Consider the following 57671-nt stretch of genomic DNA (forward strand, 5'->3'; position numbering starts at 1 on the left):
GCCGCCCCAAGGCAGGCCCAGCCCCCTCGGGGGGCAGCGGACCTCGCGCAGCGGGAGAGCGTGGGGGTCAGCATATAATTCCGGGGTTTACCCGCAATCAGCGCAACGCGCGCTCACCCCGGTTCCTCACCCCAGGTTTTCTTCCGTCCAGGCCCACCAGAAACAGCGGGCAGGGCGGGTGCGAAGCCTGCGCGGCACCAACCGCCGGTGGCCTGCGTTTCGCCCACATCTGGAGTCCCATCCGTGCTTCCCGTCCACCCGAAAGCCCTTCTCGCGCTCGCCGACGGCACGGTCTTTACAGGCATCTCCATCGGCGCCACCGGTCAGACCACGGGTGAGGTGGTGTTCAACACATCGCTCACCGGCTACCAGGAAATCCTCACCGATCCGAGTTACTGCCAGCAGATCGTGACGCTCACGTATCCGCACATCGGCAACACCGGCATCAACGCCGAAGACGTCGAAGCCAGCCGCATCCACGCCGCCGGCCTGATCATCAAAGACCTGCCCCTGCTGGCCTCCAACTTCCGCAGCACCGAAAGCCTCTCGCAGTACCTGCAGCGTGAAGGCACGGTGGCCATTGCCGATCTCGACACCCGGGCGCTCACGCGCCGCTTGCGCACCCATGGCGCGCAAAACGGTTGCATCGTCGCGCTGCCCGCCGGTACCGCCATCACCGAGGCGCACCGCGCATCGGCCCTGGCCGCCGCGAAAGCGGCACCCAACATGGCTGGCCAGGATCTGGCCCGGGTGGTGTCGGCCGCCGAGCCGTACGCCTGGACGCAGACCGAATGGCAACTTGGTTTCGGCTACGGCGAGCAGATCGCCCCGCGCTTCCATGTGGTGGCCTACGACTTCGGTGTGAAGCACAACATCTTGCGCATGCTGGCGCAGCGCGGCTGCAAGATCACCGTGGTGCCGGCGCAGACGCCCGCAGCCGACGTGTTCAAGCTGAAGCCCAGCGGCGTGTTTCTCTCCAACGGCCCGGGTGACCCGCAACCCTGCGACTACGCGATCGCTGCCACGCGCGAGATCATTGACGCCGGCGTGCCCACCTTCGGCATCTGCCTGGGTCACCAGATCATGGCGCTGGCCAGCGGAGCGAGCACCTTCAAGATGAAGTTCGGTCACCACGGCGCCAACCACCCGGTCAAGGACCTGGACAGCGGCCGCGTCTCGATCACCAGCCAGAACCACGGTTTTGCGGTCGACGAGAAAAGCCTGCCGGCCACGCTTCGCCCCACCCACGTGAGCCTGTTCGACGGCACGTTGCAGGGCCTGGCCCGAACCGACCAGCCGGCGTTCTGCTTCCAGGGCCATCCCGAGGCGTCTCCCGGACCGCACGACATCGGCTATCTGTTTGACCGCTTCATCGACCTCATGCAAGCCCGAGTGGGCGTTGCCGCCTGAGGCACCTGCCCCATGAAGCTGTTCAGTTTTCCCGTCTACGCCATCGAAAAAGCCATCGGCAAGCGCATGCTGACGCTGGAGGCCGGGCACAAGGACTGGTTTGCCCCGCGCTGGGCGCAAAAGCCCTACCGCAAGTCTTTCCTGGAAACCAAGGCCATGCCGCTGGTGACGCTGCTGGCCAAGGGCAAGAGCTGGGACGACGAAACCTTCAACGCCGAACTGGCTGCCTGGGACGCCCGTTTTCATGCGTCTGAGGTCGAGGTGCTGCGACCATTGATCGAAGGCGACGGCCTGCTGCAGCTGATGCAGAAAAACGTGCCGGCCGAGCGACTGCAGGCCCTGCTGAACACCCTGGATACCCAGCGCCAACCCTGAGAGCGCTCTCACCTGGCGCCCACCACCGCGAACCCCATGCCCAAAAGAACCGATATCCAAACCGTCCTCATCATCGGCGCCGGCCCGATCATCATTGGCCAGGCCTGTGAGTTCGACTACTCCGGCGTGCAGGCTTGCAAGGCCTTGCGCGAAGAGGGCTACAAGGTGGTGCTGATCAACAGCAACCCCGCCACCATCATGACCGACCCGGCCACGGCCGACGTCACCTACATCGAGCCCATCACCTGGCAGACGGTGGAGAAAATCATCGCCAAGGAGCGCCCCCTGGCCCAGGGCGGCTTTGCCATCCTGCCCACCATGGGTGGTCAGACCGCGCTGAACTGCGCACTCGACCTGTGGCGCAACGGCGTGCTGGCCAGGCACGATGTGGAATTGATTGGCGCCACGCCCGAGGCCATCGACAAGGCCGAGGACCGCCTGAAGTTCAAGGACGCCATGACCCGGATCGGTCTGGGCTCGGCGCGTTCGGGCATCGCCCACAGCCAGGAGGAGGCCTGGAACGTGCAGAAGACCGTGGGCTTCCCCGTGGTCATCCGCCCCAGTTTCACGCTCGGCGGCACTGGCGGCGGCATCGCCTACAACCCCGAAGAGTTCGAAACCATCTGCAAGCGCGGCCTCGAAGCTTCGCCGACCAACGAGCTGCTGATCGAAGAATCGCTGCTGGGCTGGAAAGAGTACGAGATGGAGGTGGTGCGCGACAAGGCGGACAACTGCATCATCGTCTGCTCGATTGAAAACCTCGACCCCATGGGCGTGCACACCGGTGACTCCATCACCGTGGCACCCGCCCAGACGCTGACCGACAAGGAATACCAGATCCTGCGCAACGCCAGCCTGGCGGTGCTGCGCGAGATCGGTGTGGACACCGGTGGCTCCAACGTGCAGTTCTCGATCAACCCTGCCGACGGGCGCATGGTCGTTATCGAGATGAACCCGCGGGTGTCGCGTTCGTCCGCGCTGGCGTCCAAGGCGACCGGCTTTCCGATCGCCAAGGTCGCAGCCAAGCTGGCCATCGGCTACACGCTGGACGAGTTGCGCAACGAGATCACGGGCGGTGCCACACCGGCCAGCTTCGAGCCCAGCATCGACTACGTGGTCACCAAGATCCCGCGTTTCGCGTTTGAGAAATTCCCCACCGCCGACAGCCGCCTGACCACACAGATGAAGAGCGTGGGCGAGGTCATGGCGATGGGCCGCACCTTCCAGGAGTCGTTCCAGAAAGCCTTGCGCGGCCTCGAGGTCGGCGTGGACGGCATGAACGAGAAGACGCAGGACCGCGAAACGCTGGAGCGTGAACTCGGCGAACCCGGCCCGGACCGCATCTGGTACGTGGGTGATGCGTTTGCCGCGGGCTGGACCATGGAAGAGGTCCACCAGTTCACCAAGATCGACCCGTGGTTCCTGGTGCAGATCGAAGAGATCGTGAAGATCGAACTCGCGCTCGAGAAAACCAGCCTGGAGGCGATCGACGCCGACACCCTGCGCGGCCTGAAGAAAAAGGGTTTCTCCGACCGGCGCCTGGCCAAGCTGCTCAAGACCAATGACCAGGCCGTGCGCGAGCGGCGCATCGCCGAGAACATCCGCCCGGTCTACAAACGCGTGGACACCTGCGCAGCCGAGTTCGCCACCGACACCGCGTACCTGTACTCCACCTACGAAGGACATGGCGACGGCGAGTGCGAGGCCGAGCCCACGAACAACAAAAAGATCATGGTGCTCGGCGGTGGTCCCAACCGGATCGGCCAGGGCATCGAGTTCGACTACTGCTGTGTGCATGCCGCACTGGCGCTGCGCGAAGACGGTTACGAGACCATCATGGTCAACTGCAACCCCGAGACCGTCTCCACCGACTACGACACCAGCGACCGCCTGTACTTCGAGCCGCTCACGCTGGAAGACGTGCTGGAAATTGTCGACAAGGAAAAGCCCGTCGGCGTGATCGTGCAGTACGGCGGCCAGACGCCCCTGAAGCTCGCGCTGGGGCTTGAAGCCGCAGGGGTGCCCATCATCGGCACCAGCCCCGACATGATCGACGCGGCCGAAGACCGCGAGCGCTTCCAGCAATTGCTGCACACGCTGGGCTTGCGCCAGCCGCCCAACGCCACCGCGCGCGCCGAGCCCGAGGCGCTCGAGAAGGCCGCTGCGCTGGGCTACCCGCTGGTGGTGCGCCCGAGCTATGTGCTCGGTGGCCGTGCGATGGAAATCGTGCACGAGCAGCGTGACCTCGAGCGTTACATGCGCGAGGCCGTCAAGGTCAGCCACGATTCACCGGTTCTGCTCGACCGCTTCCTCAACGACGCCATCGAATGCGATGTCGATGCGATCCGCGACCACACCGGGCGCGTGTTCATCGGCGGCGTGATGGAGCACATCGAGCAGGCTGGCGTGCACAGCGGCGACTCCGCCTGCTCGCTGCCGCCGTACTACCTGAGCAAGGCCACCGTGGACGAACTCAAGCGCCAGACCGCCGCCATGGCCGAGGGCCTGAACGTGATCGGTCTGATGAACGTGCAGTTCGCCATCCAGGAAGTGGACGGCCAGGACGTGATCTATGTGCTTGAAGTGAACCCGCGCGCCTCGCGCACCGTGCCCTTCGTCTCCAAGGCCACCGGCATCCAGCTGGCCAAGGTGGCGGCGCGCTGCATGGCCGGACAGTCGCTGGACGACCAGGGCATTGGCGCCGAAGTCACGCCGCCATATTTCAGTGTCAAGGAAGCCGTGTTCCCGTTCGTGAAGTTCCCGGGCGTGGACACCATCCTCGGCCCCGAAATGAAATCCACGGGTGAGGTCATGGGCGTGGGCAAGACCTTTGGCGAAGCCTTCGTCAAGAGCCAGCTCGGTGCCGGAACCAAGTTGCCAACCTCGGGCAAGGTTTTCCTGACCGTGAAGAACAGCGACAAGTCGCGCGCAGTGGACATTGCCCGCCAGCTTGTTGGCATGGGCTTCGAGCTGGTGGCCACCCGGGGCACGGCGGCGGCCATCGCGGCGGCCGGCGTGGCCGTGCAGACGGTCAACAAGGTCACCGAAGGACGCCCGCACATCGTCGACATGATCAAGAACGGAGACATCGTGCTGGTCATCAACACGGTGGAAGAGCGGCGCAACGCCATCACCGATTCGCGCGCCATCCGCACCTCGGCCTTGCTGGCGCGGGTGACAACCTTCACCACCATCGCCGGCGCGGAAGCCGCGGTGGAGGGCATGAAGTACATGGACCGCCTGGGCGTGATTTCCGTGCAGGAGATGCACGCGCAGCTCTGATCCCGGTTCGGGTTCGTCCCGGTTGAGCCCATGGTCTGGACAGGGGCATAATTGACCGCAGTACACCGCCGACCGGCAACGCTCGGCGGTTTCCTTTTGTATTGACGCAGGGCACGTTCACGCCTGCGGGCACCGGAGCATTTACATGACCACCCTTCCCATCACCAAGCGCGGCGCGGAGAAACTCAAGGAAGAGCTGCACCGTCTCAAGACGGTGGACCGTCCCTGGGTGATCAACGCCATCGCCGAAGCGCGCGCGCAGGGCGATCTCAGCGAAAACGCCGAGTACGACGCGGCCAAGGACCGCCAGGGCTTCATCGAAGGGCGCATCGCCGAGATCGAAGGCAAGCTCTCCGCGGCGCAGATCATCGATCCGACGGCTGTGGAAGCCGGTGGCAAGGTGGTGTTCGGCGCCACCGTGGAACTGGAAGACGAGGCCAGCGGCGCGTCGGTGACTTACCAGATCGTGGGCGAGGACGAGGCCGACCTGAAGCTGGGGCTGGTCAACATCGGCAGCCCGATCGCGCGCGCCCTCATCGGAAAAGAGGAAGGCGATGTGGCCGAGGTGCAGGCCCCTGGCGGCACCAAGCGATTTGAAATCGTCGCCGTGCGCTACGCCTGATGCCCCTGCAACGGCTGGCCGTGTTTGTGGCCGCCCTGTGGTGGGGCGGCATTTCGGCCCTGAGTTTTCTGGCCGTCCCGCTGCTGTTTGCCACGCTGGGCAGCCCTGCGGTCGCCGGGCCGGTGGCGGCGAAGATTTTTTCGCTGCAGTGCTGGGCCGGGCTGGTGCTGGGACTGGCACTGCTGCTGATCGTGCGCCGCTGGAAGGGTGAAAGCACTGCCGTCGCCCCCGCTGCCGTCACCACCCTGGGATTTGTCGTGTTCGCCATGCTGCTCGCGCTGGTGCAGGAGTTTGGTGTGGCGCAGAACATCGTGACCGCCCGCGCCAGCGGCGGCGACCTGCGGCTGTGGCATGGCGTGGGTTCTGCCATGGTGCTCGGGCAGTGGCTGTGCGCCGGCGCGGTTTTGTGGCGGGTGGCGAGGTAGGCTCTCGCGCCGAAGCGGTTTACAGCAAGCGCTCCGCCGATTCGAGGGTATTGACCATCAGCATGGTGATGGTCATGGGGCCCACGCCACCGGGCACCGGCGTGATCCAGCCGGCGACTTCCTTCACGCCGTCAAAGTCGACATCGCCGCAGAGCTTGCCTTCGTCATTGCGGTTCATGCCCACGTCGATCACCACGGCACCGGGCTTGACCATGTCGGCGGTGAGCACGTTGCGCTTGCCCACGGCGGCCACGACCACATCGGCCTGAAGCGTCATGGCCTTGAGGTTCGCGGTGCCGCTGTGGCAGATGGTGACGGTGGCGTTCTGCTGCAGCAGCATGAGCGCCATCGGCTTGCCGACGATGTTGCTGCGACCGATCACAACGGCGTGTTTGCCCTTGAGCTCGTAGCCGATGCTCTCCAGCATCTTCATGCAGCCGTAGGGTGTGCAGGGCCAGAAGCCCGGCATGCCGGTCATCAGCGCACCGGCACTGGCGATGTGAAAACCGTCGACGTCCTTGGCCGGCGAGATCGCCTCGATCACCTTCTGTGCGTCGATGTGCGCAGGCAATGGCAGCTGCACCAGGATGCCGTGGATGCCGGCATCGTTGTTGAGCGCCGCCACCCGTTCCAGCAGCGCTTCCTCGGTCATCGTGGCGGGCCAGCGCTCCAGCACCGAATGCATGCCGGTGTCTTCGCAGGCCTTGACCTTGTTGCGCACGTAGACCTGCGAAGCCGCGTTGTCACCCACCAGGACCACCGCCAGACCCGGCGTGATGCCGCGGGCCTTGAGTGCCGTGACGCGGGCGGTGACCTCGGCACGGAGCAGGCGGGAGAGGGCGTTGCCATCGATGATTTTTGCGGTCATGGTGTCGGAGGCTGCGGTTGAAACGGAAACGCCCGCCGGGTAGGGCGGGCGTTGATCGGGGTGTGTGGCGCGGGGTGGTCAGGCCTTGGCCGGGGTCTGACCCAGCGCGATCTTGAGCAGGTCGGCCACGGTGTTGGCGCCGAGCTTCTCCATGATGTTGGCGCGGTGCGCCTCCACCGTCTTGATGCTGATGCCCAGGTCGTCGGCGATCTGCTTGTTCAGGCGGCCAGCCACGATGCGTTCGAGCACCTGGGCTTCACGGCTGGTGAGCTTGGACAGCAGTGCGTCGCGGCTCACTGCCTGCTGGTGGGTGGTGAAGGCTTCGCGGGCATGCTCGAGCATGCGTTCGACCAGCGTGACGAGCTGGTCTTCCTTGAAGGGCTTCTGGATGAAGTCGAGCGCACCCTTTTTCATCGATTCGACGGCCATCGGCACGTCGCCGTGCCCGGTGATGAAGACGATCGGCAGGGGCGATTGCCGCTCGATCAAACGTTCCTGCAGTTCCATGCCGGTCATGCCACCCATGCGGATGTCGGCAATCAGACAGGCGACTTCGCGGGCGTCGTAGCGGCTGAGGAAGGCTTCGGCCGATTCGAAGCAGCGGACCCGAAAGTCCTTGCCTTCAAGCAGCCACTGCAGTGAGTCGCGCACCGCCTCGTCGTCATCGACCACGTAGACAGTGCCTTTTTTGGGGATCAAACTCATCTCGCTCTTTCTGTGTTCGTCACCGGCTCTGTGGCGGGTCCGGTTGATGCGTCGCCCAACTTCAGTCGTGATACCACCGGGATCCAGAAACTGAAGCAGCAGCCCACAACCTCGTCTCCATTGTAGATGTTGTGCACATGCATCCTTCCGTGGTGCGATTCGACGATGCTGCGGCACAGCTTCAGGCCGATGCCCATGCCTTCGCTCTTGGTGCTGTAGAAGGCCTCGTAGATGCGCTCGATCTTCTCGTCCGGCACACCGTTGCCCGAATCGCGCACCGAAAACTCGACCACGTCGAGATCGTCCTGGCGGCGCGGGCCCACACGCAGTTCGACATAGCGCTCACCCGGCGCTCGTCCCGCCTGCATGATGGCCTCGCCCGCGTTCTTCAGCAGGTTGATCAGCACCTGCTCGATCAGGATGGGATCAACCATCAGGCTGGGCAGGCGGGCCGCCACATACGGAGACAGACGCACCTGGTGTCGACGCAGTTCGATGTCGGCCAACTCGATGGCGTTGCTCACCATCTGCGCCACATCGGATGGCGCCGGGTTGGGCTCGCTGCGCTTCACGAAGGCCTTGATGCGCTGGATGATCTGGCCCGCACGCTGAGCCTGACGCGCGGTCTTCTCCAGCGCGCCCAGCAGGTCTTGCGTGCTGATCCGGTTTTCGTTGACGCGAGAGATCATGCCGTTGCAATAGTTGCTGATGGCAGTGAGCGGCTGGTTGAGTTCGTGCGCCACGCTGGACGCCATCTCACCCATGGTGATCAGCCGGCTGGCCGTTTGCGCGCGTTCGGCCTGGCGCGACGCCTGCTCCTCGGCGTTGCGGCGCGGTGTGATGTCGCTGGCAATCACCATCTGCGCCAGGCGCCCGTCGACCCAGGTGAGGTAGCGCGTGCGCACCTCCAGCCAGCGGTCGAGCCCTTCGACGAACACCTCGGCGTTCTCCGCGCCGGCATCGGTGAGCGTTTCGGTCGGCATGCCGGCGAAGGCGTCCACCGCATCGCCATCGTCGGGACTCGGCGTGGGCTGGTTGCCCGCCAGATCGACCAGGTGGCGGTGGCCCTGACCGCGGGTGCCGAACCACATGCGGTACATCTTGTTGGCAAACAGCATCTCGTCACTGCCCAGCGGCGCCACCGAGACGGCCGAGTCGAGCGATTCGAGCACCGTGGTGAAGCGCTCGTAGGAGGCAGAGAGTTCCTCACGGATCCGCTTGGGCTCGGTGATGTCGGTCATCGAGGTCATCCAGCCGGTCTGGTGGCCCTTGGGGTCGATCAGCGGCGAGACATACATTCGCGCGTCGAAGATGCTGCCGTCGCGGCGTTGCACGCGCACCTCGAAGCCGCCGGGCGTCGAGCGTCCGCGCAGTTCGTCTTCCAGGCGTGCCGCCAGTTGGTCGTGGTCTTCGTCGGGCCAATAGGGAAAAGGAGCTGTGCGTCCGACCAGTTCACCCTCGGTCCAGCCGGTCATCGAACAAAAGGCCGGGTTCACGTAGGTGATGCGGCCCTGCATGTCCAGCGCCCGCATGCCGGTGAGCATGGAGTTCTCCATGGCGCGTCGGAAGTTGGTTTCGGACACCAGGGCCTGCTGCGCCTGCACGCGTCGGCGTGTGTGTCGCCAGGTGCCCAGCAGCATCCACACCGTGAGCGCAGAGAGGGCGCCGATCACCCAGAAAAAGCCGCTGCCCACGATGTCTTGCGAGGTTCGGTAACCCTGTGCCTTGACGATCAGGCCATTGCCCACAGGCGAGACCGGCACTTCGTGTTCCAGCGGTGGGTTCGACCAGGGCAGCAGCCGCAGCACGTCGCTGGGCGCCTGCAGGCTGCCCGCGAGCACCTGGCCCCGATCATCGACCAGCGCCACCGCGTAGCGCGCCATGATCTCCGGCGGCATGCCGAAGCGCATCAGGCCGTCGATGGCGTACTCGCCCATCACGGTGCCCGCAAAGCGACCCTGTTCGCTCAGGGGTACGTGCAGCATCAAGGTGGCGTTGCGCGGGTCCTGGGTTTCGAGCGGGCGCGAATAGGTGGGCTGGCGCAAGTCGCGAGCGAGATCGAAGGTTCCGTCGGTCTCGTTCGGAGACAGCGTGCTGCCAGTGGGTCTCATCAGGCGCAGCGGTGCGCTGGGCGAGGCGTAGCTGGCGAGCACGTTGCGTCGGGCGTCCACCCAGGTGACCGCCAGCAGCTCGGGGAACTGGCTCACGAGCGCCTCGACCTGGAAGACAAATTCTTCGGTGTCGATGTCCCGGTTGTCGATTTCGCGGGCCAGCCGCATCAACTGCTCCTGGCGTTCCAGCAGGCGCAGTCTCAATCGCTGCTGGGCGTACTCCACATCCCGCGTGACCGCTTCCTGCTCTCGCTCCAGTTCCTCGTAGCGCAGATAAGTGATGGCCACCACGATCGCCGAGAGAAAGAGCAAGACGGACAGCAGCGGCGCGAGCGTGGCAAAGCGGTCCTGGCGCGAGGGCGGAAGCCTGCGCCACCAGCTCTTCCACCAAGGCGAGCGATGGGCAGCCGCTGTTGCCGGTGCAGGTGTGGACGGTGAACTCATGGACCGCCGAGTCTACGTGAGCAAGGGCTGGTTGCTTCGCTTCCTGCAGCATCGCTGGAGTGCCTGCAGCCGCCGCGGAAGCTCCAATATTTCACATTGTAGAAAACAAAAGCACATATTGAAATTGAATCAACATTGTGGGAAACTCCGTGACAGCACGGAATGCCCCCCGTAAGCTCGAATTCAACCAACAGGAGACAAGCATGGCAGCGAACAACGCGCAGGACGGCAGCGGCGCCGGTGACCTGGACACACAGGAAACCCGCGAATGGATGGAGGCGCTGGGCGCCGTGATCGAACGTGAGGGCCCGCAGCGCGCCCACTTCCTGCTGGAGCAGCTGCTCGAAGAGGCCCGCCAGCACAGCATAGACCTGCCGTTCTCGGCCACCACCGGCTATGTGAACACCATAGAACCCGAGCAGGAAGAGCGCTGCCCCGGCAACATCGAAATCGAAGAACGGCTGCGCGCCTACATGCGCTGGAACGCCATGGCCATGGTCGTCAAGGCCAACCGCCACAACCCCGATGACGGTGGTGATCTGGGCGGTCACATCGGCTCCTTTGCTTCGCTGGCGCACATGTTCGGCGCCGGGTTCAACCACTTCTGGCACGCCGAGAGCGAAAACCACGGCGGTGACTGTCTCTACATCCAGGGTCACGTTTCACCTGGCGTGTATGCACGGGCCTACCTTGAAGGGCGCCTGACCGAGGAGCAGTTGCTCAACTTCCGCCAGGAAGTCGACGGCAAGGGCCTCTCCAGCTATCCGCACCCGAAGCTGATGCCCGAGTTCTGGCAGTTCCCCACTGTGTCCATGGGCCTGGGCCCGTTGATGGCGATCTACCAGGCGCGTTTTTTGAAGTACCTGCACGCCCGCGGCATTGCCAACACCGAGAACCGAAAGGTCTGGGTGTTCTGCGGTGACGGCGAGATGGACGAAGTCGAATCGCTGGGCGCCATCAGCCTGGCCGCGCGCGAGAACCTCGACAACCTCATATTTGTCGTGAACTGCAACCTGCAGCGCCTGGATGGACCGGTGCGAGGCAACGGCAAGATCGTTCAGGAGCTCGAAGGCGAGTTCCGCGGCTCCGGCTGGAATGTGATCAAGCTGCTGTGGGGCAGCGAATGGGACTCGCTGCTGGCGCGCGACAAGGACGGTGCGCTGCGCAAGATCATGATGGACACGGTTGATGGCGACTACCAGGCCTTCAAGGCCAACGACGGTGCCTATGTGCGCAAGCATTTCTTCGGGCGTGATCCGAAGACGCTGGAGATGGTGGCCCACCTGAGCGACAACGACATCTGGAACCTCAAGCGTGGTGGTCACGATCCGCAAAAGGTTTATGCGGCGTATCACAAGGCGGTGAACCACAAGGGCCAACCCACGGTTCTGCTGATCAAGACCGTCAAGGGTTTCGGCATGGGCAAGTCGGGCGAGGGCAAGAACACCGTGCACCAGACCAAGAAGCTGACCGACGAAGACATCAAGATCTTCCGCGACCGCTTCAACCTGCCGATCCCGGACAGCGAACTCTCGAAGATCCCGTTCTACAAGCCCGCCGACGACACGCCGGAAATGCGCTATCTCCACGAGCGCCGCCAGGCCCTGGGCGGGTATCTGCCCAAGCGCCGCACGAAAGCCGACGAGAGCTTCACCGTGCCATCGATCGAGACCTTCAAGGCCGTGATGGAGCCCACCGTGGAGGGTCGCGAGATCTCGACCACGCAGGCTTACGTGCGGTTCCTCACCCAGTTGTTGCGCGACCAGGCCCTGGGCCCGCGCATCGTGCCCATCCTGGTGGACGAGGCGCGCACCTTCGGCATGGAAGGCCTGTTCCGCCAGATCGGCATCTACAACCCGGCAGGCCAGAACTACACCCCGGTCGACAAAGACCAGGTCATGTACTACAAGGAAGACAAGGCCGGCCAGATCCTGCAGGAAGGCATCAACGAGGCCGGCGGCATGAGCAGCTGGATCGCAGCGGCTACCTCCTACAGCACGAGCAACCGGATCATGGTGCCGTTCTACGTGTACTACTCCATGTTCGGCTTCCAGCGCATCGGCGACCTGGCCTGGGCCGCTGGTGACATGCAGGCACGTGGCTTTCTGCTCGGCGGCACTTCCGGGCGCACCACGCTCAACGGTGAGGGCCTGCAGCACGAAGACGGCCACAGCCACATCCTGGCCGGCACCATCCCGAACTGCGTCAGCTACGACCCGACGTTTGCGCACGAGGTCGGCGTGATCCTGCACCATGGCTTGAAGCGCATGGTGGAGAAGCAGGACAACGTCTTCTATTACCTGACCCTGCTGAACGAGAACTACGCCATGCCCGGCCTCACGCCCGGCACCGAAGACCAGATCATCAAGGGCATGTACCTCTGCAAGGCAGGCCCCAAGCTCACGCCCCGCGTGCAGCTGCTGGGCTCCGGCACCATCCTGCGTGAATCGATCGCCGCGCAGGAACTGCTGGAAAAAGACTGGGGGGTGGCTGCCAACGTGTGGAGCTGCCCGAGCTTCAACGAGCTGACCCGCGACGGACAGGACGCCGAACGCTGGAACCTGTTGCACCCGACCGAGCCACAGCGCGTGTCGTTCGTGGCGCAGCAGCTCGAGAAGCACACCGGCCCGGTGGTCGCGTCCACCGACTACATGAAGAACTACGCCGAACAGATCCGGTCGTTCATTCCCAAAGGTCGCACCTACAAGGTGCTGGGCACCGACGGTTTTGGTCGCAGCGATTTCCGCAGCAAGCTGCGTGAGCACTTCGAGATCAACCGCCACTACATCGTGGTGGCTGCGCTCAAGGCGCTGAGCGAGGAGGGCACGGTGCCGGTGGCCAAGGTGGCCGAAGCCATTGCGAAGTACGGCATCAAGGCCGACAAGATCAACCCGCTGTACGCCTGATACGGCGAGGAGACAACAACATGGCACTGATTGACGTGAAGGTCCCGGACATCGGCGACTTCGACGAGGTGGCGGTGATCGAACTGCTGGTGAAGGTGGGTGACACCGTGAAAGCCGAGCAATCGCTGATCACGGTCGAGTCCGACAAGGCGTCGATGGAGATTCCGTCGAGCACCGCAGGTGTGGTCAAGGAACTCAAGGTCGCGCTGGGCGACAAGGTGAAAGAAGGTTCGGTGGTGTTGGTGCTGGAGGCGGCGGGTGAGGCTGCGGCGGCACCAGCATCTGCATCTGCATCACCAGCGCCAGCGCCTTCGGTTCCGGCAGCGGTCGCAGCGCCGGCCCAGGCGAGCGCGGCCGCCACGCCAGCGGCCGCCAGCGGCCCGGTCGAGGTGCACGTGCCGGACATCGGCGACTTCAAGGACGTGGCGGTCATCGAGGTGCTGGTCAAGCCTGGCGACAAGATCGCGCTGGAACAGAGCCTCATCACCGTGGAGTCCGACAAGGCGTCGATGGAAATTCCATCGTCAGCCGCCGGGGTGCTCAAGGAGCTCAAGGTCAAGGTGGGTGACACGGTCAACATCGGCGACCTGCTGGCGATTCTGGAAGGCGCTGCGCCCGCTCCTTCGACCGCCGCCCCGTCCGGTCGGGCTGAGCCTGTCCCCGCTGCGGCCCAGTTGTTGGCGAGTCCTTCGACCGTCCCGGTGCAAACGGCGTCTGCATCCGCTGCACCCGCCCACAACCCCACCGCGACAGCGCCCGTGGGCCTGCCTCACGCCTCGCCGTCGGTTCGCAAGTTCGCTCGCGAACTCGGCGTGCCGCTGGCCGAGGTGAAAGGCTCCGGCCTCAAGGGCCGCATCACCGCCGAAGACATCCAGTCGTTCACAAAGTCCGTGATGGCGGGGGCGGTGCAGACGGTTGCGCAAGCCGCCAAGGCGCCTGCGTCGTCGGGCGGCGGCTCCGAGCTGGGCTTGATCCCCTGGCCCAAGGTCGACTTCGCCAAGTTCGGGCCGATCGAGCGCAAGGAGATGGGCCGCATCAAGAAGATCAGCGGCGCCAACCTGTTGCGAAACGCGGTCATGATCCCGGCCGTCACCAACTTCGACGATGCCGACATCACCGACCTCGAAGCCTTCCGTGTCTCCACCAACAAGGAGAACGAAAAGAGCGGCGTGAAAGTCACCATGCTGGCCTTTCTCATCAAGGCCTGTGTGGCCGCGCTCAAGAAGTTTCCGGAGTTCAACAGTTCGATCGACGGCGATGCGCTGGTCTACAAGCAGTACTGGCACATCGGCTTTGCCGCCGACACACCCAACGGCCTGATGGTGCCGGTGATCAAGGACGCCGACAAAAAGGGCGTGCTGCAGATCAGCCAGGAAATGGGCGAACTGGCCAGGAAGGCGCGCGAGGGCAAGCTGAGCCCGGCCGAGATGAGTGGCGCCACCTTCACCATCTCCAGCCTCGGCGGCATCGGCGGGCGCTACTTCACGCCCATCATCAATGCGCCCGAGGTCGCCATCCTCGGTGTCTGCAAGAGCAACATGGAACCGGTGTGGGACGGCAAGGCGTTTGCACCACGCCTGATGCTGCCTTTGTCTCTGACCTGGGACCACCGCGTGATCGACGGCGCAGCGGCGGCGCGTTTCAACGCGTACCTCGGCCAGATCCTCGGCGACTTCCGTCGCGTGCTCCTCTGATGCCTTGCGGGTCAGACCACCGCACAGCGGTGCTCTGACCCCAACCGAATAAGGAAATTTATGGCACTGATCGATATTCAAGTACCGGACATTGGCGACTTCGACGAGGTGGCGGTGATCGAACTGCTGGTGAAGCCCGGTGACACCGTCAAGGCAGAGCAGTCGCTCATCACTGTTGAGTCCGACAAGGCTTCCATGGAGATCCCTTCGTCGCACGCCGGTGTGGTCAAGGAACTCAAGGTCGCGCTGGGCGACAAGGTCAAGCAGGGCAGCCTGGTGTTGACGCTTGAGGCGGCTGGTGAAACGACCGTTCGGGCTGAGCCTGTCGAAGCCCCGGCCCAGGTACAGGCGAGCCCTTCGACAAGCTCAAGGCGAACGGAAACCACGCCAACCGCTCCCGCTCCCTACCCCGCTGCCGGCTCCGCCGACATCGACTGCGACCTGCTGGTTCTCGGCGGTGGTCCCGGTGGCTACAGCGCCGCCTTCCGCGCCGCCGACCTGGGCCTGAAGGTCGTGCTGGTCGAGCGCTACGCCACCCTGGGCGGCGTGTGCCTGAACGTGGGCTGCATACCGTCCAAGGCGCTCCTGCACGTCGCCGCCGTGATGGACGAAGTCAGCCACATGGCAGACCTGGGTGTGGACTACGGTCAGCCCGTGCTCAACATCGACAAGCTGCGCGGCCACAAAGAGAAAGTCATCGGCAAGCTCACCGGCGGACTGGCCGCCATGGCGAAGATGCGCAAGGTCACCACGGTGCGCGGCTACGGTGCTTTTGTGGGCGCGAACCACCTCGAGGTGGACGAAACCAGCGGCACGGCGCAGGACAAGACCGGCAAGAAACAGGTGATTGCCTTCAAGAAGGCCATCATCGCGGCAGGCTCCCAGGCCGTTCGCCTGCCGTTCATGCCCGAAGACCCGCGCGTGGTCGACAGCACAGGCGCGCTGGAACTCAAGGAAGTTCCCAAGCGCATGCTGATCCTGGGCGGCGGCATCATCGGTCTGGAGATGGGCACGGTCTACAGCACCCTGGGTGCGCGCCTGGACGTGGTCGAAATGCTCGACGGCCTGATGCAGGGTGCCGACCGCGATCTCGTGAAGATCTGGCAGAAGATGAATGCCAAGCGCTTCGACAACATCATGCTCAAGACCAAAACCGTCGGGGCCAAGGCCACGCCCGAAGGCATTGAAGTGACGTTTGCCGCGGCCGAAGAAGGTGGCACAGCCCCCGCGCCGCAGGTCTACGACCTGGTGTTGCAGGCCGTGGGTCGCACTCCCAACGGCAAGAAGATCGCAGCCGAGAAGGCCGGCGTGGCAGTGACGGACCGCGGCTTCATCAACGTCGACATCCAGATGCGCACCAACGTGCCGCACATTTTCGCGATCGGCGACATCGTGGGCCAGCCCATGTTGGCGCACAAGGCGGTGCACGAGGCGCATGTGGCAGCCGAGGTGATCGCCGGGGAGTTGCAAGGCAACCAGGAACTGGCCGCAGCAGCGTTCAATGCACGCGTGATCCCGAGCGTGGCCTACACCGACCCCGAGGTGGCGTGGGTGGGGCTCACCGAAGATCAAGCCAAGGCGCAGGGCATCAAGGTCAAGAAGGGCCTGTTCCCCTGGACGGCTTCGGGTCGGGCCATCGCCAACGGGCGGGACGAGGGCGTGACCAAGCTGCTGTTCGACGATTCACCCGAGGCCCATGGCCACGGCAGGATCCTGGGCGGCGGCATGGTGGGCACACACGCGGGCGACATGATCGGCGAGATTGCACTGGCCATCGAAATGGGCGCAGACGCGGTGGACATCGGAAAGACCATCCACCCCCACCCCACGCTGGGAGAAAGCATCGGGATGGCCGCCGAAATTGCGCACGGCAGTTGCACCGACGTGCCCCCGGCCCGCAAATAACGGGTTTGCGCAACAGGTCGGGTCATTGATCCGAAGGTCAGCAGGTGCAATGCCCTGCTGACCTGGCGTTTCTTGGACATCCCTCCGCCGAGGAGCGCGCTGCCGATCTCATTCGGTTTTGTGACAAGTGTCACGAACGCTCGCGCAGATCTCCGCGGAGGTGAGCTTTTGATCTATACCTTGAAGGAGTTGGGGGTATGATGTATCAAGGCGTTACCGACGCGACGATTGAAGCACTCTCACATTTCCCAAGAGGACCATCCATGGCACGCAAAACTTTCACGGCGCTGGCATTTGCGCTGCTCCTCTCCGGAAACGCCCTGGCCCAAAGCGAGTCCAGGGAACAGTCCGCCAACTGGTACACCCACTTTATCCAGCGGATTCAGTTCTACTTTGCCTCAGACCGGCCTCAGCCTCCCCGTCCATCCGGGCCAGCTCGTGCAGTTCCTGAGCTTGATGGCAGCATGGCGGTCATGGCACTCGGGCTGACCCTCGCCGTGGGCGGCCTGATTCGCGAAAAGCGCCGCACGCGCTGATTCGGTTTCCCTCCGCCCACCGGCAGACTCCCGCGGCTGGTTGAGCCGCCGTCCCCAATCCGGCACCCGTTTTGCAACGGGCCTCTCTGAGATGGATGTTTCGCCGATGCGAACCACCACGGTCCGACTTTGCCTGCTGGTTCTGCTGATTGTTGTTCAGGCACTGGCGATCTCTGTCGTGTTTGACGCCTCGACGATGCCGGAACCGCACGCCGGCGGCGGTTACGCCTGGCTGGGGCAAGCAGGCGCGGCCTCAAAGATCCTGTTCATCTGGGCCGTCGCATTGCTGGTGGCGCTGGGTCCGAGATTGAAACATTGGACTTTGCAGCTGCAGCGGGCCGCAGACGGGCATCGATATCGTTTGTGGCTTGTGCTGCAACTCGGCACCTACCTGGTGTTCTTTGTCCTGACCTATCTGGTCTTTTCGACGGCAGCCGGTCGTTGGGATGGGCCCGCGGTTCCTCTGCCCTTGTTCTGGTTGGCCTCGCTGGCACTCGTCGCCGCGCTTTGGCTGCACACGATCGTACCGTTCGGATGGTGGTTCCGGTTTGCGCGGGAAGAGGCCATCACCATCGGTTTTGCCTGTGCCGTTGCCGCGCTGACCTGGAGCTTCACGCTGGTGACCCAGGGTCTCTGGGATCCCTTGAGCGGAGGCACTTTCAGCGCTGCGACCTCGTTGCTGCAGCTGTTTTACGCCGATATCGTTGTCGATGCGCCGCAACGCATCCTCGGGGTGGGCGATTTCGTCGTCGAGATCGCAGCCGTGTGCTCCGGCTATGAAGGCATTGGACTGGTGCTGATCTTCACCGGCTTTTACTTGATCATCTTCCGGCAGGATTTCCGCTTTCCACAGGCTCTGCTCTTGTTGCCGTTGGGCGTGGCGGCGATCTGGCTGTTCAACATCGTCCGCATCGCCGTGTTGATTGCCATCGGTGCGGAGATTTCGCCAGAGCTCGCGTTGGGCGGGTTTCACAGCATGGCGGGCTGGATCAGTTTCGTTCTGGTCACCGCCTGCATATTGCTGCTGGCCCACGGCAGCGCGCTGTTCAGCCGTGCGACCCAACCGTCGGGCGCACAGCCGATCAATTTCAGGATGGCGCTGCTGATTCCGTTGGTGGTGCTGCTGTCATCGACGCTGATCACGTCGGCCATGACCATCACGGTGGACTGGTGGTATCCGCTGCGAGTCGTTCTCACGGCGAGCGCCCTGGCGCTTCTCTGGCAGCACTATCGAAGCATCTCGTTCCGCGTCACCGGGTTTGCAGTGGCCGTCGGCGTGCTCGTCTTTCTGCTCTGGCTGCTGCTGGTTCCAGACGATCCCGTCGCAAGTGCCCTGAGCGAACAGCACTTGCAGGAAATCTCATCCGGCTGGCTGATCGCGTGGCTGGTGTTTCGAACCCTCGGTGCTGTCATCACCGTACCGCTGGCCGAAGAACTGGCGTTCCGGGGTTACCTGTTTGAACTGCTGGGCATCGGGAACGACCCTGATCGCAAGCCCGGGTTTCCGTGGCTTGCCTTGATCGTGTCTTCCATTCTCTTTGGTCTGCTGCACAGCGCCTGGCTGGCGGGACTGTTGGCCGGTGTGGCTTTCGGTCTGGTGCGCTGTCACCGCAACAATGTCGGCGATGCATTCGTGGCCCACGCAACCACCAACGGACTGCTGTCGGTCTATGTCCTGGCCACGGGCAACTGGTCGTTGTGGTGACCGCCGACGTGCGCGAGGCGTGTATCAGGGTGAGGTGTTGGACGGGCCGGTGGCCGCCAGCAAAGGCACGCGGCGCGCACCGTTGAAGCGGGTGCTCCAGTAGCTCTTGCGCATGTCTTCCACGCGCACATGCGAGCCGGCGCGCGGCGAGTGAATGAACTTGCCGTCACCCACGTAAATGCCGACATGGCTGAAGGCGCGGCGCATGGTGTTGAAAAACACCAGGTCGCCGGGTTTGAGCTCGTTGCGGTCGATCACCTGGGTGGCAGCGGCCTGTTCGTCGGAGCGGCGCGGCAGCACCTTGCCCACCGATTGTTCGAACACCGCGCGCACAAAACCGCTGCAATCAAAACCGGTGTCGACCGTGTTGCCGCCGTACTTGTAGGGCACGCCCAGGAAAGCCATGGCATTGATGACCAGGCCCGAGGCCTGATCGCCCACGTTGTGACGCGCGGTCTGCAGCTGGTCCCCGAGGCGGGCGATGAGGCCCTTGTCGGCCAGCAAGGCGTCCATGTCTTCGAATGCGGCCTCCGGTGGCGCGGCGTGGACCGCAGCCGACAGGCTCAGCAGAAGGACGGGGAGTGTTCGACGCATGCGCCGCAGAGTAGCGGTGATGTCTGTTGAAGTCAAGCGAGAAATGCGCTGCAAATACTTGATTTTGTTGGTTTTTGAAGCTTCTGCAGGTCACCTGACTGCTCATGCTGGAGGTCGTGTCCGGGGTGTGGGCAGATCGACCATGACTGGTTGACCGGGCTGCGTGCATCCGGTGTCGCAGCACTTGCCGGGTTGACGGTTTTTCGTGATCGCGCGTGCCGGGTCGTGGGGCGCCGCCGCCGGGCTGCCGTCGTCGGCAATGCCTCGTTCCAGCAGGCGTTCGACCAGTTCCACCTTGCTGCCCACTGGGTAGTTGCGCCAGATCTCCTGCTTCATGGCGGCCGGCGAGCCGCCGCCATGCAGGCTGATCACGCTGTACCAGCCGCCCTGGTAGCCGGCGGTCAGATCCTCGATGAAACGCGCTGTCTGTATGCGCTGCTCGTACGGGATGTCGGGGTTGGCGCGCAGCACCTCGCCCAGGCGCGCCCCGGTCTCGGGGTTGTGGTCTTCGTCCGGGCCGGGCAGGGTGACGATCAGGCCGCCGCTGACGTGGTGCGCGATGCGGTGCATGTCGTAGATCTTCGTGGCCAGCAACAGCTTGCCGATGTTGGCGAACACCGGGTCGGGCATGAAGGTCTGGCTGTGTTCGTCGGCCTTGCCGTACACGCTGGCCGCGACGCCGCAGGCATAAAAACCCTCGGTGATGGTGATCAGCTCGACCATCTGTTCGCGCAGGTGGCTCTCGGCCCCCGGGTCGAAGCCATTGGCCTCGCACATCAAGGCGCCGGCACCGATCAGCAGGTCGCCGAAGCCGGCCCGCGCGCCGATGCAGGTCTGGCGGTGGTGGGTGGCGTAGCTGTAGGTCAGGTGGCCCGAGTGTTCCCATTCGCCGGCAAAGAACACGCTGTCCCAAGGAACGAGAACCCGATCGAAGAGGCACACGGCCGTGCTCTGGCCGTATTTGCGACTGAACAGCGCATCACCATGCTCCAGCTTCTCGCCCGGGCGACCGGCCGGGCGGGCCACGATGGTCAGGCCCGCGGCGTCGATGGGCACGGCGCAACAGACGGCGAAGTCGGCGTCTTCCCGCCCCATGTTCCGGCAAGGCATGACCAGCAGTTCGTGCATGTAAGGCGCACCGGTGACGATGGCCTTGGTGCCGCTGATGACGATGCCGCGTGCGTTGCGCTCGACCACATGCACGTAACTGTCCGGGTTCGACTGCTCGTGCGGGCGGCGGCTGCGGTCGCCCTTGGCGTCGGTCATGGCCACGCCGAGTATGAGGTCCTGGTCCTGGATGCGGTGCAGGTAGTGGTGAAAGCGCGCGGTGTGCTCGGTCGTGCCGCGCGCGTCGTCGATGCGCGCGCTGACCTGGGCAATGGCATTCAAGGCGTCGTGTGTGAGATAGCGCTGTGCGCAGCCGGTCTCCTGGCAGATCAGGCGCACCGCTTCGAGCTTGTTGAGCAGGTCGCCGCTGCTGGTGTTGAGGTGGCTCAGGCGGTTGACCGTTCGGCCGCTGGTGTGCTGCACGGCTGTCATCAGCGGGGCATAGCGGTCTTGCAGTGCAAAGTCGTAAGTGAGGGCGACGGCGTTGATGCCTGGCTGGAAGGCTCGTTCATCGGCCACGCTCTCGACACGTCTGCCGTCGACGTACACCCTGGGCTGGTGGCGGCGCAGGGATTCGCGGTAGTCCGCGCCACTCATGAGGAAAGCCGGCTGGGCTGGGTTGTTCATGGGATTCACTCGGGCTGAATGGTTTGACATGGGTTCAATGAAACATCTTTCGCCAGAATATTTGAACATCGTTCAAAATAATGTGCAATTGTTCAAAATTTCAAACCGACGCACCGAGCAAGGCTAAACTTCGGCCATGGATGTGCCTTTGTACGAACTCACTCCGGTCCTCTCGGCGGCCGACCGGGAAGCTGCCCAGCGGCAGCAGCAGCAGCGGCAGCAGCGGCAACTGGCGATGTCCGACACGCGCCGCGCACTGGTGCTCGATGCCGCGCGCAGCGTCTTTGCCGAAAAAGGGGTCGAAGGTGCGAGCATTCGAGAAATCGCGCGTCGCGCTGGCTACACACCGGGTGCGATCTACAGCTATTTCGACAGCAAGGAAGCGATCTACGCGGCGCTGCTGGCCGAATCGCTGGAGCGGCTCAATGCCGAGGTTGCAGCGGCTCGAGCCTTCAAACTCCAGCCTGCGCTGACCCTGGCCTCCAAGGCGCAGGCCTGGTTCGGTTTCTATGCCCGCAACCCGCGCGATCTGGATCTGGGTTTTTACCTGGTGCAAGGGCTGGCGCCGCGCGGCCTCACCGGCGAACTCAATCAGCAACTCAATGGACGTCTGCAGGACGCGTTGCGTCCCTGCGAGCTGGCATTGCAAGCCATGGGGCAGCCGCCCGATGCAGCCCTGCGCGAGAACACGGCGCTGTTTGCCCATGGCGTGGGTTTGCTGCTGCTGCAGCACACCGGCCGGATCCGCTTGTTCGGTCAGTCGGCCGAGTTGCTGTTCACGGCCTATGTGGAGCAACTGGTGGAGCGCCTCAACCCGGGGGCAGCGGCCAGCGTGAAGCCACGAGACCAGGCGGATTTGTTCGGCCTTTGAATTCAGGGGGCGCCAACGCCTGCGAGGCTGCGAAAATCGTGCTTTCCGTTTCCCCGAACGACACACGAAAGACATGCATGCTGCTGGACGCTGACGACTCCCAACTGGTGCTGGTGGACTACCAGGCCCGACTGATGCCCGCCATTCCTGAAGGTCCCCAGGTGCTGGCCAACGCGCTGCGCCTGGCGCGCATGGCGAAGCTCATGGATGTGCCCGTCTGGGGCACCGAGCAGAACCCGGACAAGCTCGGCGCCAACCCGCCGGAGCTGCGCGAACTCTGCCGCAAGACGCTGGCCAAGATGCACTTCGGTGCGCTGTCCGACGGCCTGGGTGACTGGCTGCGGCCGCCTGCCCGCACGGCGCAAGCTGGGGGCAATGCGCGCAGCCTGCCCAAGCACCTGCAGAAACCGGCGGCGGCTCCCGCGCCCGAGCGCCAGACCGTGGTGCTGGCCGGCTGCGAGGCCCATGTGTGCCTGCTGCAGACGGCACTGGAACTGATCGAGCAGGAGTTCGACGTGTGGGTGGTGACGGACGCCTGCGGCTCGCGCACCGAGCGCAACCGCGATGCGGCCTTCGACCGCCTGGCCGGCGCCGGTGCCGAACTGGTGACGACCGAGATGGTGGCCTTCGAATGGCTGCGAACCGCCGACCACCCGCTGTTTCGCGACGTGCAGGCCTTGATCAAGTAGGGCCACGAGGACAAACATGCGCGTGGTGGAGACGCCGGGTGCATGTCAGCCTGTCGAAAGCCGCGTCACCATAATTATGAATTCAGTTTGAGTGGAAACCCAGACCGCAACACCGACAACACCCCAGCAGGAGACGTTCATGAGCCAGACCCCGGGCTACGCAGAGTTCTACCGCCGCTCCATCGAAGACCGCGACGCCTTCTGGACCGAACAGGCCGCCCTGGTGGACTGGAAGCGGCCGTTTGACCGGGTCTGCAACCACGACAACCCGCCGTTCGCCCGCTGGTTCGAAGGCGGGCTCACCAACCTGTGCCACAACGCGGTGGACCGCCACCTCCAGGATCGGGCCGAGCAGAACGCGCTGATCTTCGTCTCCACCGAAACCGAGGTCGAGCGCACCTACAGCTTTCGCGAACTGCACGCCGAAGTGCAGCGCATGGCCGCGGTTCTGCTCGCACTGGGCGTGAAGAAGGGCGAGCGGGTCCTGATCTACATGCCCATGATTCCCGAAGCGGCCTTTGCCATGCTGGCCTGCGCGCGCATCGGCGCCATCCATTCGGTGGTCTTTGGCGGCTTTGCCAGCCATTCCCTGGCCAGCCGCATCGAGGACGCCTCCCCGGTGGTCATCGTGAGTGCCGACGCCGGTTCACGCGGTGGCAAGGTGGTCGAGTACAAGCCGCTGCTGGACGAAGCCATTCGCCTCTCCAGCCACAAACCGGCGCAGGTGCTGATGGTCAACCGCGGCCTGGCGCCGATGAAGCTCACCGCCGGGCGCGACGTCGACTACGCCAGCGCGCGCGAACAACAGTTGCAGACGGTCGTGCCCTGCGAATGGGTGGATTCCACCCACCCGAGCTACACGCTCTACACCAGCGGCACCACAGGAAAACCCAAAGGCGTGCAGCGCGACACCGGCGGCTACGCGGTGGCGCTGGCTGCGAGCATGAAGCATGTGTTCATGGGTGAGCCGGGTGAAACCTACTTCTCCACCAGCGACATCGGCTGGGTGGTCGGTCACAGCTACATCGTGTACGGACCGCTGATCGCAGGCATGGCCACCATCATGTACGAGGGCCTGCCGATCCGCCCCGATGCAGGCATCTGGTGGCACCTGGTCGAAAAGTACAAGGTGAGCGTCATGTTCAGCGCGCCCACCGCGGTGCGTGTGCTCAAGAAATACGATGCCTCGTTCATCAAGAACCATGATCTTTCCAGCCTGAAGGCGCTGTTTCTTGCCGGCGAGCCGCTGGACGAACCCACCGCGCAGTGGATTGCCGAGGCGCTGGGCAAACCCATCATCGACAACTACTGGCAGACCGAGACCGGCTGGCCGATCCTGTCGCTGTGCAACGGCGTGGAGCCGGCCAGCAGCAAGTTCGGCTCGCCCGGGCGCGCGGTCTATGGCTACAACGTCAAGTTGCTCGACGATCAGACCGGCGCCGAACTCACCGAACCGGGGCAGAAGGGCGTGGTCGCCATCGAAGGCCCTTTGCCACCGGGCTGCATGCAGACGGTGTGGCGCGACGACGAACGCTTCGTCAAGACCTACTGGTCCAGCGTGCCCGGCAAGCTGGTCTACAGCACCTTTGACTGGGGCATCAAGGACGAAGACGGCTACTTCTTCATCCTGGGCCGCACCGACGACGTGATCAACGTGGCGGGTCACCGCCTGGGCACGCGCGAGATCGAAGAGAGCATCTCCAGCCATCCGCGCGTGGCAGAAGTGGCGGTGGTGGGTGTTGCCGATCAGCTCAAGGGGCAGGTCGCGATGGCCTTTGTGGTGGTCAAGGACGCTTCGACACTGGGCGACGACGCCGCACGCCTGAAACTCGAAGGCGAGGTGATGAAGGTGGTGGACGAACAACTCGGCGCCGTGGCGCGCCCGGCGCGGGTGCGTTTTGTCTCGGTGCTGCCCAAGACCCGCAGCGGAAAATTGCTGCGCAGGGCGATCCAGGCGGTGTGCGAAGGCCGCGACCCGGGCGATCTGACCACCATGGACGATCCGGCCGCGCTGCAGCAGATCAAGGACCTGCTGGCCTGAGCCTGTCGACCGTCGGGCCGGTGCATGGGCCCCCCAAAACCCTTCCATGGCCCTTGGTGTGCTTTATAAGTATGATCCATGCCTATATTCACACGAGCGACGGGCGCCATGGACAAGATGATCGAATCCGATGGACAGGTGGAGCGGGTGCGGGTTTTCGAACTCGCGGCCGAGCTTTTCGGTGTGCTCGCCACGCCCATGAGGCTGCGCATCCTCAGCGCACTGTGCGACCGGGAGAAGTCGGTGTCGCAGTTGCTGCAGGAAATCGACACCACCCAGCCCAATCTGTCGCAGCACCTGAATCTCCTGTACCGCTCGGGTGTGCTGGCCAAGCGCAAGGAAGGCACACAGGTGATTTACCGTGTGCAAAGTGAAAAGGCCGTGATGCTCTGCCGCACGGTCTGCACGCAGATTGCCATCGAGATCGACGAGCCCAGCGCTGTTCCGGCATCCGAACGGCTCTCGCCACGCGTGACATCCTGACCCGCGCCTGACGCGCGCTCGCTTGCAACATCGGCGCCTCGGGCGCCGAACTTTTTTCCTGCCGTCCGAGGCGAGGTGGCACAATCGCCGCTTGCAGCCAGGTCCTTCCACAGTCACTGTCGCATCCGCATAACGGTCAAGCCGTGCAGCGGAAGGTTTTTCTAACCAGCTAATGTTTCCTGCAGGGAAACGGAGGTCAGCGGATTTATGAGCGATTCCCAATCGAGCGGGGGCAACGTCTATGTTGCCTACAAGACCAACTCGTATCTCTTCGGCGGCAACGCGCCGTACGTGGAAGAGATGTACGAGAACTACCTTGCCAACCCCGGCAGCGTGCCCGACACCTGGCGCGGCTACTTCGACGCCCTGCAGCATGTGCCCGCCGGCGACGGATCCGACGCCCGCGACGTCCCGCACCAGCCCGTCATCAACGCATTTGCCGACCGCGCCAAACAGGGTGGCACGAAGGTTGTCATCGCCGCCGGCGCCGACTCCGACCTCGGACGCAAGCGCGTCGCCGTCCAGCAACTGATTGCGGCCTACCGCAACGTGGGTGCCCGCTGGGCCGACCTGGACCCGCTCAAGCGCGCCGAGCGCGACAACATCCCCGAGCTCGATCTGGCGTTCTACGGCTTTGCCGACGCCGATCTGGAAACCATTTTCAACACGAGCAACACCTTCTTCGGCAAGGAGACGATGTCCCTGCGCGAGTTGCTCAACGCCTTGCGTGAAACCTACTGCGGCTCCATCGGTGCCGAGTACATGTACATCACCGACCAGAGCCAGAAGCGCTGGTGGCAGGAGCGCCTGGAGAGCACCCGTTCCAAGCCGGTCTACAACGCCGAGAAGAAAAAGCACATCCTCGACCGCCTGACCGCGGCCGAAGGCCTCGAGCGTTTCCTGCACACGAAATACGTGGGTCAGAAGCGCTTCTCGCTGGAAGGCGGCGAGAGCTTCATCGCCTCCATGGACGAGTTGATCCGCCAGGCTGGCCAGATCGGCATCCAGGAGATCGTGATCGGGATGGCCCACCGTGGTCGCCTCAACGTGCTGGTGAACACCCTGGGCAAGATGCCCAAGGACCTGTTCGCCGAGTTCGATCACACCGCGCCGGAAGACCTGCCGTCCGGCGATGTGAAGTACCACCAGGGCTTCAGCTCGGACGTGACCACCCCCGGTGGCCCGGTCCACCTCTCGCTGGCCTTCAACCCCTCGCACCTGGAGATCGTCAACCCCGTGGTCGAAGGCTCGGTGCGTGCCCGCATGGACCGCCGTGGCGATCCGCTGGGCAAACAGGTGTTGCCGGTGCTGGTGCACGGCGACGCGGCCTTTGCCGGCCAGGGTGTGGTGATGGAAACGCTGGCGCTGGCCGAAACGCGTGGTTACTCCACCGGCGGCACGGTGCATCTGGTGATCAACAACCAGATCGGCTTCACCACCTCCGACCCGCGCGACAGCCGCTCCACGCTGTACTGCTCGGACGTCGTGAAGATGATCGAGTCGCCGGTGCTGCACGTCAACGGCGACGACCCGGAAGCCGTGGTGTACGCCACCCAGCTCGCGCTCGAGTTCCGCATGGCCTTCCAGAAGGACGTGGTGGTCGACATCGTGTGTTTCCGCAAGCTCGGTCACAACGAGCAGGACACCCCCAGCCTGACGCAGCCGCTGATGTACAAGAAGATCGCGGCCCACCCCGGCACGCGCAAGCTCTACGCCGACAAGCTGGCGGCACAAGGCCTGGGCGAAACCCTCGGTGAAGACATGGCCAAGGCCTACCGCGCGGCGCTCGACGACGGCCGTCACACGGTGGACCCGGTGCTCACGAACTTCAAGAGCAAGTTCGCGGTGGACTGGAGCCCGTACCTCAACAAGAAATGGACCGACAGCTCCGATTCCGCCATTCCCATGGCCGAGTGGAAGCGCCTGTCCGAGCGTCTCACCACGCTGCCCGACAGCATCTCGCCACACCAACTGGTGAAGAAGGTGTATGCCGACCGCGCGGCCATGGGCCGTGGCGAGATCCCGGTCGACTGGGGCATGGGCGAGCACATGGCGTTTGCCTCGCTGGTGGCCAGTGGATTCCCGGTGCGCCTCTCGGGTGAAGACTGCGGTCGTGGCACGTTCACGCACCGCCACGCCGTGCTGCACGACCAGAACCGCGAAAAGTTCGACGAGGGCACCTATGTGCCGCTGCAGAACGTGGCCGACAACCAGGCCCCGTTCGTGGTGATCGACTCGATCCTTTCCGAAGAGGCGGTGCTCGCCTTTGAATACGGTTACGCCTCGAACGACCCCAACACGCTGGTGATCTGGGAGGCGCAGTTCGGCGACTTCGTCAACGGTGCACAGGTCGTGATCGACCAGTTCATCGCCTCCGGCGAGGTGAAGTGGGGCCGTGTCAACGGCATCACGCTGATGCTGCCGCACGGCTATGAAGGCCAGGGCCCCGAGCACAGTTCGGCCCGCCTGGAGCGCTTCATGCAGATGGCGGCCGACACCAACATGCAGATCGTGCAGCCGACGACGGCCAGCCAGATCTTCCATGTGCTGCGCCGCCAGATGATCCGCGGGCTGCGCAAGCCGCTGATCATCTTCACGCCCAAGTCGCTGCTGCGCAACAAGGACGCGACCTCACCGCTGTCCGAGTTCACCAAGGGCGGTTTCCAGACCGTCATTCCCGACCAGAGCGCCGACGTCGCGAAGAAGGCCGACAAGGTCAAGCGCGTCATCTGCTGCTCGGGCAAGGTGTACTACGACCTGGTGAAGAAGCGCGAGGAACGCGAGTCCGACGACGTGGCGATCCTGCGCGTCGAACAGCTCTATCCGTTCCCGCACAAGGTGTTTGGCGCCGAGTTGCGCAAGTACCCCAACGCCACCGACATCGTGTGGTGCCAGGACGAACCGCAAAACCAGGGTGCCTGGTTCTTCGTGCAGCACTACATCCACGAAAACATGCTCGACGGACAGAAGCTCGGTTATGCCGGGCGCGCTGCTTCCGCCTCGCCTGCGGTGGGTTATTCGCACCTGCACCAGGAACAGCAGAAGAACCTCATCGAGGCGGCCTTCGGCAAGCTCAAGGGCTTCATCCTCACCAAGTAAGCCGCTCCCGCCGCCCGGCCTGCGGATGTCTTTGCATCCCGGCCGGGCTGGCTCAGCGCAGTCCGAAACACACCAGGTAGAAGAAACATGGCAATCGTAGAAGTCAAAGTTCCCCAGCTCTCCGAATCGGTGGCCGAAGCCACCATGCTGCAGTGGAAGAAAAAGGTCGGCGACGCGGTGGCGGTCGACGAGATCCTGATCGAGATCGAGACCGACAAGGTCGTGCTCGAAGTGCCGGCCCCCTCGGCCGGCGTGCTGGTCGAGGTGCTGCAGGGCGACGGCGCCACGGTGGCGGCCGAGCAGTTGATTGCGCGCATCGACACGGCCGCCGTGGCCGGCGCCGCAGCACCGGCGGCTGCGGCCGCGCCTGCCGCTGCAGCCCCGGCCCCCGCTGTTGCAGCGGCCGCTGCCGCCTCCACCAGCAAGGCCGGCGTGGCCATGCCAGCCGCCGCCAAGCTGATGGCCGACAACAACCTGGCGGCCGGTTCGGTCGCCGGCACCGGCAAGGACGGCCGCGTGACCAAGGGCGATGTGCTCTCTGCCGTTGCCGCGCCCAGGCCAGCCGCTGCTGCGCCCGTGGCCGCTCCTGTGGCGATCTCCACCGGGGCGCCCACCCGGGTGCTGCCTCAGGTGCCGGTGGTGGCGCCCGACCTGGGCGATCGCCCCGAAGAGCGCGTGCCCATGACCCGCCTGCGCGCCCGCGTGGCCGAGCGCCTGCTGCAGTCGCAATCAACCAACGCCATCCTGACCACCTTCAACGAGATCAACATGGCCCCGGTCATGGAGATGCGCAAGAAGTTCCAGGAAAAGTTCGAGAAGGAACACGGCGTCAAGCTCGGCTTCATGAGCTTCTTCGTCAAGGCGGCGGTGCACGCGCTCAAGAAGTACCCCATCATCAACGCGTCGGTGGACGGCAACGACATCGTCTACCACGGCTACTTCGACATCGGCATCGCCGTGGGTTCGCCACGCGGTCTGGTGGTGCCCATCCTGCGCAACGCCGACCAGATGAGCTTTGCCGACATCGAGAAGAAGATCGCCGAGTTCGGGCAGAAGGCCAAGGACGGCAAGCTGGGCATCGATGACATGACCGGGGGCACCTTCTCCATTTCCAACGGCGGCACCTTCGGCTCGATGATGTCGACCCCCATCATCAACCCGCCCCAGTCGGCCATCCTCGGCGTGCATGCCACCAAGGACCGCGCCATGGTCGAAAATGGCCAGGTGGTCGTGCGCCCGATGAACTACTTCGCCATGTCCTACGACCACCGCATCATCGACGGCCGCGAAGCCGTGCTGGGTCTGGTGGCCATGAAAGAGGCGCTGGAAGACCCAGCCCGCCTGCTGTTCGACATCTGACCGGCATCACCCTCTGCCAACGCCCCGACAGGGGCGTTGGCCTTTTGAATCCAGGAATCCAACATGTCCCAAACATTTGACGTCGTCGTCATTGGCGGCGGCCCCGGCGGTTACATCGCTGCCATCCGCGCAGCCCAACTCGGTTTCAAGGTCGCCTGTGTCGACGAGTGGAAGAACGCCGCTGGTGGCCCGGCGCCGGGCGGCACCTGCACCAACGTCGGTTGCATCCCGTCCAAGGCGCTGCTGCAGTCCTCGGAGCACTTCGACCACGCCAACCACCACTTCGCCGACCACGGCATCACCGCCACCAACGTGAAGATCGACATCGGCAAGATGATCGGCCGCAAGGACACCGTGGTGAAGCAGAACAACGACGGCATCCTGTACCTGTTCAAGAAGAACAAGGTCACGTTCTTTCACGGTCGTGGCTCGTTTGCCAAGGCCGTCGAAGCCGGCTACGAGATCCAGGTGACGGGCGCGAAGGAAGAGTTGCTGACCGCACGCCAGATCATCGTGGCCACCGGCTCCAACGCCCGCGCCTTGCCCGGCACGCCGTTCGATGAAGAGACGGTGCTGTCCAACGACGGTGCGCTGCGCCTGGGCGCCGTGCCCAGGAAGATGGTGCTGATCGGCTCCGGCGTGATCGGTCTTGAAATGGGCTCGGTCTGGCGCCGTCTCGGCTCCGACGTCACCATTCTCGAAGGCCTGCCCACCTTCCTCGGTGCGGTGGACGAGCAGATCGCCAAGGAAGCCAAGAAGGCGTTCGACAAACAGGGGCTGAAGATCGAACTCGGTGTGAAGGTCGGCGAGATCAAGAGCACCAGGAAGGGTGTGAGCGTGGCCTACACCAGCGCCAAGGGCGAGGCCCTGACGCTCGATGCCGACAAGCTGATCGTCTCCATCGGCCGCGTGCCCAACACCATCGGCCTCAACGCCGAAGCCGTGGGCCTGCAGCTCGACGAGCGCGGCGCCATCGTGGTCGACGCCGAGTGCCGCACCAACCTCAAGGGCGTGTGGGCGGTCGGCGACGTGGTGCGCGGTCCCATGCTGGCCCACAAGGCCGAAGAAGAGGGCGTTGCCGTGGCCGAGCGCATCGCCGGCCAGCACGGTCATGTGAACTTCAACACCATCCCCTGGGTGATCTACACCAGCCCCGAAATTGCCTGGGTTGGCGAGACCGAACAGCAACTCAAGGCGCGTGGCGCAGCGTACAAGGCCGGCACGTTCCCGTTTCTGGCCAACGGCCGCGCGCGCGCACTGGGCGACACCACCGGCATGGTGAAGTTTCTGGCGGACGCCGCCACCGACGAGATCCTGGGTGTGCACATCGTCGGCCCCATGGCCAGCGAGCTGATCGCCGAGGCGGTCGTGGCGATGGAGTTCAAGGCCAGCGCCGAAGACATTGCCCGCATCTGCCACGCGCATCCTTCGTTGTCGGAAGCGACGAAGGAAGCCGCACTGGCGGTGGACAAGCGCACGCTGAACTTCTGAGCCGGCACTGGCTTTGAGCGTTCGCAGCACCTACGAAGCCGCGCTGAAAGAGCGCGGCTACACGACCGATCCCGCCCAGCAGCGCGCCGTGGACGCGCTGGAGCGGTGCGCCTCCGAATGGGCGGTGTACAAGCAGCGCCGCTCCAACTCGCTCAAGAAACTGTTCATCAAGCCCGACATTCCGAGGGGCGTCTACATGTTCGGCGGCGTGGGCCGGGGCAAGAGCTTCCTGATGGACTGTTTCTTCAACGCCGTGCCCCTGAAGCGCAAGACGCGGCTGCATTTTCATGAGTTCATGCGCGAGGTGCACCGCGAACTGCGCGAGTTGCAAGGCACGGTGAACCCGCTGGACGAATTGGGCTTGCGCATCGCCAGGCGCTACAAGTTGATCTGCTTCGACGAGTTTCACGTGGCCGACGTGACCGACGCCATGATCCTGCACCGCCTGCTCGACGCGCTGTTCAAGGCCGGCGTGGGGTTCGTCACCACCTCCAACTTCCACCCCGACGGTCTCTACCCGGACGGGCTGCACCGCGACCGCATCCTGCCCGCGATCGAGCTGCTCAAGGAGCGGCTGGAGGTGCTCAGCGTGGACAACGGCACCGACTACCGCCAGCGCACGCTCAACCAGATCGAGCTCTATCACTGCCCGCTCGGCCCCAACGCCGATGCGGCCATGGAGGCCACGTTCAACGAACTGGCCGAGGCGGGCGACCAGGACCCGGTGATGCAGATCGAGTCACGCCAGATCAGGGCGGTGCGCCGGGCCGGTGGCGTGATCTGGTTCGATTTCCGAACCCTGTGCGGCGGACACCGTTCGCAGAACGACTACCTCGAGATCGCCACCCAGTTCCACACCGTGATGCTGTCCAACGTGCCGCAGATGCAGGTGCGCCAGGCGTCGGAGGCGCGGCGCTTCACCTGGCTGATCGACGTGCTGTACGACCGCCGGGTCAAGCTGGTGATGTCGGCCGCGGTGCAGCCCGAAGAGCTCTACCTCGAAGGCCCGATGTCGCACGAATTTCCACGCACGGTGTCGCGCTTGAGCGAGATGCAGTCTGCGGAATTTCTGGCGCTGGAGCACCGGGTCGTGGACACCGGCCTGACCTGACCAATCCCCTCGGGGGCAGCGGACCTAACCCAAAGGCTCGAGTTTCACGATCACGATCGACAGGTTGTCGCCCGCGCCCTTGGCACGGGTGCGTGCCTTCTGGATCAGGAATTCGCAGGCCTCGCGGGGCGACAGCATGGCGATCGTGCTGGCGAGTTCTTCAGGGGTGAAGTAGTGCCACACGCCATCGCTGCAGGCCATCAGCGCTTCACCCGGAATGAGTTGCGGCACCACGTGCAGGTCCACCGGCGGGTCGTTCTCGGTGCCCAGGCAGCCCATCAGGATGTTGGCGTGCGGGTGGTCCAGCGCCTCCTGTTCGCTGAGCTCTCCCTGGTTGACCAGGGTCTGCACATACGAGTGGTCCATGGTGCGGAACACCAGCCGACCGTTGCGGAAGTGATAGACGCGCGAGTCACCGGCATGCACCCAGTGGCTTTCGCCGTCCGGGTCGATCAGGAAGGCGGCAATGGTGCTGTGGGGTTCCTGCTCGGCCGAGACGGCGGTGAGCTTGATCACCAGGTGCGACTCCTCCACGATCTGTCGCAGCAGGGCAGAGGCGTCGTCGGTCTCGGGGTCGTAGCGTTCGAACAGCTGGCGCGCCGTGAGCATCACCTGGTCGGATGCCTTGCGGCCGCCGCTGCGCCCGCCCATGCCGTCGGCCAGCACGGCCAGCATGCAGCTGTCGTGGCGCGGGTGATTCAGCAGACACACCTGGTCCTGCTGGTAATCGCGGTCGCCCCGGTGGATGCCGGTGGATGCCTGGATGCGGTAGCCTTTGGACATATGAATCAATCGTTTTTCCGGTGCCGGTCAATACACGCAATGGTATCCAGTTATCCCCCGCGAACGCCCCGCTGGAACAGGCGTCTTTGCATGTTGACCCGGTGAGCGATCTGGTGGACAGCGTGGCGGCGGCCTTTGCCACCGACGGGCCGCTCGCAGCCGCACGGCACGATCACCGGGCCAGGCCGGGTCAACTGGCGATGGCGCTGGCCGTGGCGCGTGCCCTGGCGTCGGGCGGGCATCTCGCGGTGGAAGCCGGCACGGGGGTGGGCAAGACCTTTGCCTACCTTGTGCCGGTCTTGCTGAGCGGGCAACGGGCCTTGTTGTCCACCGCGACCCAGGCCCTGCAGGACCAGTTGTTCTCCCGCGACATTCCGGCCGTGTCCAGGGCGCTCGGCATGCCGGTGCGCGCCGCGCTGCTCAAGGGCCGCTCGAGCTATCTGTGTCTGCAGCGGCTGGAACAGGCCCGAGCCGCCGGGCCCAACCAGCGCAACGACCCTGCCATCGCAGCCGGCCTGGAGCGTGTGCGCCTGTGGGCGCAGGTCACGCGCAGCGGCGACGTGGGCGAGATGGCGTCACTGCACGAACGCTCGGCGCTGCGTGACCTCGTCACATCCACCCGCCACAACTGCCTGGGCGCCGACTGTCCGCAAGCCACACCGTGCCACGTCAACCGGGCGCGCCGCCAGGCGCAGGAAGCCGACTGGGTCGTGATCAACCACCACCTGTTCCTTGCCGACCGGGTGATGCACGAGACGCAAGCGGTGGACTGGTTGCCCGAGACGGGTGTGGTGGTGATGGACGAGGCCCACCGTCTCAACGACACCGCCGTGCAGTTGCTGTCGAGTTCCGTTTCGTCCGACGCGCTGCACGACCTGGCGCGCGAACTCCGCACGCAAGGTAGCGCCTTTGCCCGGGGCCTGCGTCCCTGGGGCCACCTGGCCCTGGTGCTGGAGCAGGCCTGTCGAGCCATCGGCGCACTGCCCCGAGCCGGGGGCAACCCGCCTCGGCAGGCCTGGTCGGCCGTCTCGCCCGATGGCCTGGAGGCCCCGGACTGGCACCTGGCCATCACCGCCCTGGATCAGGCGCTGGCCGGCGCGCTGGAAGCGGTGTCGGCCACCGCACAGGCGAGCGCAGAGCTGGGGCGTCTGATGGAGCGCCTCAAGGAGTTGCAAGCCACCTGGAGCCTGTTGGCGCCCGGGGCGCCGATCCCGGTCACAGCCGCCGATGCGCGCTGGATGGAGTGGGGCGCCGGGCGCTCGTGGCGAATGGTCAGGGCACCCCGGGACAGCGCGACGCACTTCGGCCAGCTGTTGCAGACCGGGGGGCGGGGCGAGCGCAGCTGGATCTTCGCCTCGGCGACCCTCGGCCACGACGATGCCTTGAGCTGGTTCACCCGCGGCCTGGGCATCGCAGGCCACAGCGCCTTGCACACGCTGCGGGTGCCCAGCCCGTTCGACCATGCAGCGCAAGCCGCGCTGTACGTCCCTCACGATCTGCCCGATCCGGCCGACGCCGACCACACGCCGGCACTGGCGGCACGGGTGGCGGACTGGGCGACCCGCCTGGGTGGACGCACGCTGGTGCTGACGACCACGCTGCGTGCTGTCGCCCGCATGGCGAATGCGCTCGACGGCCTGTTGCAAGTGGGTGAGGGGGCTCCGATGGAGGTGCTCGCGCAGGGCCGGCTGTCACGCAAGGCCTTGCTCGAACGCTTCCGTGCGGCCCCGCATTCGGGCCGCGGCGCCGTTCTGGTGGCCTCGGCCTCGTTCTGGGAGGGCGTCGACCTGCCCGGCGACGTGTTGCAGTTGCTCGTCATCGACAAGCTGCCCTTTCCACCCCCGGACGATCCCTTGATCGCCGCGCGTGTGAGGGCCATGGAGGACGAGGGGTTTCAGGCGTTCAGCGACGTCTTTCTGCCGGAAGCCGCGATGGCCCTGCGCCAGGGTGCGGGTCGGCTGATCCGCTCGGAGCGGGACCGGGGTGTGCTGGTGATCGGTGACCGCCGCCTGCTCACCCGCAGTTACGGCAACCTGCTGCTGGATGCATTGCCGCCGATGCTGCGCCTGGTGGATGAGTCGGAGCTGCGATCGGCCATCGATGACCTGGTGGTCACCAGATCTTCCACCACGGATCGTCCTTGCTCTTGAAGCCCTGGGTGAGGAACTCGCTCTGCGGGTAATTGGCCTCCATCACGCGGCGTGCGTCGTCACGCAACTGGGTCATGCCCAACGCGTCGTAAGAACGCACCATGATGAACAAGGCCTCTTCCAGTGCGGGCGCGTTGGTGTACTCGTTCAGCGCGGTCTGCGCGCGGTTGATCGCCGCCACGTGCGCACCCCGGCTGTGATAATAGCGGGCCACATGCACTTCGTATTGCGCCAGCGAGTTGACGATGTAGGTCATGCGCAGGCGTGCGTCGGGCGTGTAGCGCGAATCCGGAAAGCGCGTGCTGAGTTCGCGGAAGGCTTCGAACGATTCCTTGGCGGCCTTCTGATCGCGCTCCGACAGGTCCTGGCGTGCCAGCGAGCCAAACAGGCCGAGGTTGTCGTTGAAGTTCACCAGGCCCTTGAGGTAGAGCGCGTAGTCCAGCGCCGGGCTGGATGGGTGGAGTTTCTGGAAGCGGTCGATGGCGGCCATCGCCTGTGCCGGCTCGCCCGCCTTGTAGTGGGTGTAGGCCTTGTCGAGCTGGGCCTGTTGCGCCAGAGGGGTGCCGGCGGCGCGGCCTTCGAGTTTCTCGAGCAGCGTCACCGAGCGTTCGAAGTTGCCGGCGGTGCGCTCCTCGGTGGCCTCGGTGTAGATCCGGTTGGGACTCCAGTTCGCGGTTTCGTCCTTGGGCTTGGTGCTGCCACACGCGCTCAGCAGCAGCGCTGCGCCCAGCGCACCTGCGGCCAGGGCCGATAATCTCGACGTCAACATAACGAACTCACCTTCACAACGGAACCACGGATTGAAAGCGCAAAGTATATCGACGGGGGGTGGGTCGCCCGGTCTGGCAGCAGACACGGTTCTGGACGCGGCAAGCAGCGCCGATGAATGGGCGCTCGAGGTTGAAAAGCGTGTCTGCGATGTGCCGGCCGCCATGCACGGCTGGCGCATCGACCGAGCGCTGGCCCAGCTGATCCCCGAGTTCTCCCGTTCGTACCTGCAACAGCTCATGGCCGACGGCGCCGTGGAGGTGCGCGGCGAGGCGCGCTGCAAGCCCTCGGCGCGCATCGCCGCCGGAGACCGGTTGCAGGTGGAACTGCGCCCCACCCAGCAAGCCCAGGCCTTTGTGCCCGAGGCCATGGAACTCGACGTGGTGTTCGAGGACGCCGACCTGCTGGTGATCCACAAGCCGGCCGGTCTGGTGGTGCATCCCGCCGCCGGCAACTGGAGCGGCACATTGCTCAACGGGCTTCTGCACCACCATGCCGGGGCTGCGTCGCTGCCGCGCGCAGGCATCGTGCACCGGCTCGACAAGGACACCTCGGGCCTCATGCTGGTGGGCAAGACGCGCCAGGCGGTGGAAGCGCTGGTCCGCGCCATCGCGGCGCGCGAGGTGAGCCGGCAGTACCTGGCACTGGCCCACGGCCGCTGGAAGGGCCAGGCCGACCAGCATGTCGACCAGCCGATCGGACGTGATGTGCACAACCGCTTGCGCATGGCGGTGGTGCGGGTGGAGGGCGGCAGCAGCAAGACCGCGCAGACCACCGTTCGCCTGCTGGACAGCTGCGACCAGGCCAGCCTGCTGGCCTGCAAGCTGCATACCGGGCGCACCCATCAGATCCGGGTGCACATGGCATGGCTCGGGCATCCGCTGGTGGGCGACAGCCTGTACGGCGGGCGCGCCCTGTGGGGCATGACCCGGCAGTCGCTGCACGCAGCCCGCCTCGAACTGAAGCATCCCATCAGCGGTCGGCCGTTGTTGTTTCGCTCCACGCCGCCGGCCGACATGCTGCTGGCATTGCAATCGGGCGGGCTCCATTACAATGTCGAGAGCTGGGATGTCGAGCCGGTGAACTGAAACAGCAGCAGCCCGCACGGTCGAAACGCTCACCCGATCGCCAGCCCCCTTCCCCCGACCGCCGCCTCACTGCCCGAGTTCGCCGCCTGACAGGCAGCCCCCGCGCGGTCCCGGCAGGGTCCGACAATTCGCCCCGACCCCATGGTCGCGCCCGCATGCCGCATGGTCTGGACACACCGTCCACATGACGCAAGCACCGTTCGCTTTTCGCACCGTCCCGGCCTTCAACCGGTTTTTGACTGACAGACACCATGAACACCACGGATGCCAAGCGTGTCCTCGAGACGGCATTGATCTGCGCGCCACAGCCGCTGTCGGTGCGCGAACTCGGCACGCTGTTCGACATGGAAGTGTCGGCCGACACCCTCAAGACCCTGCTCGCTGACCTGCAGCTGGAGTGGACCGGGCGTGGCGTGGAACTGGTGCAGGTGGCCTCCGGCTGGCGCTTCCAGAGCCGCCCCGAACTGCGCCCTTACCTGGACCGCCTGCATCCCGAGAAGCCTCCGCGCTACAGCCGGGCGGCGATGGAGACGCTGGCCATCATTGCCTACCGCCAGCCCGTGACGCGCGGTGACATGGAAGACATCCGCGGTGTCACCATCAATTCGCTGATCATCAAACAGCTGGAAGACCGGGGCTGGATCGAAGTCATCGGTCACCGCGAAACCGTCGGGCGCCCCGCGCTGTTCGCCACCACGCGCCAGTTCCTCGATGACCTCGGCCTGGCCTCCCTGGACCAGTTGCCGCCGCTGGACGGCAGCGAGGTCCAGGAATCCGCGCTCGACCGCCTCGATTTCGAATCGCTGGCCAACAGCCTGCAGCCGACCTCGCCCGAGCCCGGCGCAGCCGACGCCCCCGAACCGCTTGAAGCGGCCGCCCCCGCGGCCGTCACTCCCGGTTCTGCCGAACCCGTTTCCCCGCCCTCCGACCCGCAGTTGTTGGAACCGTCCACCCAGGAAGACCATGACCCCGGATCAAACACCCCCAACCCCGCCTGAGTTCGACCCCGCCACCGGAGCGCCAGCCGCCGAGCCAATGGCAGCCCCTGCGCCTCGCCTTGCGGAGGCTGCGCCCGCGCCCGAGGTTCTGCGTTTCGATGACGTGGTCAGTGGAGCCTTCGACGCCGAGCAGGAGCTGGAGCTTCCGCTGCTGCCCACCAAGCGCGTGCTGGCGCCGCAGGCCGAGTCGCCCAAGCTGCACAAGGTGCTGGCGCAGGCCGGCATGGGATCGCGCCTGGAGATGGAACAGCTGATTCTCGAAGGCCGGATCTCGGTCAACGGCGAGCCGGCCCACATCGGCCAGCGCATCCAGTTCGGTGACGTGATCAAGGTCAACGGCAAGCCGGTGCGGGTGCGCATGACGCCGCCGCCGCCGCGCGTGCTGGCCTACCACAAGCCCGCCGGTGAGGTGGTGTCGCACGACGACCCCCAGAACCGGCCCACCGTCTTCCGTCGTCTGCCCAAGCTGATGCAGGGCAAGTGGCAGTCGGTGGGGCGCCTGGACCTCAACACCGAAGGCCTGCTGCTGCTCACCAGCTCGGGCGAACTGGCCAACCGGCTGATGCACCCGCGCTTTGGCCTGCAGCGCGAATACGCCGTGCGCGTGCTGGGCGCGCTGTCGAATGAAGAAAAGGCCCGTTTGCTGGACGGTGTTCGTCTGGACGACGGCATGGCCCAGTTCGCCTCCATCGAAGACGGCGGAGGCGAGGGCGCCAATTGCTGGTACCGCGTGACCATCGGCGAAGGCCGCAACCGCGAGGTGCGTCGCATGTTCGAAGCGGTGGGCCATGCGGTCAGTCGCCTGATCCGGATCCGCTACGGCGCGATGATGCTGCCGCGCGGCCTCAAGCGCGGCGCCTGGCTGGAGCTCGACGAACGCGACATTGCACGCCTGACCGCCGCCGCCGGCATGCCGTCGGAGGACGAGGAGGGCGCCCGCGCGCCGCGTCCGGGTGGCCGTCACCCGGCGCAGCGTGGCAAACAGGGACCCCGCTCGGGTCGCACCCAGGGCAAACCGCCCGGCAGCCGCAGCGAGAGCCCGGGCTTCGGTGATCGCCGCAGTGGTGGCTACGGCATGGGCGGCGCGCCCACCGGCCCCGGCGGCAAAGGTCGCGGCAGCAAGCCCGGCAGCGGTTCCGGTGGACGTGGACCCGGTGGTGGCGCGTCACAGCCCGATCCCATGAAGACCTCGTTTGGCTACATCGGACAGGACGCGCTGCAGCGCCGCCGCGAGCAGGAAGCGGGTCGCGGCAGCGCACCCGGCGGGGCCCGACGGCGCGGCGGCGGTGGTCGAACGGGAGGCCGTTGAGGCCGGGCCCGCTGTGCCCCTGCGTCACGGCGCCGTGACACGACCAATGTAGAATCGTGGGCTTTGCGGGGCGCCCCGGGCCCCAACAGATTCACCCACAAAACTTCAGGAATTCCATGGCCATCGAACGCACCCTCTCCATCATCAAGCCCGACGCCGTTGCCAAAAACGTCATCGGTCAGATCTACGCCCGTTTCGAAGCGGCTGGCCTGAAGGTCGTGGCCGCTCGCATGGCGCACCTCTCGCGTGGTGAAGCCGAGGCGTTCTACGCCGTGCACAAGGCCCGTCCTTTCTTCAAGGACCTGGTCGACTTCATGATCTCCGGCCCGGTGATGATCCAGGCTCTCGAAGGCGAAGGCGCCATCGCCAAGAACCGCGACCTGATGGGCGCCACCGACCCGAAGAAGGCCGATGCCGGCACGATCCGTGCCGACTTCGCCGACAGCATCGACGCCAACGCCGTGCACGGCTCCGACGCGCCCGAGACCGCTGCCGCCGAGATCGCGTTCTTCTTCGCCGGTCTCAACGTCTACTCGCGCTGAGTCAGCGCGCTGACAATGCCATGACGGTCAACCTGCTCGACTTCGATCTTGAAGGTTTGGCCGCCTGGTGCGAGCAACTGGGCGAGAAGCGCTTTCGCGCCGTCCAGCTGTTTCGCTGGATCCATCAAAAAGGAGCGTCGGACTTCACCGAGATGACCGACCTCGCACGCAGCCTGCGCGCCAAGCTCCCCGGTGCCTGCCGCATCACCGGCCTGCCCGTGCTCTCGCGCCAGGACTCGGTCGACGGCACCATCAAGTGGCTGTTCGACGTGGGTGACGGCAACGCGGTCGAAACCGTGTTCATTCCCGAAGATGACCGCGGCACCCTGTGCATCTCCTCGCAGGCGGGTTGCGCCGTTGGCTGCCGCTTTTGCTCGACCGGCCACCAGGGCTTCTCGCGCAACCTCACCACCGGTGAGATCCTGGCCCAGCTCTGGCAGGCCGAATTCTTTCTTCGCCGGCACCTCAAGCGCGATGACCGCGTGATCACCAACGTGGTGATGATGGGCATGGGCGAGCCGCTGCAGAACTACAACGCGCTCGTGCCTGCGCTGCGCGTGATGCTGGACGACCATGGATACGGCCTTTCGCGCCGCCGTGTCACCGTGTCCACCTCGGGCGTGGTGCCCATGATGGACCGCCTGGCCCAGGACTGTCCGGTGGCGCTGGCGGTGTCGCTGCACGCGCCGAACGACACGCTGCGCAGCGACCTGGTGCCCTTGAACCGCAAATACCCGATTGCCGAACTGCTCGATGCCTGCCTGCGCTACCTGCCGGCCGCACCGCGCGACTTCATCACCTTCGAGTACTGCATGCTGGACGGCGTCAACGATCAGCCGCAGCATGCGCAGGAACTGCTCGACCTGGTCAGGGGCCACGCCGGTCGTGGTGTGCCCTGCAAGATCAACCTGATCCCGTTCAATCCCTTCCCCGGATCCGGCCTGCTGTGCTCGCCACGCCCGGTGGTGCAGCAATTTGCACGGATACTCAGCGACGGCGGGCTGGTGACCACGGTGCGCAAGACGCGGGGCGACGACATCGACGCCGCCTGTGGTCAACTCGCCGGCGACGTGCTCGATCGCACCCAGGCCGCGAGCCGCATGGCCAAACGCCGCAACGTGGTCGAGCACCCCATTCGAATCGTTCACAAGGAAAGGCAGGCATGACTTCAGCCACTCGATTCCCGGCCCGGTTTTCAGGCGCCACGTTGGGTTTGCTGGTTTTGCTGTTGTGCACGCTGCTGCTGGCCACCGGGTGCGCGCAGCGCGGCGCCGCAACAGGCGCTGGCACTGCAGAACCGATCACCGACTCGGACGAGCCCGAGGCTCGCAAACGCGCCCGCATCCGGATCGAACTGGCAGCTGGCTATTTCGCCGAAGGCCAGAACACGGTGGCCCTCGACGAGATCAAGCTCGCGCTGCAGGCGGATCCCACCTATGCCCCGGCCTATGTGTTGCGTGGCCTGGTCTACATGGGCATGAACAACGACCCGCTGGCCGAAGAGAGCTTCCAGCGGGCGATGCAACTCAACCCGCGCGACCCCGACGCCCTGCACAACTACGGCTGGTACGCCTGCCAGCGCGGGCGCTACGCCCAGTCCAGCGACCTGTTCCAGCGCGCCCTGGCCAGTCCGGTCTACGGAGGGCAGGCCAAGACCTTGCTGGCGCTGGGCATCTGCCAGATCCGTGCCGGCCAGTTTGCGGAAGCCGAGGCCAACCTTGCGCGTTCCTACGAACTCGACGCTTCCAACCCGATCGTGGCCTACAACCTGGCGTCGCTGCAGTTCCGCCGGGGTGACGATGCCAAGGCCCAGTTCACCATCCGCCGGCTCAACAACACCGATCTGGCCAACGCCGAAACGCTGTGGCTGGGCATCAAGGTCGAGCGGCGCCTGCGCAACCGCGAAGCCATGGCGCAACTGGCCCAGCAGCTGGGCCGCCGCTACCCGGACTCTGCCCAATGGGACCGTTTCCAGCGCGGAGCGTTCGATGAGTGAGGCCGTGGCCCGAGAAGAAGATGCGGCGGCGGGCGACATCCTGTCCAGGCCGATCCGGTTGCGGGAGGCCCGCGAGGCGGCCGGCCTGCACATTGCCGCGCTCGCCGCAGCCTTGAAGGTGCCGGTGAAAAAGCTCGAGGCCCTGGAGGCCGGGCGCTACAGCGAACTCCCCGATCTCACCTTTGCCCGCGCGCTGGCATCGAGTGCCTGCCGCCAGCTCAAGGTGGACCCGGCCCCCATCCTTCAGCAGATACCGCTGGGCACATCGCCCAAGCTGGGTGACCGAGGCACATCCATCAATGCGCCGTTCAACCCGGGTCGGGACGAAGAGCCGATCCAGCTGCTGAGCTGGCTGTCCCGGCCTGCGCTGCTGGCTGCCATCGCCTTGTTGCTCGGTGCGCTGGTGATCGTGTTCCTACCCAGGGCCGAAGCGCCTCCCGTGGTGTCCAGCGTGGTGGATCCGACCGTTGCCGAGGCCGTGCCGGCCGGTGTGCCCATGGCCGCTGGGGTTGCCGAGGCGGTGCCCGCGGCCGATGGCGTGCCGCTGGCCTCGTCCAACCCCGCAACCGCAGGGCTCGAGCCGGCGGCGGCCGCAGACGTGCCCGCAGCGCCCGACGCCGCGCCGGCAACATCACCCCCCACCGAGACTGCGCCGCTGACCGTCGCCTCGAACAGTCCCACCAGCCTGTTGAGCATCGCGGCGACCGGGGAGTCGTGGGTCGAGGTGGTCAATGGCAGCGGCAATGTGGTCGCCCAGCGCCTGCTGCAGGCCGGCGATGTGATCGATTTTTCTGCCGCTCCGCCGTACACCGTGGTGCTGGGCAAGGCCGACGCTGCTCAGGTGAGCGTGCGTGGCAAGCCCTTCGATGTGGCACCGTTTTCGCGCAGCAATGTGGCTCGATTCGAGGTGAAATGACCATGGACGTCGCATCGCAGGGATGCCTGCCTTCCACACCGGCGGGCGAGCCGATTGCACTGACCGCCGCGAAGACACGCCGCACCCGCCAGGGTGTGGTGGCCTGGGGCAGCAACCGCGTCACGGTGGGCGGCAACGCGCCGGTCCGCGTTCAGTCCATGACCAACACCGACACCGCCGACGCGGTGGGCACGGCGATCCAGGTCAAGGAACTCGCCCTGGCCGGCTCGGAGCTGGTGCGCATCACCGTCAACAACGACGAAGCCGCCAGGGCCGTGCCCTACATCCGCGAACAGCTCGATCGCATGGGCATCGATGTGCCCCTGGTCGGTGACTTTCATTACAACGGGCACCGCCTGCTTGCCGACCACCCGGCTTGTGCCGAGGCGCTCTCCAAGTACCGCATCAACCCGGGCAACGTGGGCCGCGGCGACAAGGGCGACCGGCAGTTTGCCCAGATGGTGGAAATGGCAGCGCGTCATGACAAGGCCGTGCGCATCGGAGTGAACTGGGGCAGCCTCGACCAGGACCTGCTGGCGCGCCTGATGGACGAGAACGCCGCCCGACGCGAGCCCTGGGAAGCGCGTCAGGTGATGTACGAGGCGCTGATCACTTCTGCCCTCGACTCGGCCCGCCGCGCCGAGGAGATCGGCCTCAACGGCAACAACATCTTCCTGTCCTGCAAGGTCAGCGCGGTGCAGGACCTGATCGCGGTTTACCAGGCGCTGTCCCGGCGCTGTGACTACGCCCTTCACCTCGGGCTCACCGAGGCCGGCATGGGTACCAAGGGCGCGGTGGCATCTGCTGCGGCGCTGTCGGTGCTGCTGCAGCAGGGCATTGGCGACACCATCCGAATCTCGCTCACGCCGCAGCCCGGTGAGTCCCGCACGCAAGAGGTGTTGATCGCGCTGGAGATCCTTCAGGCCCTGGGCATGCGGGCTTTTGTGCCTTCGGTCACGGCCTGCCCGGGTTGCGGGCGCACCACCAGCACCACTTTTCAGGAACTCGCCAAACAGATCGACGACTACCTGCGCAGCTCCATGCCGGTCTGGCGCGTGCGTTACCCCGGCGTGGAGAACCTCAAGGTGGCGGTGATGGGCTGCATCGTGAATGGACCCGGCGAAAGCAAGCATGCCGACATCGGCATCAGCCTGCCCGGCACGGGCGAAGCACCGGCAGCGCCGGTCTTCATCGACGGACAAAAGGCACTGACCTTGCGCGGCGACGACATCGTGCGCGAGTTCCAGGTCATCGTGGACAACTACATCGAGAAAAAATTCGGCATCACCGCTTGAGGCCGGGTCTCCGTCCCTCCTGTCGTTGATCGCACGAACCTCCAAGGCATGGCAGAAAAACTGAGCGCCGTCAAAGGCATGAACGACATCGCCCCTCCCGCGTCCGCGCACTGGGAGTGGCTCGAAGACCGCTTGCGCTGCCTGATGCGGCGCTACGGGTACCGCAACCTTCGCACGCCGATCGTCGAGCCCACGGCGCTTTTTGTGCGAGGTTTGGGCGAAGTGACCGACATCGTCGAGAAGGAGATGTATTCCTTCGAAGACCGGCTCAACGGCGAGCAGCTCACGCTGCGGCCCGAGAACACCGCCGGCGTGGTGCGCGCAGCGCTCGAGCATTCCCTGCTGTACGACGGCGGCAAACGCCTGTACTACATGGGTCCAATGTTCCGCCACGAGCGGCCCCAGCGGGGTCGCTACCGCCAGTTCCACCAGTTCGGTGCCGAGGCCCTGGGCTTTGCCGGGCCCGACGTGGACGCCGAGCTCATCGTGCTGGCCTGTGACCTGTGGGCCGAACTGGGACTCACCGGCATCGAGCTGGAGATCAACAGCCTGGGCCAGCCCGCCGAGCGGCTGGCGCACCGCCAGGCGCTCATCGCCTACCTCGAGGCCCACGCCGGGCAGCTGGACGAAGAAGCCAAGCGTCGCCTGCACAGCAACCCGCTGCGCATTCTCGACACGAAGAACCCGGCCATGCAGGCGCTGGTGAACGCTGCCCCGCGCCTGATGGACCACCTCGGTGCCGAATCGCTCGAGCACTTCAACCGGCTGCGCGGCCTGCTCGACGCGCACGGCATTGCCTACCGCATAAACCCGCGCCTCGTGCGCGGGATGGACTACTACAACCTGTCGGTGTTCGAGTTCGTCACCACCCAGCTCGGCTCCCAGGGCACGGTCTGTGCGGGTGGCCGATACGACGGCCTGTTCGAACAGATCGGCGGCAAGGCCGCGCCCGCGGTGGGCTGGGCCCTGGGCATGGAGCGCATCCTGGAGCTGCTCAAGGAGCAGGGCAGGTTGCCCGAACAGCCGGTACCCGATGCCTATGCCGTGGTGCCCGATGCGGCCCACGTGGCCCGGGTCATGCCGGTGTTGCGTGCGCTGCGCCAGCAGGGCGTCAACGTGCAGATGCACGCCGGCGGCGCCGACGGCATGGGCAGCATGAAGTCGCAGTTCAAGAAGGCCGATGCGAGCGGCGCGCGCTTTGCCCTGATCTTCGGTGAGCAGGAACTGCAGCAAGGGCAGGTGGCGGTCAAGCCCTTGCGGGGCCCACGGCCCGAGGGCGAATCGCCAGCGCCCGCGGCCGTGCAGAGGCTGCTGCCGATCACCGGCCTGGCCGACTGGGCCGCCAGTTTGCGCAACACCTGAGCTCGCCAGAATTTCCCCGGGCGGTTGCGGCATGGGTGCCGCAGCCGCACGCCTACAATCGAACGTTGCGCATTCAGCGCGCCGATCCGAACTGAATTTGCAACATGGCCAAACACCTCGACCTTGAAGAGCAGGAACAGCTCGACCAGATCAAACATTTCTGGAACCAGTACGGCAACCTCATCAGCTGGGTGCTGATCGTCGTTTTCGGTTCGTTCGCGGCCTGGAACGGCTGGAATTACTGGCAACGCAGCCAGGCCTCCAAGGCCGCTGCCCTCTACGACGAAGTCGATCGCGCTGCGCTCGCCAAAGACGCGGACCGCATGCAGCGCGCCCTGGCCGACATGCAGGCGCAGTTTGCCAGCACCACCTTTGCCAGCCAGGCTGCGCTGCAGGCCGGCAAGACGCTGTTCGAAGCGGGCAAGCTGCCCGAGGCCCGCGCCGCACTGACCTGGGCCGCCGAGAAGTCCCCGGACGAGGCCTACCAGGCGGTGGCCCGCCTGCGTCTGGCGGCCCTGGACATCGAGGCGCAAGCCTGGGACCAGGCACTCAAGACCCTGGACGCCCCCGTGCCCAAATCGTTCGAGCCGCTCGTGGCCGACCGCCGTGGTGACGTTCTGATGGCGCAAGGCAAGGCCGATGAAGCCAGGGCGCAGTACCAGACCGCCTGGAAAGGCCTGAACGACCGCACCGAGTACCGCCGCCTGGTGGAGGTCAAGCTGGCGTCGCTGGGTGTGGATGTGTCCACGTTGACTCCGACAACCGAGGTGGCCCGTTGAACCTTTTTCTGAACCCCATGAAGCCTTTGTCACCGGTGGGGCCTGCACAGCGGGCCTTGCGCACGGTGTGTCTGGGTGTGCTCGTCCTCACCGGCCTGGCGGCTTGCTCCTCGGGTGCCAAGAAGCCACAGCCTGTCGACCTGCCTCCGGTGGCCGCGCTCATGGGCACGCAACTGGCCTGGACCGCGCAAGTGGGTGCGGCCCATGAAGCGATCGCGCCGGTCGTGGCCTCCGGGCGCGTGTTTGCCGCCAGTTCTTCCGGCACGGTGGCTGCCATCGACGGCGCCACCGGGAAAGACGTCTGGCGCTTGAACCTCGGAACGGGCATTGCCGCCGGCGTTGGCTCGGACGGGCAGACCGCCGCAGTCATCACCCTGAGCAACCATGTGGTGGCCGTGTCCGAAGGCCGCGAACTCTGGCGCGTGCGCCTGCCGGCCCGTTCGTTCACGGCGCCGCTGGTGGCGGGCGCCCGCGTGTTCGTCCTGTCGGCCGACCGCACCGTCACGGCGTTCGACGCCCGCAACGGCGCGCGCCTCTGGGTCCAGTCCCGCCCGTCCGAACCTCTGGTCCTGAGCCAGGGTGGCGCCTTGCTCGCCGTGGGCGATACCCTGGTGGCCGGGCTCTCAGGCCGACTGGTCGGCCTCAACCCGGCCAACGGCTCTGTGCGCTGGGAAGCGCCGATCGCCACACCAAGGGGCACGAACGAGGTCGAGCGCCTGGTGGACGTCGTCGGACCGGTGAGCCGCATCGGTGACAGCGTCTGCGCGCGGGCCTTCTCGGCAGCAGTGGGATGTGTGGATGCCGCTCGCGGCACGGTGGTCTGGTCGCGCCCGGCCCAGGGCACCACCGGCGTTCACGGCGACGATCGCCTGGTGTTCGGCGCCGATGCCGAGGGTCGGTTCCAGGCCTGGCAGCGCGCCTCCGGCGAACCGGCTTGGAGCATCGACCGGCTGAAATACCGCGGCCTGAGCGCGCCGCTGGCGCTGGGCCGTGTGGTCGCCGTGGGCGACAGCTCGGGCCTGGTTCACCTTGTTTCCCGTGAAGACGGCAGCGAGATGACCCGGCTCAGCACGGACGGCTCCCCCATCGTGGTGGCACCCGTGCTGTCGGGCGATTCGCTCGTGGTGCAGACCCGCAATGGCGGCCTGTACGCGTGGCGACCCCAGTAATCTCCGGCACGACCGTCCCCTGAACGAAAGCAGCATTCCTTGAAACCCGTCATCGCCCTGGTGGGCCGCCCCAACGTGGGCAAGTCCACCCTGTTCAACCGCCTGACGAGTACCCGCGATGCCATCGTGGCCGACTTCGCCGGCCTCACGCGCGACCGGCACTACGGCAATGGCCGCCTGGGCGCGCGCGAGTACATCGTCATCGACACCGGTGGTTTCGAGCCCGATGCCACCGAAGGCATCTACAAGGAAATGGCCAAGCAGACGCGCCAGGCCGTGGCCGAATCCGATGTGGTGCTGTTTGTGGTGGACGCCCGTGCAGGCATCAGCGCGCAGGACCACGAGATCGCGGGCTACCTGCGCCGCCTGGGCAAACCCTGCGTGCTTGTGGCCAACAAGGCCGAGGGCATGACCCAGGGCCTGCAGCTGGTCGAATTTTTCGAACTGGGCCTGGGCGAAGTGCTGCCGGTGTCGGGCGCACACGGGCAGGGCGTGCGCTCCATGGTCGAGCTGGCGATGGAGCGCATCCCGGGCCTGCCGCCGGAAGACGAAGAAGAAGAACCGGCGCCGGCCGGCGTGATCCGCCTCGCGGTGGCGGGCCGGCCCAACGTGGGCAAGTCCACGCTGATCAATGCCTGGCTGGGTGAAGAGCGCCTCGTCGCGTTCGATCTGCCCGGTACAACGCGCGACACCATTTCGGTGCCTTTCGAGCGCAATGGCCAGAAGTTCGAACTGATCGACACCGCCGGCATTCGCCGCAAAGGGCGCGTCTTCGAAGCGATCGAAAAGTTCTCGGTGGTCAAGACCTTGCAGGCGATCGAAAACGCCCATGTGGTCTTGTTGCTGCTCGACGCCACGCAAGGCGTGACCGATCAGGACGCGCACATTGCCGGTTACATCCTGGAGAGTGGCCGGGCGGTGGTGCTCGCCATCAACAAGTGGGATGCGGTCGATGCCTATCAGCGCGAGCAGATCGAGCGCCAGATCGAAACCCGGCTGGCGTTCCTGAAGTTCGCGTCGTTGCACCTGATCTCTGCGCAGAAGCGTCAGGGTCTGGGCCCGGTCTGGAAATCCATCGTGCAGGCGCAGGCCTCGGCCATGCGCAAGATGTCGACCCCGGTGCTGACCCGCCTTCTGGCCGAGGCGGTGGCTTTCCAGGCGCCCACGCGAGGAGGCATGTTCCGGCCCAAGATGCGTTATGCCCACCAGGGCGGAATGAACCCGCCCGTGATCGTGATTCATGGCAATTCGCTCGAACACGTGCCCGATTCGTACAAACGTTTCCTTGAGGGACGCTTCCGAAAGGCCTTCGACCTGGTTGGAACGCCGTTGCGGATCGAGTTCAAGACCTCGACCAATCCATTCAAGGAATAGGAATTCCCCGGCGCCCTTGAGCAGTACAAACCCTGTGGTATGGTGCGTTCCCTACCCACATTCTTCTGAACACGGAGCATATCGTGAGCAATAACAAAGGCCAACTCTTGCAAGACCCCTTCCTGAACCAGCTGCGCCGGGAGCATGTTCCCGTGTCGATTTACCTGGTCAACGGCATCAAGTTGCAGGGGCAGATCGAATCGTTTGACCAATACGTGGTTCTCTTGCGGAATACGGTCACCCAGATGGTCTACAAGCACGCCATCTCCACGATTGTTCCGGGTCGCCCTGTGCAGTTTTCTGCCGCTCCTGCGGATGAGCCTGCTGCTCCTTGAGCGATCGTTTTCCGACCTGCGACCCGGTGCCTGTGCGCCACCCGGTCTGCAGCGCCATCTGCGCTGCCACTGAACCGACTTGAAATCTCCCGACATGGTTTCCACGCCCACGCCATCGGTCATCCTGGTGGGGGTGGACTTCGGTACGCCCCATTTCGACGCCCCGCTTGAGGAGTTGGGTTTGCTGGCCCAAACCGCGGGCTATTCCGTGGCCGAGCGCGTCACCTGCAAGCGGCGTGCGCCCGATCCTGCCCTGTTCGTCGGCTCGGGCAAGGCCGACGAGATCAAACTGCTGGCCGAGTCCACGGGTGCGTCAGAAGTGCTGTTCGATCAGTCGCTCAGTCCGGCCCAGCAGCGCAACCTTGAACGTCATCTGGGCATGCCGGTCAATGACCGAACGCTGCTGATTCTGGAAATATTTGCCCAGCGCGCGCGCAGCCATGAAGGCAAGCTCCAGGTCGAACTGGCGCGGCTGCAATACCTCTCGACCCGACTGGTCCGGCGCTGGTCGCACCTGGAGCGTCAGAGCGGCGGCATCGGCATGCGCGGTGGCCCTGGCGAAACGCAGATCGAACTCGACCGCCGAATGATCGGTGAGTCGATCAAACGAACCAAGGAGCGGCTGGAGAAGGTCAAGAAGCAGCGGGCCACCCAACGCCGCCAGCGCGAGCGACGTGACACCTTTTCGATTTCGCTGGTGGGCTACACCAACGCCGGCAAGTCGTCGTTGTTCAACGGCCTGGTCAAGGCCCGCGCCTATGCGGCCGATCAGTTGTTTGCCACGCTGGACACCACCACACGCCAGTTGTACCTGGGCGAGGCGGGGCGCTCGGTTTCGCTGTCCGACACGGTGGGCTTCATCCGCGACCTTCCCCATGGTCTGGTCGACGCCTTCGCCGCCACCTTGCAGGAGGCGGCCGATGCCGACCTGCTGCTGCACATCGTGGACGCGTCCAACCCATCGCACCCGGAGCAGATGGCGTCCGTGATGGGCGTTCTCAAGGACATCGGGGCCGATCATGTGCCTCAGATCCTCGTCTTCAACAAGCTCGACGCCATGGACCCGGACCATGTTCCGCTGGTGCTCTCCAATCAAATGGAACTGGACGGGCAGACGGTGCCTCGAATCTACGTCAGTGCAAAAACAGGCGAAGGCCTGCCCGCGCTCAGGGCACTCCTGGCGCAGCAGGTCCTGGATGCCACGCAGGGGCAAGGCCCTTTGGCCCCGGGGGCGTTCTCCGAAATTGAAAGTCCCCGTTCCTGATTGGGCACAATGTGATGGTTCTGAAATCGACAAAGAGTTGGCAACACATGGATGTGAATCTGCAAAACCCCGCCCGCACCGACGAGCAAGGCTCAGGCACCACCCCTCGTCAGGGCTGGCGCAAGGTGTTGGGCATGTTCAATCTCAACGATCCGCGCTGGGGTCGGGGCGATGACGCATCCCGCAACGAAGGATCGAAAGACGGTCAGGAGCCCGATCGCAAGGACGACGAGCGTGCTCCGCAGCGTCCGCGTGGCCAGGGCCCCAACCAGGGACCGCCGGATCTCGACGAACTGTGGCGTGACTTCAACCGCAAGCTCGGTGGTCTGCTTGGCAAGAAGGGTGGCGGCCAGGGCGGCGGCAACGGTTCGGGCGGCGGCGGTCTGCCCAGCTTCAACCCCAGTCCCAAGACCACCGGCATCGGTGCCGGCCTCATCGTGGGTGTGGCCGCGCTGATCTGGCTGGGCACGGGCTTCTTCATCGTGCAGGAAGGTCAGCAGGCGGTCATCACGCAATTCGGCAAGTACAACAGCACGGTGGGCGCGGGCTTCAACTGGCGCCTGCCTTATCCGATCCAGCGCCATGAAACGGTATTCGTGACCCAGATCCGCTCGGTGGACGTGGGCCGAGACAACATCGTGCCGGCCACCGGCCTGCGCGAGTCGGCGATGCTCACCGAAGACGAAAATATCGTCGAGATCAAGTTTGCCGTGCAGTACCGCTTGAACGATGCGCGCGCCTTCCTGTTCGAGAGCCGTGACCCGGACGCTTCGGTGGTCAAGGTGGCAGAGACCGCGGTGCGCGAAGTGGTCGGCAAGATGAAGATGGACGCTGCCCTGGCCGAAGAGCGCGATCAGATCGCGCCCCGTGTGCGCGCGCTCATGCAAACCATTCTGGACCGCTACAAGGTGGGTATCGAGGTCGTCGGCATCAACCTGCAGCAAGGTGGTGTGCGCCCGCCCGAGCAAGTGCAGGCGTCGTTTGACGATGTGCTCAAGGCAGGCCAGGAGCGTGAACGGGCCAAGAACGAAGCCGAGGCCTACGCCAACGACGTGGTGCCGCGCGCCCGTGGTGCCGCCTCGCGCCTGACCGAAGAGGCCGAAGGTTACCGGGCCCGCATCGTGGCGCAGGCCGAAGGTGATTCGCAGCGCTTCAGCTCGGTCTTGACCGAGTACCAGAAGGCGCCACAGGTCACCCGCGAGCGCATGTACACCGACGCCATGCAGGAGATCTACAGCAACGTGACCAAGGTGCTGGTGGATTCCAAGGCCGGCAACAACCTGCTGTATCTGCCGCTGGACAAGATCATGCAGATGACGGCCCAGTCGCCAGCGAACACGCCGGCTGCTGCTGCTGTGCCCCCGCCGGGCTCAGGGACCGCATCCACCCCGGCCAGCCGAAGCCTCGACAACGCAGCCCGTTCGCGCGAGCGCGAGAGCCGTTGAACGCAGCCCACGAGATCAAAGAGCAACGCACATGAACAAATTGGGTTTCATCCTCACCAGCCTTGTCGTGGCGCTGGCCATTGCCAGCTCCATGCTGTTCGTGGTCGACCAGCGCCAGTTCGGCGTGGTCTTCCAACTGGGTCAGATCAAGCAGGTCGTGACCGAGCCGGGCCTGAACTTCAAGCTGCCGCCACCGTTCCAGAACGTGTCCTACATCGACAAGCGCCTGCTCACCCTGGAGAGCACCGACACCGAGCCGACGCTCACCGCCGAGAAGCAGCGCGTCGTGATCGACTGGTACGTGCGCTGGCGCATCGCCGAGCCGCAGGAGTACATCCGAAACGTCGGGATCAACGAGCGCGCGGGCGCATTGCAGCTCAACCGGGTGGTGCGCAACTCGTTCCAGCAGGAAGTGAACAAGCGCACCGTGAACGAACTGCTGTCGACCCGGCGTGAAGAGCTGATGGCCGACGTGAAGCGCGAAGTGCTGGCTGCCGTGCGCAGCGCCGACAAGCCCTGGGGAATGGACGTGGTCGATGTTCGCATCACGCGCGTCGACTACGCCGAGAGCATCACCGCATCGGTGTACCAGCGGATGGAAGCCGAGCGCAAACGCGTCGCCAACGAGTTGCGGTCCACCGGCTTTGCCGAGGGCGAGAAGATCCGTGCCGATGCCGATCGCCAGCGCGAGGTGATCGTGTCCGAGGCCTACCGTGATGCCCAGCTCATCAAGGGTGAAGGAGACGCCAAGGCGGCTGCGTCGTTCTCTGCAGCGTTCGGCCGCGACCCGGCATTCGCCCAGTTCTACCGCAGCCTGGAGGCCTACAAGTCGAGCTTTGCCAGCAAGTCCGACGTGCTGGTGGTCGATCCCTCGTCCGACTTCTTCAAGTCGCTGCGCAGCAGCAACCTGGCGCCCGCCCGGTGAGGTCGACGGCGCCAGGCTGGACCCTTCACCTGCGCTGACTTTGCGGCCATCCCGACGTGGACCCGATCTGGACCGCACTGGCCCTGGTGCTGGTGTTCGAAGGCCTCCTGCCGCTGCTCGCACCGCGCTTGTGGCGCAGGGTCTTCTCCGAAATGCTCGGGCTGCGTGACGGGCAACTGCGTTTCTTCGGCCTCATTTGCGTGGCAATGGGCGGCCTGATGGTCTGGCTGTTCGGCTGAGTTTTTCTCGCCGTTCGGGAGACCGGCTCGCCCGCTTCATGCATCTCGCGCGACGCCGCGATGGATACCCTGGTTCACCCCGGTAAAATCGCGGATTTAACAGCTCCTGAAAATGCCCATGTCTGCCTGGGTCCTCCCGGATCACATAGCCGATGTCCTGCCTTCCGAGGCCCGCCACATCGAAGAATTGCGCAGGAGCTTGCTCGACACCGCCCGCAGCTACGGCTACGAGCTGGTGATGCCACCGTTGCTGGAGCACCTCGAGTCGCTCCTCACCGGAACGGGCGAAGCGCTCGACCTGCAAACCTTCAAACTGGTCGACCAGCTCTCGGGTCGCACACTGGGGTTGCGCGCCGACAGCACACCGCAGGTGGCCCGCATCGACGCGCACCTGCTCAATCGCCAGGGGGTGGCTCGCCTGAGCTATTGCGGACCGGTGGTGCACACCCGCATCGACGGCCCACTGGCCAGCCGCGAACCCTTGCAGTTCGGCGCCGAGATCTATGGCCATGCCGGCCAGGAAGCCGATCTGGAGGTGATCGAACTCGCGCAGGCATGCCTCTTGTGCGCTGGCGTGACCGGGCTGCAGCTCGACATGGCCGATGTGCGCGTGATCGACGCGGTGTTGGCCCCGGTGGCACTCACCAGCGCCCAGGAGACCCGCATTCACGCAGCGCTCAACGCCAAGGACGTGGCCGAGCTTCAGGTGCTCGCGCGCGACTTGCCGGCCGACGTGCGCCGGGATCTCTGCGCACTGCCGCGCCTGTTCGGTGATGTGGGCGTGCTCGATGAAGCACGCCAGGCACTGCAGGGCTCACCTGCACTGCATGCCGCGCTGGACGGCCTGCGCTGGCTCGCCTCGCACGCACAGGGCATGGAGGTGTCGATCGACCTGGCGGACCTGCGCGGGTATGCCTACTACACCGGCATGCGCTTTGCGCTGTTTGCCCGGGCAGGGCAGGGCAGCTCCGGCCAGGCGCTGGAACTGGCGCGCGGTGGCCGCTACGACGAGGTCGGCGCCGTGTTCGGCCGCAACCGTCCTGCGGTGGGCTTCAGTCTGGATCTCAAGGAACTGGTGGCCGCGGTGGCACCGCGTCCCCTGGCGGCTGCGATACGCGCGCCCTGGGGCATGGACGCCAGCCTTCGCGACGCCGTTGCCGGCCTGCGCGCGCAAGGCCACACGGTGGTGTGCGTGTTGCCCGGTCACGAACACCAGGTCGATGAATTTCATTGCGACCGCGAACTGGTGCCCGATGCGGCCCGCGCGGGCGCCTGGACAGTCAAGAACATTGAAACGGAAATCAGCCAATGACGAACAGCAGCAGCGCCGTGACACCCGGTCGCAACGTGGTGGTGGTGGGAACCCAGTGGGGCGACGAGGGAAAAGGCAAGCTGGTTGACTGGCTCACCGAAACCGCCACCGGTGTGGTGCGCTTCCAGGGCGGCCACAACGCCGGCCACACGCTGGTCATCAACGGTGTGAAAACCGCCTTGCACCTCATTCCCAGCGGCATCATGCGCGCCGGCGTCAAGTGCTACATCGGCAACGGCGTGGTGCTCTCGGTGGGCAAGCTGTTCGAGGAGATCGCCGGGCTCGAGAAGGCCGGCGTCGAAGTGCGCTCGCGTCTTCGCGTGAGCGAGGGCTGTCCCCTGATCCTGCCCTTCCACGCCGCGATCGACATCGCGCGCGAGGCCGCCAAGGTCAAGGCCGGCACCGAGAAGATCGGCACCACCGGCCGTGGCATCGGCCCGGCCTATGAAGACAAGATCGCACGACGGGCGCTGCGGGTGCAGGACCTGCGCTACCCCGAGCGCTTCGCCGCCAAGCTGCGCGAGTTGCTCGACCTGCACAACCACATGCTCACCACCTGGCTGCACTCGGCCGACATGGTCTGGGACGACAAGATCGCTGCCTACATGAAAGACGGCGCGATCCAGTTCGACGCGGTGTATGCCGAAGCCCTGCAACAGGCCGAACTGCTCAAGCCCATGATTGCCGACGTGTCGCGCGAGCTCAACGATGCGCACAAGGCCGGCGCCAACCTGCTGTTTGAAGGCGCCCAGGGCACGCTGCTCGACATCGATCACGGTACCTACCCCTTCGTCACCTCCAGCAACTGCGTGGCCGGCAACGCCGCTGCCGGTGCCGGTGTGGGCCCGGGCCTGCTGCACTACGTGCTGGGCATCACCAAGGCCTATTGCACCCGCGTGGGCGGCGGACCGTTCCCGACCGAACTCGACTGGGAGGAGGAGGGCACACCGGGCTGGCACATGGCCACCGTGGGCGCCGAGAAGGGCGTGACCACCGGACGCAGCCGCCGCTGCGGCTGGTTCGATGCCGCGCTGCTCAAGCGCTCGGCCCAGGTCAACGGCCTCACCGGCCTGTGCATCACCAAGCTCGACGTGCTGGACGGCCTCACCGAGCTCAAGCTGTGCACCGGCTATGAACTGGACGGCGAAGTCATCGACATCTTGCCCCTGGGTGCCGAAGACATCGCGCGCTGCAAGCCGATCTACGAAACGCTGCCGGGCTGGACCGATTCGTCGGTGGGCGTGACGCAATACGACAAACTGCCAGAGAACGCGCGCCGGTACCTGCAGCGCATTCAGGAGACCACGGGCGTGCCGATCCACGTGGTGTCCACCAGCCCCGACCGCGACCACACCATCCTGCTGCACCACCCGTACCACGGCTGAGCGGCCATCGCGAGCCTTGCGCGGCCCGCCGGGCCGTGCATCGTGCAAAATCCAGACCGATACCCCCACCCGGAGTCCGCATGCTCACCGAAGACGGCAAACACCTCTATGTTTCGTACGACGAGTACCACAACCTGATCGAGAAGCTCGCGCTCAAGGTCTACCAGTCGGGCTGGGAGTTCGACACCATCCTGTGCCTGGCGCGCGGCGGCATGCGCCCCGGCGACATCCTCTCGCGCATTTTCGACAAGCCGCTGGCCATCATGTCGACCAGCTCCTACCGGGCCGCCGCCGGCACCCAGCAGGGCAACCTGGACATCGCGCGCTACATCACCACGCCCAAGGGTGAAATTGCCGGCAAGGTGCTGCTGGTCGACGATCTGGCCGATTCCGGTCACACGCTCAAGGCGGTGATCGACATGCTCAAGAACAACTACGCGCCCATCACCGAGATGCGCAGCGCGGTGATCTGGACCAAGCAGCTGTCGGCCTTTGCGCCCGACTATTCGGTGGAATTCCTGCCCACCAATCCCTGGATCCACCAGCCTTTTGAAGGCTACGACAGCCTGCGCCCGGCCCAGTTGCTGGAAAAGTGGAAGCTCTGAACATGGTGACCCCCACGCTTCACCGCTGCGCGGGTCGCTGCCCCCCAGGGGGGCGTGTTTCGCCTTGGGGCGGCCCGGCGGCGAAACGCTCATGAAAGATCTTTCCACCCGCCTGATTCACCACCCTTACCAGCCCCCCGAAGGCTTCGAGGCGGTGGCGCCGGGTGTGCACAAGGCTTCCACCGTTTTCTTTCCCAACGTTCAGGCGCTGCGCACCTACGACTGGAAAGACAAGAGCGGGTACACCTACGGCCTGCACGGCACGCCCACCACCTTCACGCTGGAAGAGCGCATTGCCACCCTGGAGGGCGGCACGCACTGTGTGCTTGTGCCCAGCGGACTGTCGGCGGTGACGCTGGTCGACATGGCCTTGCTGCGCAGCGGCGACGAGGTGCTCATTCCAGACAATGCCTACGGTCCGGGCAAGGCCTTCGCTGCGGTCGAGCTCGCGGCCTGGGGCATCACCCACCGCTTTTTCGACGCCTTGGATCCCGACGACCTGGCACGGCAACTCTCGCCCGCCACCCGGCTGGTCTGGCTGGAAGCCCCGGGCTCGATCACGCTGGAGTTTCCCGACATTCCCGCGTTGGTGGCACGTGTGCAGCAGGCCAATCAGGGACGGGCCGGCCTGCGCCCTGTGGTCACCGTTCTGGACAACACCTGGGGCGCAGGTGTCGCGTTCAACCCGTTCGATCTGGGTGTCGACATCTCGATGCAGGCGCTCACCAAGTACCCCAGCGGCGGCGCCGATGTCTTGATGGGCTCGGTGGTCACGCGCGATCTGGCCCTGCACCGTCAGGTGCTGCTCACCCACATGCGCCTGGGCCTGGCCGTGGCCGCCAACGACGCCGAGCTGGTGCTGCGCAACCTGCCCACCGTGGCCCTGCGCTACGAAGCCCAGGACAGCAGTACGCGTGTCTTGGCCGAATGGATGCAGGCCCAGGCCGGCGTGGTGCAGGTCCTGCACCCGGCCTTGCCCGGCTCGCCGGGCCACGCCACCTGGAAGCGCGATGCGACCGCAGCCGCCTGCCTGTTCAGCGCTGTGTTCGACCCCGCCATCCCGCAACAGCGCATTGATGCGTTCTGCGACAGCCTCAAATTGTTCCGGCTGGGCTGGAGCTGGGCCGGGCCGACCAGCCTGTGCGCGCCGTACGACATGGCCTCGATTCGAA

At 65.3% G+C, this 57671-nt stretch carries 47 protein-coding genes (1 of these 47 running past the window's edge); 40 read left to right on the forward strand and 7 right to left on the reverse strand.

The genetic code is table 11. The features are described 5' to 3' along the window. Positions 1 to 243 precede the first annotated feature (243 nt). From carA to QUV35_RS14125, 5 genes are all read left to right on the forward strand, one after another. Positions 244 to 1410, forward strand: a complete 1167-nt coding sequence (gene carA, locus QUV35_RS14105; protein WP_300875276.1) for a glutamine-hydrolyzing carbamoyl-phosphate synthase small subunit — start codon at positions 244 to 246, stop codon at positions 1408 to 1410. A 12-nt stretch (positions 1411 to 1422) separates the two neighbouring features. Then, entirely contained in the window at positions 1423 to 1785 is a 363-nt protein-coding gene (locus QUV35_RS14110) for a hypothetical protein (RefSeq protein ID WP_300875279.1), read from the forward strand. A 36-nt stretch (positions 1786 to 1821) separates the two neighbouring features. Next, positions 1822 to 5067 (forward strand): carbamoyl-phosphate synthase large subunit, encoded by a 3246-nt coding sequence (gene carB, locus QUV35_RS14115; protein WP_300875284.1) that lies wholly within the window; start codon positions 1822 to 1824, stop codon positions 5065 to 5067. A gap of 145 nt (positions 5068 to 5212) precedes the next feature. After that, positions 5213 to 5689 (forward strand): transcription elongation factor GreA, encoded by a 477-nt coding sequence (greA, locus tag QUV35_RS14120; protein WP_300875286.1) that lies wholly within the window; start codon positions 5213 to 5215, stop codon positions 5687 to 5689. Then, positions 5689 to 6114, forward strand: coding sequence for a DUF4149 domain-containing protein (locus QUV35_RS14125; RefSeq protein ID WP_300875289.1), 426 nt, complete (start codon positions 5689 to 5691; stop codon positions 6112 to 6114). Before greA ends, QUV35_RS14125 begins: the two co-directional genes overlap by 1 nt. A 19-nt stretch (positions 6115 to 6133) precedes the next feature. Here the strand turns inward: QUV35_RS14125 and folD are convergent, their stop codons facing one another. The 3 genes from folD to QUV35_RS14140 all read right to left on the reverse strand — a co-directional run bounded on the left by folD (position 6134) and on the right by QUV35_RS14140 (position 10242). Continuing rightward, positions 6134 to 6982 (reverse strand): bifunctional methylenetetrahydrofolate dehydrogenase/methenyltetrahydrofolate cyclohydrolase FolD, encoded by an 849-nt coding sequence (gene folD, locus QUV35_RS14130; protein WP_300875292.1) that lies wholly within the window; start codon positions 6980 to 6982, stop codon positions 6134 to 6136. Between the two features lie 78 nt (positions 6983 to 7060). Next, positions 7061 to 7687 carry a response regulator transcription factor gene (locus QUV35_RS14135; protein WP_056277762.1) on the reverse strand — a complete coding sequence of 209 codons (627 nt, stop codon included), beginning with the start codon at positions 7685 to 7687 and terminating at the stop codon, positions 7061 to 7063. After that, complete coding sequence (locus tag QUV35_RS14140) at positions 7684 to 10242, reverse strand: PAS domain-containing sensor histidine kinase (RefSeq protein WP_300875296.1); 2559 nt, start codon at positions 10240 to 10242, stop codon at positions 7684 to 7686. Before QUV35_RS14140 ends, QUV35_RS14135 begins: the two co-directional genes overlap by 4 nt. Before the next feature lie 203 nt (positions 10243 to 10445). Here QUV35_RS14140 and aceE point away from each other — a divergent pair, with 203 nt between their 5' ends. The 5 genes from aceE to xrtE all read left to right on the forward strand — a co-directional run bounded on the left by aceE (position 10446) and on the right by xrtE (position 18988). Then, positions 10446 to 13148, forward strand: coding sequence for a pyruvate dehydrogenase (acetyl-transferring), homodimeric type (gene aceE, locus QUV35_RS14145; protein WP_300875299.1), 2703 nt, complete (start codon positions 10446 to 10448; stop codon positions 13146 to 13148). A gap of 20 nt (positions 13149 to 13168) precedes the next feature. Further along, positions 13169 to 14842, forward strand: a complete 1674-nt coding sequence (aceF, locus tag QUV35_RS14150) for a dihydrolipoyllysine-residue acetyltransferase (protein WP_300875302.1) — start codon at positions 13169 to 13171, stop codon at positions 14840 to 14842. 60 nt (positions 14843 to 14902) lie between these two features. Continuing rightward, positions 14903 to 16747, forward strand: coding sequence for a dihydrolipoyl dehydrogenase (lpdA, locus tag QUV35_RS14155; protein WP_300875305.1), 1845 nt, complete (start codon positions 14903 to 14905; stop codon positions 16745 to 16747). Between the two features lie 263 nt (positions 16748 to 17010). Then, positions 17011 to 17283: a hypothetical protein gene (locus tag QUV35_RS14160; RefSeq protein WP_300875308.1), complete on the forward strand. Its 273-nt coding sequence runs from the start codon at positions 17011 to 17013 to the stop codon at positions 17281 to 17283. Between the two features lie 106 nt (positions 17284 to 17389). Then, positions 17390 to 18988 carry an exosortase E/protease, VPEID-CTERM system gene (gene xrtE / locus QUV35_RS14165; protein ID WP_300875311.1) on the forward strand — a complete coding sequence of 533 codons (1599 nt, stop codon included), beginning with the start codon at positions 17390 to 17392 and terminating at the stop codon, positions 18986 to 18988. 24 nt (positions 18989 to 19012) lie between these two features. Here the strand turns inward: xrtE and QUV35_RS14170 are convergent, their stop codons facing one another. After that, a complete protein-coding gene (locus tag QUV35_RS14170) occupies positions 19013 to 19582 on the reverse strand; it encodes a C40 family peptidase (RefSeq protein ID WP_300875314.1) in 570 nt (189 codons plus the stop codon). A 102-nt stretch (positions 19583 to 19684) separates the two neighbouring features. Beyond that, entirely contained in the window at positions 19685 to 21316 is a 1632-nt protein-coding gene (locus QUV35_RS14175) for a 4-hydroxyphenylacetate 3-hydroxylase N-terminal domain-containing protein (RefSeq protein WP_300875317.1), read from the reverse strand. A gap of 136 nt (positions 21317 to 21452) precedes the next feature. Between QUV35_RS14175 and QUV35_RS14180 the strand changes: the two genes are divergently transcribed. The 8 genes from QUV35_RS14180 to zapE all read left to right on the forward strand — a co-directional run bounded on the left by QUV35_RS14180 (position 21453) and on the right by zapE (position 32460). Continuing rightward, positions 21453 to 22187, forward strand: a complete 735-nt coding sequence (locus tag QUV35_RS14180) for a TetR/AcrR family transcriptional regulator (protein ID WP_300875320.1) — start codon at positions 21453 to 21455, stop codon at positions 22185 to 22187. Positions 22188 to 22264: 77 nt separating this feature from the next. Beyond that, entirely contained in the window at positions 22265 to 22876 is a 612-nt protein-coding gene (locus QUV35_RS14185; RefSeq protein ID WP_300875323.1) for an isochorismatase family protein, read from the forward strand. A 91-nt stretch (positions 22877 to 22967) separates the two neighbouring features. Beyond that, a complete protein-coding gene (locus tag QUV35_RS14190) occupies positions 22968 to 24917 on the forward strand; it encodes a propionate--CoA ligase (protein WP_300875326.1) in 1950 nt (649 codons plus the stop codon). Positions 24918 to 25025: 108 nt separating this feature from the next. Continuing rightward, positions 25026 to 25400: a metalloregulator ArsR/SmtB family transcription factor gene (locus tag QUV35_RS14195; RefSeq protein WP_300875329.1), complete on the forward strand. Its 375-nt coding sequence runs from the start codon at positions 25026 to 25028 to the stop codon at positions 25398 to 25400. A 207-nt stretch (positions 25401 to 25607) separates the two neighbouring features. Further along, on the forward strand, positions 25608 to 28499 hold the full coding sequence (locus tag QUV35_RS14200; protein WP_300875332.1) for a 2-oxoglutarate dehydrogenase E1 component: 2892 nt from the start codon (positions 25608 to 25610) through the stop codon (positions 28497 to 28499). Between the two features lie 87 nt (positions 28500 to 28586). Then, positions 28587 to 29858 carry a 2-oxoglutarate dehydrogenase complex dihydrolipoyllysine-residue succinyltransferase gene (gene odhB, locus QUV35_RS14205; protein ID WP_300875334.1) on the forward strand — a complete coding sequence of 424 codons (1272 nt, stop codon included), beginning with the start codon at positions 28587 to 28589 and terminating at the stop codon, positions 29856 to 29858. Positions 29859 to 29921: 63 nt separating this feature from the next. Further along, positions 29922 to 31349 carry a dihydrolipoyl dehydrogenase gene (gene lpdA / locus QUV35_RS14210; RefSeq protein WP_300875337.1) on the forward strand — a complete coding sequence of 476 codons (1428 nt, stop codon included), beginning with the start codon at positions 29922 to 29924 and terminating at the stop codon, positions 31347 to 31349. 13 nt (positions 31350 to 31362) lie between these two features. Then, positions 31363 to 32460 carry a cell division protein ZapE gene (zapE, locus tag QUV35_RS14215; RefSeq protein WP_300875339.1) on the forward strand — a complete coding sequence of 366 codons (1098 nt, stop codon included), beginning with the start codon at positions 31363 to 31365 and terminating at the stop codon, positions 32458 to 32460. Between the two features lie 24 nt (positions 32461 to 32484). On the opposite strand, the gene QUV35_RS14220 is transcribed toward zapE, so the two are convergent. Further along, positions 32485 to 33243 (reverse strand): protein phosphatase 2C domain-containing protein, encoded by a 759-nt coding sequence (locus QUV35_RS14220; RefSeq protein ID WP_300875342.1) that lies wholly within the window; start codon positions 33241 to 33243, stop codon positions 32485 to 32487. A gap of 86 nt (positions 33244 to 33329) precedes the next feature. Here QUV35_RS14220 and QUV35_RS14225 point away from each other — a divergent pair, with 86 nt between their 5' ends. Further along, positions 33330 to 35393, forward strand: a complete 2064-nt coding sequence (locus QUV35_RS14225; protein WP_366945440.1) for an ATP-dependent DNA helicase — start codon at positions 33330 to 33332, stop codon at positions 35391 to 35393. Here the strand turns inward: QUV35_RS14225 and QUV35_RS14230 are convergent. Beyond that, a complete protein-coding gene (locus QUV35_RS14230; RefSeq protein ID WP_300875345.1) occupies positions 35356 to 36162 on the reverse strand; it encodes an outer membrane protein assembly factor BamD in 807 nt (268 codons plus the stop codon). The two genes, QUV35_RS14225 and QUV35_RS14230, sit on opposite strands and share 38 nt — an antisense overlap. Positions 36163 to 36193: 31 nt before the next feature. Here QUV35_RS14230 and QUV35_RS14235 point away from each other — a divergent pair, with 31 nt between their 5' ends. The 21 genes from QUV35_RS14235 to QUV35_RS14335 form a co-directional block, all read left to right on the forward strand. Then, positions 36194 to 37249 (forward strand): RluA family pseudouridine synthase, encoded by a 1056-nt coding sequence (locus tag QUV35_RS14235; protein ID WP_300875348.1) that lies wholly within the window; start codon positions 36194 to 36196, stop codon positions 37247 to 37249. A 251-nt stretch (positions 37250 to 37500) separates the two neighbouring features. Then, positions 37501 to 38247 carry an SMC-Scp complex subunit ScpB gene (scpB, locus tag QUV35_RS14240; RefSeq protein ID WP_300875351.1) on the forward strand — a complete coding sequence of 249 codons (747 nt, stop codon included), beginning with the start codon at positions 37501 to 37503 and terminating at the stop codon, positions 38245 to 38247. Beyond that, the gene (locus QUV35_RS14245; protein ID WP_300875355.1) at positions 38213 to 39556 is read left to right on the forward strand and encodes a pseudouridine synthase; all 1344 of its coding nucleotides are present in this window, start codon (positions 38213 to 38215) and stop codon (positions 39554 to 39556) included. The genes scpB and QUV35_RS14245 overlap by 35 nt, the downstream gene beginning before the upstream one ends. A gap of 116 nt (positions 39557 to 39672) precedes the next feature. Then, positions 39673 to 40098: a nucleoside-diphosphate kinase gene (gene ndk / locus QUV35_RS14250; RefSeq protein ID WP_056277714.1), complete on the forward strand. Its 426-nt coding sequence runs from the start codon at positions 39673 to 39675 to the stop codon at positions 40096 to 40098. Positions 40099 to 40118: 20 nt separating this feature from the next. Next, complete coding sequence (gene rlmN / locus QUV35_RS14255; protein ID WP_300875358.1) at positions 40119 to 41264, forward strand: 23S rRNA (adenine(2503)-C(2))-methyltransferase RlmN; 1146 nt, start codon at positions 40119 to 40121, stop codon at positions 41262 to 41264. Then, a complete protein-coding gene (gene pilW, locus QUV35_RS14260) occupies positions 41261 to 42094 on the forward strand; it encodes a type IV pilus biogenesis/stability protein PilW (protein WP_300875361.1) in 834 nt (277 codons plus the stop codon). Before rlmN ends, pilW begins: the two co-directional genes overlap by 4 nt. Next, complete coding sequence (locus tag QUV35_RS14265) at positions 42087 to 43010, forward strand: helix-turn-helix domain-containing protein (RefSeq protein WP_300875364.1); 924 nt, start codon at positions 42087 to 42089, stop codon at positions 43008 to 43010. The genes pilW and QUV35_RS14265 overlap by 8 nt, the downstream gene beginning before the upstream one ends. Continuing rightward, complete coding sequence (ispG, locus tag QUV35_RS14270) at positions 43007 to 44305, forward strand: flavodoxin-dependent (E)-4-hydroxy-3-methylbut-2-enyl-diphosphate synthase (RefSeq protein WP_300875367.1); 1299 nt, start codon at positions 43007 to 43009, stop codon at positions 44303 to 44305. The genes QUV35_RS14265 and ispG overlap by 4 nt, the downstream gene beginning before the upstream one ends. A gap of 48 nt (positions 44306 to 44353) precedes the next feature. After that, a complete protein-coding gene (gene hisS / locus QUV35_RS14275; RefSeq protein WP_300875370.1) occupies positions 44354 to 45667 on the forward strand; it encodes a histidine--tRNA ligase in 1314 nt (437 codons plus the stop codon). 104 nt (positions 45668 to 45771) lie between these two features. Further along, positions 45772 to 46446, forward strand: a complete 675-nt coding sequence (locus tag QUV35_RS14280; protein WP_300875373.1) for a tetratricopeptide repeat protein — start codon at positions 45772 to 45774, stop codon at positions 46444 to 46446. A 17-nt stretch (positions 46447 to 46463) separates the two neighbouring features. Continuing rightward, positions 46464 to 47615, forward strand: coding sequence for an outer membrane protein assembly factor BamB (bamB, locus tag QUV35_RS14285; protein WP_300875376.1), 1152 nt, complete (start codon positions 46464 to 46466; stop codon positions 47613 to 47615). A 39-nt stretch (positions 47616 to 47654) separates the two neighbouring features. Further along, positions 47655 to 48989: a ribosome biogenesis GTPase Der gene (gene der / locus QUV35_RS14290; protein WP_300875379.1), complete on the forward strand. Its 1335-nt coding sequence runs from the start codon at positions 47655 to 47657 to the stop codon at positions 48987 to 48989. A gap of 65 nt (positions 48990 to 49054) precedes the next feature. Then, positions 49055 to 49324 (forward strand): RNA chaperone Hfq, encoded by a 270-nt coding sequence (hfq, locus tag QUV35_RS14295; RefSeq protein ID WP_300875425.1) that lies wholly within the window; start codon positions 49055 to 49057, stop codon positions 49322 to 49324. Between the two features lie 94 nt (positions 49325 to 49418). Continuing rightward, a complete protein-coding gene (gene hflX, locus QUV35_RS14300) occupies positions 49419 to 50588 on the forward strand; it encodes a GTPase HflX (RefSeq protein WP_300875428.1) in 1170 nt (389 codons plus the stop codon). A gap of 134 nt (positions 50589 to 50722) precedes the next feature. Further along, complete coding sequence (gene hflK, locus QUV35_RS14305; RefSeq protein WP_300875431.1) at positions 50723 to 52033, forward strand: FtsH protease activity modulator HflK; 1311 nt, start codon at positions 50723 to 50725, stop codon at positions 52031 to 52033. A gap of 31 nt (positions 52034 to 52064) precedes the next feature. Next, a complete protein-coding gene (hflC, locus tag QUV35_RS14310) occupies positions 52065 to 52958 on the forward strand; it encodes a protease modulator HflC (protein ID WP_300875382.1) in 894 nt (297 codons plus the stop codon). A gap of 56 nt (positions 52959 to 53014) precedes the next feature. After that, positions 53015 to 53197, forward strand: coding sequence for a DUF2065 domain-containing protein (locus tag QUV35_RS14315; protein WP_300875385.1), 183 nt, complete (start codon positions 53015 to 53017; stop codon positions 53195 to 53197). A 118-nt stretch (positions 53198 to 53315) separates the two neighbouring features. Next, entirely contained in the window at positions 53316 to 54509 is a 1194-nt protein-coding gene (locus QUV35_RS14320) for an ATP phosphoribosyltransferase regulatory subunit (RefSeq protein ID WP_300875387.1), read from the forward strand. Continuing rightward, positions 54506 to 55894, forward strand: a complete 1389-nt coding sequence (locus QUV35_RS14325; protein WP_300875390.1) for an adenylosuccinate synthase — start codon at positions 54506 to 54508, stop codon at positions 55892 to 55894. The genes QUV35_RS14320 and QUV35_RS14325 overlap by 4 nt, the downstream gene beginning before the upstream one ends. 80 nt (positions 55895 to 55974) lie before the next feature. Beyond that, complete coding sequence (locus QUV35_RS14330) at positions 55975 to 56499, forward strand: phosphoribosyltransferase (RefSeq protein ID WP_300875393.1); 525 nt, start codon at positions 55975 to 55977, stop codon at positions 56497 to 56499. 91 nt (positions 56500 to 56590) lie between these two features. Beyond that, on the forward strand, positions 56591 to 57671 hold the 5' portion of the coding sequence (locus QUV35_RS14335; protein ID WP_300875396.1) for a PLP-dependent transferase. Its footprint extends 110 nt past the window's final position; only the first 1081 of its 1191 coding nucleotides appear in the window; it begins with the start codon at positions 56591 to 56593; its stop codon lies off the right edge, out of view.

The organism is Hydrogenophaga sp., from assembly GCF_030373225.1.
Classification (GTDB): Bacteria; Pseudomonadota; Gammaproteobacteria; order Burkholderiales; family Burkholderiaceae_C; genus Hydrogenophaga.

What these genes read in the sequence shown, in the direction of transcription:
- scpB (WP_300875351.1), top strand. Translation starts at nt 37,501, where the DNA reads ATGAACACCACGGATGCCAAGCGTGTCCTCGAGACGGCATTGATCTGC.
- hflK (WP_300875431.1), top strand. Translation starts at nt 50,723, where the DNA reads ATGTTCAATCTCAACGATCCGCGCTGGGGTCGGGGCGATGACGCATCC.
- hflX (WP_300875428.1), top strand. Translation starts at nt 49,419, where the DNA reads ATGGTTTCCACGCCCACGCCATCGGTCATCCTGGTGGGGGTGGACTTC.
- hflC (WP_300875382.1), top strand. Translation starts at nt 52,065, where the DNA reads ATGAACAAATTGGGTTTCATCCTCACCAGCCTTGTCGTGGCGCTGGCC.
- QUV35_RS14325 (WP_300875390.1), top strand. Translation starts at nt 54,506, where the DNA reads ATGACGAACAGCAGCAGCGCCGTGACACCCGGTCGCAACGTGGTGGTG.
- ndk (WP_056277714.1), top strand. Translation starts at nt 39,673, where the DNA reads ATGGCCATCGAACGCACCCTCTCCATCATCAAGCCCGACGCCGTTGCC.
- QUV35_RS14320 (WP_300875387.1), top strand. Translation starts at nt 53,316, where the DNA reads ATGTCTGCCTGGGTCCTCCCGGATCACATAGCCGATGTCCTGCCTTCC.
- QUV35_RS14265 (WP_300875364.1), top strand. Translation starts at nt 42,087, where the DNA reads ATGAGTGAGGCCGTGGCCCGAGAAGAAGATGCGGCGGCGGGCGACATC.
- lpdA (WP_300875337.1), top strand. Translation starts at nt 29,922, where the DNA reads ATGTCCCAAACATTTGACGTCGTCGTCATTGGCGGCGGCCCCGGCGGT.
- QUV35_RS14230 (WP_300875345.1), bottom strand. Translation starts at nt 36,162, where the DNA reads ATGTTGACGTCGAGATTATCGGCCCTGGCCGCAGGTGCGCTGGGCGCA.
- xrtE (WP_300875311.1), top strand. Translation starts at nt 17,390, where the DNA reads ATGCGAACCACCACGGTCCGACTTTGCCTGCTGGTTCTGCTGATTGTT.
- QUV35_RS14280 (WP_300875373.1), top strand. Translation starts at nt 45,772, where the DNA reads ATGGCCAAACACCTCGACCTTGAAGAGCAGGAACAGCTCGACCAGATC.
- QUV35_RS14185 (WP_300875323.1), top strand. Translation starts at nt 22,265, where the DNA reads ATGCTGCTGGACGCTGACGACTCCCAACTGGTGCTGGTGGACTACCAG.
- greA (WP_300875286.1), top strand. Translation starts at nt 5,213, where the DNA reads ATGACCACCCTTCCCATCACCAAGCGCGGCGCGGAGAAACTCAAGGAA.
- aceF (WP_300875302.1), top strand. Translation starts at nt 13,169, where the DNA reads ATGGCACTGATTGACGTGAAGGTCCCGGACATCGGCGACTTCGACGAG.
- QUV35_RS14110 (WP_300875279.1), top strand. Translation starts at nt 1,423, where the DNA reads ATGAAGCTGTTCAGTTTTCCCGTCTACGCCATCGAAAAAGCCATCGGC.
- bamB (WP_300875376.1), top strand. Translation starts at nt 46,464, where the DNA reads ATGAAGCCTTTGTCACCGGTGGGGCCTGCACAGCGGGCCTTGCGCACG.
- hisS (WP_300875370.1), top strand. Translation starts at nt 44,354, where the DNA reads ATGGCAGAAAAACTGAGCGCCGTCAAAGGCATGAACGACATCGCCCCT.
- aceE (WP_300875299.1), top strand. Translation starts at nt 10,446, where the DNA reads ATGGCAGCGAACAACGCGCAGGACGGCAGCGGCGCCGGTGACCTGGAC.
- QUV35_RS14245 (WP_300875355.1), top strand. Translation starts at nt 38,213, where the DNA reads ATGACCCCGGATCAAACACCCCCAACCCCGCCTGAGTTCGACCCCGCC.
- rlmN (WP_300875358.1), top strand. Translation starts at nt 40,119, where the DNA reads ATGACGGTCAACCTGCTCGACTTCGATCTTGAAGGTTTGGCCGCCTGG.
- ispG (WP_300875367.1), top strand. Translation starts at nt 43,007, where the DNA reads ATGACCATGGACGTCGCATCGCAGGGATGCCTGCCTTCCACACCGGCG.
- folD (WP_300875292.1), bottom strand. Translation starts at nt 6,982, where the DNA reads ATGACCGCAAAAATCATCGATGGCAACGCCCTCTCCCGCCTGCTCCGT.
- carB (WP_300875284.1), top strand. Translation starts at nt 1,822, where the DNA reads ATGCCCAAAAGAACCGATATCCAAACCGTCCTCATCATCGGCGCCGGC.
- QUV35_RS14125 (WP_300875289.1), top strand. Translation starts at nt 5,689, where the DNA reads ATGCCCCTGCAACGGCTGGCCGTGTTTGTGGCCGCCCTGTGGTGGGGC.
- QUV35_RS14195 (WP_300875329.1), top strand. Translation starts at nt 25,026, where the DNA reads ATGGACAAGATGATCGAATCCGATGGACAGGTGGAGCGGGTGCGGGTT.
- QUV35_RS14160 (WP_300875308.1), top strand. Translation starts at nt 17,011, where the DNA reads ATGGCACGCAAAACTTTCACGGCGCTGGCATTTGCGCTGCTCCTCTCC.
- QUV35_RS14140 (WP_300875296.1), bottom strand. Translation starts at nt 10,242, where the DNA reads ATGAGTTCACCGTCCACACCTGCACCGGCAACAGCGGCTGCCCATCGC.
- QUV35_RS14175 (WP_300875317.1), bottom strand. Translation starts at nt 21,316, where the DNA reads ATGAACAACCCAGCCCAGCCGGCTTTCCTCATGAGTGGCGCGGACTAC.
- QUV35_RS14200 (WP_300875332.1), top strand. Translation starts at nt 25,608, where the DNA reads ATGAGCGATTCCCAATCGAGCGGGGGCAACGTCTATGTTGCCTACAAG.
- lpdA (WP_300875305.1), top strand. Translation starts at nt 14,903, where the DNA reads ATGGCACTGATCGATATTCAAGTACCGGACATTGGCGACTTCGACGAG.
- QUV35_RS14135 (WP_056277762.1), bottom strand. Translation starts at nt 7,687, where the DNA reads ATGAGTTTGATCCCCAAAAAAGGCACTGTCTACGTGGTCGATGACGAC.
- odhB (WP_300875334.1), top strand. Translation starts at nt 28,587, where the DNA reads ATGGCAATCGTAGAAGTCAAAGTTCCCCAGCTCTCCGAATCGGTGGCC.
- QUV35_RS14170 (WP_300875314.1), bottom strand. Translation starts at nt 19,582, where the DNA reads ATGCGTCGAACACTCCCCGTCCTTCTGCTGAGCCTGTCGGCTGCGGTC.
- QUV35_RS14180 (WP_300875320.1), top strand. Translation starts at nt 21,453, where the DNA reads ATGGATGTGCCTTTGTACGAACTCACTCCGGTCCTCTCGGCGGCCGAC.
- QUV35_RS14330 (WP_300875393.1), top strand. Translation starts at nt 55,975, where the DNA reads ATGCTCACCGAAGACGGCAAACACCTCTATGTTTCGTACGACGAGTAC.
- pilW (WP_300875361.1), top strand. Translation starts at nt 41,261, where the DNA reads ATGACTTCAGCCACTCGATTCCCGGCCCGGTTTTCAGGCGCCACGTTG.
- QUV35_RS14220 (WP_300875342.1), bottom strand. Translation starts at nt 33,243, where the DNA reads ATGTCCAAAGGCTACCGCATCCAGGCATCCACCGGCATCCACCGGGGC.